The sequence below is a fragment of the Micromonospora haikouensis genome, assembly GCF_900091595.1.
GTDB classification, from domain to species: Bacteria; Actinomycetota; Actinomycetes; order Mycobacteriales; family Micromonosporaceae; genus Micromonospora; species Micromonospora haikouensis.
Genome location: NZ_FMCW01000040.1, coordinates 1 through 47,100 on the forward strand (window position 1 = coordinate 1; position 47,100 = coordinate 47,100).

52 protein-coding genes and 2 pseudogenes are annotated in these 47,100 nt (G+C 73.7%); 24 read left to right on the forward strand and 30 right to left on the reverse strand.

Annotation, left to right across the window (positions count from 1 at the left end; translation table 11 throughout):
• Positions 1 to 292: pseudogene (locus tag GA0070558_RS33655) on the forward strand (hypothetical protein); the annotation flags it as partial.
• 88 nt (positions 293 to 380) lie between these two features.
• Positions 381 to 1,214, forward strand: a complete 834-nt coding sequence (locus tag GA0070558_RS29155) for an NUDIX hydrolase (RefSeq protein ID WP_091285694.1) — start codon at positions 381 to 383, stop codon at positions 1,212 to 1,214.
• A 101-nt stretch (positions 1,215 to 1,315) separates the two neighbouring features.
• Here GA0070558_RS29155 and pstB read toward each other — a convergent pair whose 3' ends face one another.
• The 7 genes from pstB to GA0070558_RS29190 all read right to left on the reverse strand — a co-directional run bounded on the left by pstB (position 1,316) and on the right by GA0070558_RS29190 (position 8,595).
• Entirely contained in the window at positions 1,316 to 2,092 is a 777-nt protein-coding gene (pstB, locus tag GA0070558_RS29160) for a phosphate ABC transporter ATP-binding protein PstB (RefSeq protein WP_091285697.1), read from the reverse strand.
• 20 nt (positions 2,093 to 2,112) lie between these two features.
• Positions 2,113 to 3,201: a phosphate ABC transporter permease PstA gene (gene pstA, locus GA0070558_RS29165; protein WP_091285700.1), complete on the reverse strand. Its 1,089-nt coding sequence runs from the start codon at positions 3,199 to 3,201 to the stop codon at positions 2,113 to 2,115.
• Positions 3,198 to 4,289, reverse strand: a complete 1,092-nt coding sequence (gene pstC, locus GA0070558_RS29170; RefSeq protein WP_091285704.1) for a phosphate ABC transporter permease subunit PstC — start codon at positions 4,287 to 4,289, stop codon at positions 3,198 to 3,200. Before pstC ends, pstA begins: the two co-directional genes overlap by 4 nt.
• A gap of 46 nt (positions 4,290 to 4,335) precedes the next feature.
• Entirely contained in the window at positions 4,336 to 5,442 is a 1,107-nt protein-coding gene (gene pstS / locus GA0070558_RS29175) for a phosphate ABC transporter substrate-binding protein PstS (RefSeq protein ID WP_091285708.1), read from the reverse strand.
• Positions 5,443 to 5,742: 300 nt separating this feature from the next.
• Positions 5,743 to 6,666, reverse strand: a complete 924-nt coding sequence (mshD, locus tag GA0070558_RS29180; protein WP_091285711.1) for a mycothiol synthase — start codon at positions 6,664 to 6,666, stop codon at positions 5,743 to 5,745.
• Positions 6,667 to 6,788: 122 nt separating this feature from the next.
• Positions 6,789 to 7,673: a polysaccharide deacetylase family protein gene (locus tag GA0070558_RS29185; RefSeq protein WP_091285715.1), complete on the reverse strand. Its 885-nt coding sequence runs from the start codon at positions 7,671 to 7,673 to the stop codon at positions 6,789 to 6,791.
• A 208-nt stretch (positions 7,674 to 7,881) separates the two neighbouring features.
• The gene (locus tag GA0070558_RS29190; RefSeq protein ID WP_043965210.1) at positions 7,882 to 8,595 is read right to left on the reverse strand and encodes a winged helix-turn-helix transcriptional regulator; all 714 of its coding nucleotides are present in this window, start codon (positions 8,593 to 8,595) and stop codon (positions 7,882 to 7,884) included.
• 252 nt (positions 8,596 to 8,847) lie between these two features.
• On the opposite strand from GA0070558_RS29190, the gene GA0070558_RS29195 reads away from it, so the two are divergent.
• From GA0070558_RS29195 to GA0070558_RS29210, 5 genes are all read left to right on the forward strand, one after another.
• A complete protein-coding gene (locus GA0070558_RS29195) occupies positions 8,848 to 9,900 on the forward strand; it encodes a hypothetical protein (RefSeq protein WP_091285717.1) in 1,053 nt (350 codons plus the stop codon).
• A 173-nt stretch (positions 9,901 to 10,073) separates the two neighbouring features.
• Complete coding sequence (locus GA0070558_RS29200; protein ID WP_091285720.1) at positions 10,074 to 10,862, forward strand: LmeA family phospholipid-binding protein; 789 nt, start codon at positions 10,074 to 10,076, stop codon at positions 10,860 to 10,862.
• Positions 10,863 to 10,979: 117 nt separating this feature from the next.
• Positions 10,980 to 11,057, forward strand: a complete 78-nt coding sequence (locus tag GA0070558_RS35080) for an Ms5788A family Cys-rich leader peptide (RefSeq protein WP_311202345.1) — start codon at positions 10,980 to 10,982, stop codon at positions 11,055 to 11,057.
• Between the two features lie 205 nt (positions 11,058 to 11,262).
• Entirely contained in the window at positions 11,263 to 12,111 is an 849-nt protein-coding gene (locus tag GA0070558_RS29205; RefSeq protein ID WP_077938150.1) for a sulfurtransferase, read from the forward strand.
• A gap of 3 nt (positions 12,112 to 12,114) precedes the next feature.
• Positions 12,115 to 12,447: a DUF1416 domain-containing protein gene (locus GA0070558_RS29210; RefSeq protein WP_077938151.1), complete on the forward strand. Its 333-nt coding sequence runs from the start codon at positions 12,115 to 12,117 to the stop codon at positions 12,445 to 12,447.
• A gap of 149 nt (positions 12,448 to 12,596) precedes the next feature.
• On the opposite strand, the pseudogene GA0070558_RS29215 reads toward GA0070558_RS29210, so the two are convergent.
• Together GA0070558_RS29215 and GA0070558_RS34700 are read right to left on the reverse strand one after the other, a co-directional pair.
• Positions 12,597 to 12,845: pseudogene (locus tag GA0070558_RS29215) on the reverse strand (hypothetical protein); the annotation flags it as partial.
• On the reverse strand, positions 12,842 to 13,042 hold the full coding sequence (locus tag GA0070558_RS34700) for a DivIVA domain-containing protein (protein WP_091285728.1): 201 nt from the start codon (positions 13,040 to 13,042) through the stop codon (positions 12,842 to 12,844). The pseudogene GA0070558_RS29215 and the gene GA0070558_RS34700, both read right to left, overlap by 4 nt.
• 468 nt (positions 13,043 to 13,510) lie before the next feature.
• On the opposite strand from GA0070558_RS34700, the gene GA0070558_RS29225 reads away from it, so the two are divergent.
• The gene (locus GA0070558_RS29225; RefSeq protein ID WP_091285731.1) at positions 13,511 to 13,750 is read left to right on the forward strand and encodes a winged helix-turn-helix domain-containing protein; all 240 of its coding nucleotides are present in this window, start codon (positions 13,511 to 13,513) and stop codon (positions 13,748 to 13,750) included.
• A 135-nt stretch (positions 13,751 to 13,885) separates the two neighbouring features.
• Here the strand turns inward: GA0070558_RS29225 and GA0070558_RS29230 are convergent, their stop codons facing one another.
• The 3 genes from GA0070558_RS29230 to GA0070558_RS29235 all read right to left on the reverse strand — a co-directional run bounded on the left by GA0070558_RS29230 (position 13,886) and on the right by GA0070558_RS29235 (position 16,024).
• Positions 13,886 to 14,431, reverse strand: coding sequence for a DinB family protein (locus tag GA0070558_RS29230; RefSeq protein ID WP_369523396.1), 546 nt, complete (start codon positions 14,429 to 14,431; stop codon positions 13,886 to 13,888).
• Between the two features lie 235 nt (positions 14,432 to 14,666).
• The gene (locus tag GA0070558_RS33665) at positions 14,667 to 14,807 is read right to left on the reverse strand and encodes a hypothetical protein (protein WP_176734426.1); all 141 of its coding nucleotides are present in this window, start codon (positions 14,805 to 14,807) and stop codon (positions 14,667 to 14,669) included.
• An 11-nt stretch (positions 14,808 to 14,818) separates the two neighbouring features.
• The gene (locus GA0070558_RS29235; RefSeq protein ID WP_091285819.1) at positions 14,819 to 16,024 is read right to left on the reverse strand and encodes a glycosyltransferase; all 1,206 of its coding nucleotides are present in this window, start codon (positions 16,022 to 16,024) and stop codon (positions 14,819 to 14,821) included.
• 214 nt (positions 16,025 to 16,238) lie between these two features.
• Between GA0070558_RS29235 and GA0070558_RS29240 the strand changes: the two genes are divergently transcribed.
• Complete coding sequence (locus tag GA0070558_RS29240; protein WP_077938155.1) at positions 16,239 to 17,093, forward strand: hypothetical protein; 855 nt, start codon at positions 16,239 to 16,241, stop codon at positions 17,091 to 17,093.
• A gap of 65 nt (positions 17,094 to 17,158) precedes the next feature.
• On the opposite strand, the gene GA0070558_RS29245 is transcribed toward GA0070558_RS29240, so the two are convergent.
• From GA0070558_RS29245 to GA0070558_RS29255, 3 genes are read right to left on the reverse strand one after another with little or no spacing between them, the layout of a single operon-like run.
• Entirely contained in the window at positions 17,159 to 19,213 is a 2,055-nt protein-coding gene (locus tag GA0070558_RS29245) for an amylo-alpha-1,6-glucosidase (RefSeq protein WP_091285735.1), read from the reverse strand.
• 10 nt (positions 19,214 to 19,223) lie between these two features.
• On the reverse strand, positions 19,224 to 19,616 hold the full coding sequence (locus GA0070558_RS29250; RefSeq protein ID WP_052503866.1) for a hypothetical protein: 393 nt from the start codon (positions 19,614 to 19,616) through the stop codon (positions 19,224 to 19,226).
• A 49-nt stretch (positions 19,617 to 19,665) separates the two neighbouring features.
• On the reverse strand, positions 19,666 to 20,040 hold the full coding sequence (locus GA0070558_RS29255; protein WP_074472393.1) for a DsrE family protein: 375 nt from the start codon (positions 20,038 to 20,040) through the stop codon (positions 19,666 to 19,668).
• A 12-nt stretch (positions 20,041 to 20,052) separates the two neighbouring features.
• Here GA0070558_RS29255 and mtfM point away from each other — a divergent pair, with 12 nt between their 5' ends.
• Both mtfM and GA0070558_RS29260 read left to right on the forward strand, forming a co-directional pair.
• Entirely contained in the window at positions 20,053 to 20,157 is a 105-nt protein-coding gene (gene mtfM / locus GA0070558_RS34920; protein WP_043966460.1) for a small membrane protein MtfM, read from the forward strand.
• Between the two features lie 4 nt (positions 20,158 to 20,161).
• The gene (locus GA0070558_RS29260) at positions 20,162 to 20,755 is read left to right on the forward strand and encodes a heme-binding beta-barrel domain-containing protein (RefSeq protein ID WP_077938157.1); all 594 of its coding nucleotides are present in this window, start codon (positions 20,162 to 20,164) and stop codon (positions 20,753 to 20,755) included.
• Positions 20,756 to 20,812: 57 nt separating this feature from the next.
• Here the strand turns inward: GA0070558_RS29260 and GA0070558_RS29265 are convergent, their stop codons facing one another.
• Positions 20,813 to 21,676: an aminotransferase class IV gene (locus tag GA0070558_RS29265; protein WP_256092187.1), complete on the reverse strand. Its 864-nt coding sequence runs from the start codon at positions 21,674 to 21,676 to the stop codon at positions 20,813 to 20,815.
• Between the two features lie 68 nt (positions 21,677 to 21,744).
• On the opposite strand from GA0070558_RS29265, the gene GA0070558_RS29270 reads away from it, so the two are divergent.
• The 4 genes from GA0070558_RS29270 to GA0070558_RS29285 all read left to right on the forward strand — a co-directional run bounded on the left by GA0070558_RS29270 (position 21,745) and on the right by GA0070558_RS29285 (position 25,399).
• On the forward strand, positions 21,745 to 22,212 hold the full coding sequence (locus GA0070558_RS29270; RefSeq protein ID WP_043965237.1) for a Fur family transcriptional regulator: 468 nt from the start codon (positions 21,745 to 21,747) through the stop codon (positions 22,210 to 22,212).
• Positions 22,209 to 23,315 (forward strand): CAF17-like 4Fe-4S cluster assembly/insertion protein YgfZ, encoded by a 1,107-nt coding sequence (gene ygfZ, locus GA0070558_RS29275; RefSeq protein WP_091285742.1) that lies wholly within the window; start codon positions 22,209 to 22,211, stop codon positions 23,313 to 23,315. Before GA0070558_RS29270 ends, ygfZ begins: the two co-directional genes overlap by 4 nt.
• A gap of 166 nt (positions 23,316 to 23,481) precedes the next feature.
• Positions 23,482 to 24,318, forward strand: coding sequence for a beta-keto acid cleavage family enzyme (locus GA0070558_RS29280; RefSeq protein ID WP_043965239.1), 837 nt, complete (start codon positions 23,482 to 23,484; stop codon positions 24,316 to 24,318).
• 121 nt (positions 24,319 to 24,439) lie between these two features.
• Positions 24,440 to 25,399 carry an asparaginase gene (locus GA0070558_RS29285; protein ID WP_091285745.1) on the forward strand — a complete coding sequence of 320 codons (960 nt, stop codon included), beginning with the start codon at positions 24,440 to 24,442 and terminating at the stop codon, positions 25,397 to 25,399.
• Between the two features lie 48 nt (positions 25,400 to 25,447).
• Here GA0070558_RS29285 and GA0070558_RS29290 read toward each other — a convergent pair whose 3' ends face one another.
• The 3 genes from GA0070558_RS29290 to GA0070558_RS29300 form a co-directional block, all read right to left on the reverse strand.
• Complete coding sequence (locus GA0070558_RS29290; protein WP_091285750.1) at positions 25,448 to 26,845, reverse strand: hypothetical protein; 1,398 nt, start codon at positions 26,843 to 26,845, stop codon at positions 25,448 to 25,450.
• Positions 26,835 to 27,476, reverse strand: a complete 642-nt coding sequence (locus GA0070558_RS29295) for a SigE family RNA polymerase sigma factor (protein WP_091285753.1) — start codon at positions 27,474 to 27,476, stop codon at positions 26,835 to 26,837. The genes GA0070558_RS29290 and GA0070558_RS29295 overlap by 11 nt, the downstream gene beginning before the upstream one ends.
• An 84-nt stretch (positions 27,477 to 27,560) precedes the next feature.
• Complete coding sequence (locus GA0070558_RS29300) at positions 27,561 to 28,358, reverse strand: alpha/beta fold hydrolase (RefSeq protein WP_091285758.1); 798 nt, start codon at positions 28,356 to 28,358, stop codon at positions 27,561 to 27,563.
• 246 nt (positions 28,359 to 28,604) lie between these two features.
• Here GA0070558_RS29300 and GA0070558_RS29305 point away from each other — a divergent pair, with 246 nt between their 5' ends.
• The 4 genes from GA0070558_RS29305 to GA0070558_RS29320 all read left to right on the forward strand — a co-directional run bounded on the left by GA0070558_RS29305 (position 28,605) and on the right by GA0070558_RS29320 (position 31,477).
• Positions 28,605 to 29,297, forward strand: a complete 693-nt coding sequence (locus GA0070558_RS29305) for a helix-turn-helix domain-containing protein (RefSeq protein WP_091285761.1) — start codon at positions 28,605 to 28,607, stop codon at positions 29,295 to 29,297.
• Positions 29,294 to 30,142 (forward strand): hypothetical protein, encoded by an 849-nt coding sequence (locus tag GA0070558_RS29310; RefSeq protein ID WP_091285764.1) that lies wholly within the window; start codon positions 29,294 to 29,296, stop codon positions 30,140 to 30,142. The genes GA0070558_RS29305 and GA0070558_RS29310 overlap by 4 nt, the downstream gene beginning before the upstream one ends.
• A gap of 133 nt (positions 30,143 to 30,275) precedes the next feature.
• Entirely contained in the window at positions 30,276 to 30,593 is a 318-nt protein-coding gene (locus tag GA0070558_RS29315) for a DUF2516 family protein (RefSeq protein ID WP_043965247.1), read from the forward strand.
• Positions 30,590 to 31,477, forward strand: coding sequence for an alpha/beta fold hydrolase (locus tag GA0070558_RS29320; RefSeq protein WP_091285766.1), 888 nt, complete (start codon positions 30,590 to 30,592; stop codon positions 31,475 to 31,477). The genes GA0070558_RS29315 and GA0070558_RS29320 overlap by 4 nt, the downstream gene beginning before the upstream one ends.
• A gap of 18 nt (positions 31,478 to 31,495) precedes the next feature.
• On the opposite strand, the gene GA0070558_RS29325 is transcribed toward GA0070558_RS29320, so the two are convergent.
• A complete protein-coding gene (locus tag GA0070558_RS29325; RefSeq protein WP_091285768.1) occupies positions 31,496 to 32,194 on the reverse strand; it encodes a nucleotidyltransferase domain-containing protein in 699 nt (232 codons plus the stop codon).
• Between the two features lie 75 nt (positions 32,195 to 32,269).
• Here GA0070558_RS29325 and GA0070558_RS29330 point away from each other — a divergent pair, with 75 nt between their 5' ends.
• A complete protein-coding gene (locus tag GA0070558_RS29330) occupies positions 32,270 to 33,190 on the forward strand; it encodes an SDR family oxidoreductase (RefSeq protein WP_091285770.1) in 921 nt (306 codons plus the stop codon).
• Here the strand turns inward: GA0070558_RS29330 and GA0070558_RS29335 are convergent.
• Entirely contained in the window at positions 33,181 to 34,200 is a 1,020-nt protein-coding gene (locus GA0070558_RS29335; RefSeq protein WP_091285772.1) for a helix-turn-helix transcriptional regulator, read from the reverse strand. The genes GA0070558_RS29330 and GA0070558_RS29335 overlap by 10 nt on opposite strands.
• Positions 34,201 to 34,321: 121 nt before the next feature.
• Between GA0070558_RS29335 and GA0070558_RS29340 the strand changes: the two genes are divergently transcribed.
• Entirely contained in the window at positions 34,322 to 35,134 is an 813-nt protein-coding gene (locus GA0070558_RS29340; protein ID WP_091285774.1) for an EI24 domain-containing protein, read from the forward strand.
• Positions 35,135 to 35,149: 15 nt separating this feature from the next.
• Here the strand turns inward: GA0070558_RS29340 and GA0070558_RS29345 are convergent, their stop codons facing one another.
• On the reverse strand, positions 35,150 to 35,974 hold the full coding sequence (locus tag GA0070558_RS29345; RefSeq protein ID WP_091285776.1) for a GNAT family N-acetyltransferase: 825 nt from the start codon (positions 35,972 to 35,974) through the stop codon (positions 35,150 to 35,152).
• A gap of 168 nt (positions 35,975 to 36,142) precedes the next feature.
• On the opposite strand from GA0070558_RS29345, the gene GA0070558_RS29350 reads away from it, so the two are divergent.
• The gene (locus GA0070558_RS29350) at positions 36,143 to 36,682 is read left to right on the forward strand and encodes a hypothetical protein (protein WP_141722357.1); all 540 of its coding nucleotides are present in this window, start codon (positions 36,143 to 36,145) and stop codon (positions 36,680 to 36,682) included.
• 25 nt (positions 36,683 to 36,707) lie between these two features.
• Here GA0070558_RS29350 and GA0070558_RS29355 read toward each other — a convergent pair whose 3' ends face one another.
• The 7 genes from GA0070558_RS29355 to GA0070558_RS29385 all read right to left on the reverse strand — a co-directional run bounded on the left by GA0070558_RS29355 (position 36,708) and on the right by GA0070558_RS29385 (position 43,937).
• Positions 36,708 to 37,124: a RidA family protein gene (locus GA0070558_RS29355; protein WP_091285782.1), complete on the reverse strand. Its 417-nt coding sequence runs from the start codon at positions 37,122 to 37,124 to the stop codon at positions 36,708 to 36,710.
• A 129-nt stretch (positions 37,125 to 37,253) separates the two neighbouring features.
• Positions 37,254 to 38,261, reverse strand: coding sequence for a LacI family DNA-binding transcriptional regulator (locus GA0070558_RS29360; protein ID WP_077938176.1), 1,008 nt, complete (start codon positions 38,259 to 38,261; stop codon positions 37,254 to 37,256).
• Positions 38,262 to 38,280: 19 nt separating this feature from the next.
• Positions 38,281 to 39,660, reverse strand: a complete 1,380-nt coding sequence (locus GA0070558_RS29365) for a GH1 family beta-glucosidase (RefSeq protein ID WP_091285784.1) — start codon at positions 39,658 to 39,660, stop codon at positions 38,281 to 38,283.
• Positions 39,657 to 40,490 carry a carbohydrate ABC transporter permease gene (locus tag GA0070558_RS29370; protein ID WP_091285787.1) on the reverse strand — a complete coding sequence of 278 codons (834 nt, stop codon included), beginning with the start codon at positions 40,488 to 40,490 and terminating at the stop codon, positions 39,657 to 39,659. Before GA0070558_RS29370 ends, GA0070558_RS29365 begins: the two co-directional genes overlap by 4 nt.
• Positions 40,487 to 41,503, reverse strand: a complete 1,017-nt coding sequence (locus tag GA0070558_RS29375) for a carbohydrate ABC transporter permease (protein WP_091285808.1) — start codon at positions 41,501 to 41,503, stop codon at positions 40,487 to 40,489. The genes GA0070558_RS29370 and GA0070558_RS29375 overlap by 4 nt, the downstream gene beginning before the upstream one ends.
• 85 nt (positions 41,504 to 41,588) lie before the next feature.
• A complete protein-coding gene (locus GA0070558_RS29380) occupies positions 41,589 to 42,893 on the reverse strand; it encodes an ABC transporter substrate-binding protein (protein WP_077938179.1) in 1,305 nt (434 codons plus the stop codon).
• Positions 42,894 to 43,175: 282 nt separating this feature from the next.
• On the reverse strand, positions 43,176 to 43,937 hold the full coding sequence (locus GA0070558_RS29385; protein ID WP_091285810.1) for a maleylpyruvate isomerase family mycothiol-dependent enzyme: 762 nt from the start codon (positions 43,935 to 43,937) through the stop codon (positions 43,176 to 43,178).
• Positions 43,938 to 44,006: 69 nt separating this feature from the next.
• Here GA0070558_RS29385 and GA0070558_RS29390 point away from each other — a divergent pair, with 69 nt between their 5' ends.
• Together GA0070558_RS29390 and GA0070558_RS29395 are read left to right on the forward strand one after the other, a co-directional pair.
• Complete coding sequence (locus tag GA0070558_RS29390) at positions 44,007 to 45,098, forward strand: UDP-N-acetylmuramate dehydrogenase (protein ID WP_091285813.1); 1,092 nt, start codon at positions 44,007 to 44,009, stop codon at positions 45,096 to 45,098.
• 59 nt (positions 45,099 to 45,157) lie between these two features.
• On the forward strand, positions 45,158 to 45,823 hold the full coding sequence (locus tag GA0070558_RS29395) for a GntR family transcriptional regulator (RefSeq protein ID WP_091285816.1): 666 nt from the start codon (positions 45,158 to 45,160) through the stop codon (positions 45,821 to 45,823).
• 36 nt (positions 45,824 to 45,859) lie between these two features.
• Here the strand turns inward: GA0070558_RS29395 and GA0070558_RS29400 are convergent.
• On the reverse strand, positions 45,860 to 47,100 hold a 1,241-nt coding region (locus GA0070558_RS29400), incomplete at its 5' end, for an IS4 family transposase (RefSeq protein WP_091285820.1).

Consider the following 47,100-nt stretch of genomic DNA (forward strand, 5'->3'; position numbering starts at 1 on the left):
AGACCCGGACCGGGCCAGCTTCACCATCGCGCTCCACGCGGCCCGTGACCAGGTCATCCACGCCGCCGGTGTCATCGCCGGCACCGTCACCGACCTGATCGGCAGAATCGGCCGCCTCGTCCTGGACCAACTACTGCCCGAACGTCGGCTACGCGTCAACGCCCGCACCGTCAAACGCGCCATCTCCAAATACAACGCCCGCGGCCCGAACATCGACCGACGCACCTACCAGGCCACCATCAGTCTCAACATCCTCGCCGGGCCGGTCTTGACAACCAGCCCGGAACCTTAACTACCCGGCATTGACGCTAGCCGGGCGGGAGCCGACCCCCCACCGCCGCCGGACCAGCCGATCCATCCTGCGGGACTACGCTCGCGGCATGACGATCGACAGCCACGGTTTCCCCGCCCCGCCGGCCCTCGTCGAGCACGCCCGGCGGTTCCGCGCCGAGGGCGGCACGCCCGCGCGGCCCCGGGTCGCGGCCACCGTGCTGCTGCTGCGCCCGGCCGGCGACGACTTCGAGGTGTACGTCATCCGTCGCGTCGCCGCGATGGCCTTCGGCGGCGTGTACGCGTTTCCCGGCGGCGGGGTGGACCCGTCCGACTCGGCGGCGCACCTCGACTGGGCCGGGCCCGAGCCGGCGGGCTGGGCCGGGCGGCTGGGCGTCGCGCCGGACGCCGCCCAGGCGGTGGTGTGCGCCGCCGCCCGCGAGGTCTTCGAGGAGTCCGGGGTGCTGCTGGCCGGCACGTACCCGTCGACTGTGGTGGGCGACGTCAGCGGGGACGACTGGGAGGCCGCCCGGCAGGACCTGGAGGCCCGCCGGCGGGGCTTCGCCGAGCTGCTCGCCGGGCGGGGGCTGACCCTCCGGTCGGACCTGCTGCTGCCGTGGAGCCGGTGGATCACCCCGGAGTTCGAGCCGCGCCGCTTCGACACGTACTTCTTCGTGGCCCTGCTGCCGATGGGGCAGCGCACCCGGGACGTCTCCGGCGAGGCCGACCACACCATGTGGGTACGCCCGGCGGACGCCCTGGCCCGCGCGGAGGCCGGCGAGCTGACCATGCTGCCGCCGACCCTGGTGACGCTGGCCGAGGTGGCCGCCGCCGGCGACCTGGCCGGGGTGGCCCGGGCGTCGGCCACCCGCGACGCGGCGACGCCGATCACCCCCCGCCTGGACCTGCCGGCCGACGGCGAGCCCCGCTTCGTGCTCGGCTGAGCGCCCTCCCCTGGCGGCAGCCTTCCGGGTTAGGAAGGGCCCCTTGTACGACAGAATGCGTTAACAGGGGGCCCTTCCTTGCACAGCTCCTTGCACGCGGCTCAGCCGAAGCGACCCGTGATGTAGTCCTCGGTCTTCTTCTGGCTCGGGTTGCTGAAGATCTTCTGGGTGTTGTCGTACTCGATGAGGCGGCCCGGGTCGCCCGTCTCCTCGATCGAGAAGAAGGCCGTGCGGTCGGAGACGCGGGCGGCCTGCTGCATGTTGTGCGTGACGATGATGATGGTGAACTTGTCCTTGAGCTGGAACATCAGGTCCTCGATCGCCAGCGTGGAGATCGGGTCCAGCGCCGAGCACGGCTCGTCCATCAGCACCACCTGCGGCTCGACGGCGATCGTGCGGGCGATGCAGAGCCGCTGCTGCTGGCCGCCGGACAGGCCCGCGCCCGGCTTGCCGAGGCGGTCCTTCACCTCGTTCCAGAGGTTCGCCGCGCGCAGCGAGTTCTCGGCTGCCTCGTCCAGGATGGACTTCTTGCGTACCCCGTTGAGCCGCAGCCCGGCCACCACGTTCTCGTAGATGCTCATGGTGGGGAACGGGTTGGGCCGCTGGAAGACCATGCCGATCATCCGGCGTACGGCGGTGACGTCCACGTCGCGGTCGTAGATGTTCTGCCCGTCGATGGTGAGGTCGCCCTCGACGCGGGCGCCCGGCAGCACCTCGTGCATCCGGTTGATCGACCGCAGGAACGTCGACTTGCCGCAGCCCGACGGCCCGATGAGGGCGGTCACGGTCTTCGGCTCGACGGTCAGGTTGATGTTCTCGATCGCCTTGAAGCCGCCGTAGTAGGCGGTGACGTTGGTGGCGTCGACGCGCTTGGCCATGGTGGTGGTACCTCCGGGATTCATCGGCCGAGCCGGTTCCGGCGAGCCAGCAGCTTCGCCGCGATCGTCAGGATCAGCACGAGGGCGACCAGGGTCAGCGCCGCCGTCCACGCGCGGGCCGGGGCGTACTTCGACGCGTCGCCGGCCTGCTGGTAGACGAAGAGCGACAGCGACGACTGGTTGTTCTCGAACGGGTTGAAGTTGATCGCCGCGCCGCCGCCGGCCACGAGCAGCACCGGCGCGGTCTCGCCGGCCGCCCGCGCGATGGCGAGCATGACGCCGGTGACGATGCCGGGCAGTGCGGTCGGGAGCACGACCCGCAGGATGGTCTTCCACTTCGGCACGCCGAGGGCGTACGCCCCCTCGCGCAGCGGCGCGGGCACGAGCCGCAGCATCTCCTCGGTGGAGCGGACCACGGTGGGCAGCATCAGCACGCTCAGCGCCAGCGCGGCGGCGAAGCCGGAGAAGCCCGGCCGGCCGTCGTTGAACACCGGCGAGACGACCAGCACCCAGAAGGCCAGCACGAACAGGCCGGAGACGATGGACGGGATGCCGGTCATCACGTCGACGAAGAACCGGATCGCGAAGGCGAACCGGCCCCGGCCGTACTCGACGATGTAGATCGCGCAGAGGATGCCGAGCGGGACGGTGATCAGCGCGGCGATGCCGACCTGCTCCAGCGTCCCGACGATCGCGTGGTACGCGCCGCCGTTGGCGTCCCGGGCCCCGATGTTGTTCATCGAGGTGCCGAAGAAGTTGCCGTCGAGGCGCTCGACGCCCTTGCTGACCAGCGTCCACACCACGGAGGCCAGGGGCAGGACGGCCAGCACGAACGCGGAGTGGATCAGCGCGCTCCAGGTGCGGTTGCGGGCCGAGCGCCGCCCCTCGACGGCGTGGGCGGCGGCGAAGAGGCCGACGAGGTAGAGCAGCGCGGCGACGGCCACGACGAGCACGGGGCCGCCGATGCCGGTGCCGTACACGACGGCGGCGGCGACCGCGACGGCCCCGACGGCGATGGCCGGCGGGGCGTACTTCGGCAGCCGCTTCGCGCGGAGGCTGGCCGGCTGGGCCGGCGGCCGGGTGCGGTGCTGGGCGACGGTGGTGCTCATGCGGCCGACTCCGTGAACTCCCGGCGGCGGTAGATGATCGCCCGCGCCGTGATGTTGACGATCAGCGTGATGGTGAACAGCACCAGGCCGGAGGCGATGAGGGCGCCCCGCCCGGTGTCGTTCGCCTCGCCGAACGCGTTGGCGATGTTGGCGGCGATGGTGTTGCCGCCGTTCTCGATCAGGTTGAACGAGATGCCGAAGGTGATGCCGAGGGTCATCGCCAGCGCGATGGTCTCGCCGAGCGCGCGGCCGAGGCCGAGCATCACGGCGGCGATGATGCCGGGGCGGCCGTACGGGAGGACGGCGGTGCGGATCATCTCCCACCGGGTCGCGCCGAGCGCGAGGGCCGCCTCCTCGTTGGCGGTCGGGGTCTGGAGGAACACCTCGCGGGAGAGCGAGGTGATGATCGGCAGCACCATGATCGCCAGCACCAGCGCGCCGAGCATGATCGACTTACCGAACGGGCCGTCGCCGCCGAAGATCGGGATCCAGCCGAAGTAGGTGTTCAGCCACACCGAGAAGTCCCGGACCGGGTTGACGAAGATGTCCCGCCCCCAGAGGCCGAAGACCACGCTCGGCACGGCGGCCAGCAGGTCGATCAGGAAGCCCAGCGCGGTGCCGAGCCGGCGCGGCGCGTAGTGCGACAGGTAGAGCGCGATGCCCAGCGCCACCGGCACCGCGATCAGCAGCGCCAGCGCCGAGCTGAGCACCGTGCCGAAGGCGAGGGTGCCGATGCCGAACTTCGGGGCGGTGTCGTTGGGCGACCAGCCCTCGTACGTCCAGAAGTTCGCGGTGTTGGCGCGCAGGGCCGGCACCGCCTTGGCGATCAGGAAGACCGCGATGGCGGCGATGATCACCAGGACGGCGGTGCCGGCGGCCAGGGTCAGACCCCGGAAGGCACGTTCCGCGCCGAAGGCCCGCGCCCGGGGCAGGCCACCGCCGCCGCCGAGGCCGTCCCCGCCGGGGGTACGGGTGCTGACTGGTGCCTCGGCCACACGCGCCGAGGCACCGGCGGGTCGCCCGTGGCCGGAGGCCACGTGGATCCCGCCGGTGCCGGCGTCGGCCGAGCGGGGAGGGGTTTCACCCATCTGCTCGCTCGCTTCGAGTTGAGGGAGGTGGTGGTGTCGGGTCCGGTCAGGAGAGGTTCTTGACCGCGGCCTCGACCTTGGTGCGGACCGAGTCCGGCAGCGGGGCGTAGCCCAGCTCGGTCAGCTCGGCCTGGCCCTGGGCGCTGGCGGCGTGGCCCAGCAGGCCCTTGACCAGCGGCAGCTTGTCGGCCGCGATGCCCTTGCTGCAGACGATCTCGTAGGTCACCAGGACGATCGGGTACGCCCCGGCCTCCTTGGTGCTGTAGTCGACCGACATCTTCAGGTCGTCGCCCTGGCCCTCGATCTTGGCCCCGGCGATGGTCTTGCCCGCGTTCTCGGCGGTCAGCTCGGCGTACTCGCCCGCGCCGTTACCGATCTTGGCCATCTTCAGGCCGGCGTTCTCGGCGAAGGACCACTCCATGTAGCCGATCGAGCCGTCCGCGCCCTTGACGGAGCTGGCCACGCCGTCCGAGCCCTTGGCGCCGGTGCCGCCCGGGGCCTTCCACGCCTTGGCGTTCTCGAAGGTCCAGTCCGCGGCCGAGGTCTTGGCCAGGAACTTGGTGAAGTTGTCGGTGGTGCCGGACTCGTCGGAGCGGTGCACCGTCTGGATGGTGGTCGACGGCAGCTTGGCGTCCGGGTTGTCGGCCTTGATCGCCGGGTCGTCCCACTTGGTGACCTTGCCCGCGAAGATCTTCGCGAGGGTGGCCGGCTTGAGCTGGAGGTTGTCCACGCCGCTGACGTTGTAGGCGACGGCGACCGGGCCGATCACCATCGGCAGGTGGATGGCCTGGCCGCCGGTGCACTTGGCGTCGGCCTGCGGCTGCTCCTCGGGCTTGAGGGCCGAGTCGGAGCCGGCGAAGTCGGCGGTGCCGGCGATGAACGCCTGGATGCCCGCGCCCGAGCCGGACGGCTCGTAGTTGATCGTGCTGCCGGCGCACTTCTGCTGGTACGCCTTGATCCACTCGGCCATGGCGTTCTTCTGGGCCGACGAGCCCTGCGCGTTCAGGGTGCCGGTGGCGCAGTCGGCCGCGGCGGCCGAGCCGGACGCGGAGGCGCCGCTGGCGGGCTCGTTGTTGTCCGAGCCGCATGCACTGAGACCGAGCACCGCAGTAAGAGCGAGGCAGGCGATAGTGCCGTGCCGCTGGAGCTTCACCTGAGGGGTTTCCCTTCACGTCTGGACGGGCCGTTCCCGGCTGGGTGGGCCCGGGGGAGGGCCGGCGTGACCCGGCTGAACTGAAAGTTAGGAGGGCCAGGTAGCCGGATCGCCGGTCGCAAGTGAACGAGGAGTGAACAGGTGCGGCCGGGCGGGTGGCCGTGGGCTGAGGAAGGGTTGTCCATTTCGTGAACTCGCGGCCGACTATCGCTATTAATGCGATATATCCGGGCAGCCGTTATCGCGCCGAGGCCGTGGTGTGACATCGCCGTGACGCGGAAACCGGGGGGAAGTAGAGCCTCAGCCGAGGTGGTAGTTGACGTGCGCGCACCAGCGGGCGAAGCCGGCCCGCTCGTAGAGGGCGACCGCCCCGGTGTTCGACTCGTCCACGTAGAGCATCACCCGGTCCAGCCCGCGCCGGCGCAGGTGAGCCAAACCGGCCGCCGTGAGCGCCTTGCCGAGCCCGCCGCCGTGCGCGGCCGGGTCGACCCCGAGCACGTACACCTCGCCGATGCCGGCCGCGCCGGGCCGGGAATGCACCTTGGTCCAGTGGAAGCCGAGCAGCCGGCCGGTGTCCGTGGCGACGGCGAGCAGGAAACCGGCCGGATCGAACCACGGCTCGGCGAGGCGTACCCGCAGGTCGTCCACCGTCCAGCGGCCCTGCTCGGGGTGGCTGGCGAAGGCCCGGGCGTTGAGCGCGAGCCACTCCGCGTCGTCCCGCCCCGGCACGAACGCGCGCAGCGTCACCCCGTCGGGCAGGCGCGGCTCGGGCGGCGGGTCGGCCAACGGCCGGCGCAGCTGCCAGAGCACCCGGGCCCGGGTGAGGCCGAGGTCGACGCCCAGCGCGGCGGCGGACGGGTGGTCGCCGTGCGCCCACGCGCGTACCGGCCCGGTGGCGGCGGCGAGGACCTCCCGGGCCAGCGCCCGGCCGGTGCCCCGCCGCCGGTGCGCGGGGTGCACGGCCAGCTCCACGCCGACACCCCCGGCCGGGTCGGTGGTGTCCAGGTGGGCGTACCCGGTCAGGGCGCCGTCCGGCGCGCGGGCCGTGAGGTGCACGGCCGGGGCGTGCGGGTCGCGCAGGCGCAGCAGCGTGTGCTCGTCGAACGGGTCGGCCCCGTCGGCGTCGCCCGCCGCGCGGGCCAGGGCCAGCACGTCGGCCACCTCGCCCGGCGTCAGCAGGTCGGCCCGGGTCACCCGGTCGGTCGTCGGCTCGGCGCTGCTCATCCGACCAACGGTAGCGGGACCGCCGGCCGGGCGGGGCCGGCAGGCGTCGTCGCGTTCGGTGTGGGCCTGGGCGAGTTCCGCGGGGGCAGGCGCGACAGCCGGCCCGGGCACCGGCCGTCGGCTCAGGTGGTGCCCGTCGGCAGGGCCTCCAGCCGGAACCGGGCGGCCAGGTCCGGCAGGAGGCTGCGCAGCGCGTCCACCGTGCCCTGCCGGTTGCCGCCGGCGTCGTGCAGCAGCACGATCGAGCCCGGCTGTGCCTCGGCGGAGACGTCGTGGACGATCCGGGTCGCCCCCGGGGCCTTCCAGTCCGACGGGTCGACGGTCCAGTGCAGGGGGACCAGCCCCAGCTCCTCGGCCACGGACACCACCGGGTACGTCCACGCGCCGCCCGGCTGGCGGTAGTAGGCGATCTCGGCGTCCGGCACGGCGGCCCGGATCGCCGCGTTGGTGCGCAGCAGGTCGGCCCGGATGACGTCGGTCGACCGCTTGCCGAGCAGCTCGTCGTGGTGCCAGGAGTGGTTGCACAGGGTGTGGCCGTCGGCCACGATCGCCTGGATCAGGTCGGGGTGGCTCTGCGCGTTCTCGCCGACCACGCAGAACGTGGCCGTGACGCCGTACTCCCGCAGCAGCGCCAGGACCTGCGGCGTGTACTGCGGGTCCGGCCCGTCGTCGAAGGTCAGCGCCACCTGCGCCGTCCCGGTGGTGACCCGGGCGCCGAACAGGCCGTCGCCCCCGCTCTCCGGTGACTGCGCGGTTCCGCCGTCCTGACCGGCCTCGGTGGGCGCGGCGGGACCGCCGGCGGAGGAGGGCGGCGCCCCGCCCCGGCCGGGGCCGGTCTGCGCGGGCTGGTCGGCGAAGCTCGGGTCGTCCGCGCTCGCCGTGATCCCGGTGGCCTGCCGGGTCGGGCCGGGCACCATGCTGCGGCCCAGCGCGTACGCGGAGCCGAGCAGGGAGACCACCACGAGGGTGGCGAGCGCCACGAACCGCCCGGTCGCGTCGACGCGCATCAGTGGTCGCCGCCGCTCGGTTGCGGGGGCCGGCCCCTCGTCGCCCCCGTGGTCATCGCACGCACCGTCGCCCCTTTCCTCGGCCACTTCGCCAGTCAGGATAAAACTGGCTAGTGGTGCAAAAGGGGCAAATCGGCAATCACGTGGCTCGGGCTGGCACCGGGCGGGTCAGCCGGGGGACAGGGCCGGGCGGAAGCTGAACGGGCGGTCAGACCGGGATCGGGGCGTGCTCCGACTCGGGCAGCGACCGCGACGGCGGCACGACGAACTTGTAGCCGACCTGCCGCACGGTGCCGATCATCGACTCGTACTCCGAGCCGAGCTTCGCCCGCAGCCGCCGCACGTGCACGTCCACGGTGCGGGTGCCGCCGAAGTAGTCGTAGCCCCAGACCTCGCGTAGCAGCTGGTCCCGGGTGAAGACCCGGCCCGGGTGCTGGGCCAGGAACTTCAACAGCTCGAACTCCTTGTACGTCAGGTCGAGCGGCCGGCCCTTGAGCTTCGCGGCGTACGTGTCGGGGTCGATGCTCAGCTCGCCGGCCCGGATCGAGCCGCCCGCCCCGGACGTGGCGTTGCTCAACCGGCCGACCGCAAGCCGCAGCCGCGCCTCCACCTCGGCCGGACCGGCGCTGGCGAGGATGACGTCGTCGACGCCCCAGTCCGCGTTCAGCGCGATCAGCCCGGCCTCGGTGACCACCGCGACCAGCGGCACACCGAGCCCGGTGGCGTGCAACATCCGGCAGGTCGCCCGGGCCTCGCTCAGCTCCGAACGCGCGTCCACGAGGACGGCGTCCGGGCTCGGGCCGGCAACCAGCGTGCGGACGTCGCGGGGCGCGGTGCGCACCGAGTGTGGCAGCAGGTCGAGCGCCGGCAGCACCACCGATGGTTCACCTGCGCGCGCAGTCACCAGCAGCAGGATCTCCACACGATCACCTCCGTCCCGGCGGCCCTCAAGGCCGCTCGCGACCAGCAGCACCCTGAGGCGGGGTGCGCTGAGAACTTGCGTGGGTCCCGGCGTCGCTGACGGGCGGGTAACGGCTTGAGCGTAACCGATCGCTCCGTCCGTGCCTCCAGGTCGTTTCCCGTTTGTCGGCCTTGCCCACGATCGCGCCGCAGGTTTTAACGTCGCGGAAACCGTGGCCACCGATCCGACACCCCGGTCTGGCACGATCAGGGCGTGTTTCCCTCGACCTCCTCCGAGGCCGGCCGGGACCCGTGGGCCGACGAGGCCCACCCTGGGCCGGCCGGTCGTGCGCACCCACCGGCCCCGCGCACCGGCCCGGACGTCGACGACGACGCCCCTCCGGCACGCCGTGGGCGGCCCCGCCGGCTGCGCCGGGGCGGCGAACCCGCCCGGCGTCCCGACGACGAGGCCATCGACGAGCTGGACGAGGAGGAGATCGAGCCGGTCGAAATACGCCGGCCGCTCGCCCTGACCGTCGCCGGGTTCGCCGCGCTGCTCGGCGTCGGCCTGGTGCTCGGCGCGCAGACCGCCGGTCCCGGGCACCGGCTGCCGTTCGCGCTCATCATCTTCGGCGTACAACTGATCTTCGTCCTGGCCTGGACGATGGCCATGCGCCCGCCCGCCCTGCTGCTGGTGGCGCTCACCAGCGCCGTGGTGGCCGCCGCCGCCGACACCGCCGCCGTGCGATCCGACGTCGCCGGCCTCGCCCCGCTGGGCTACCTCGCGGCCGGGGGCTTCCTGCTCGGCGTGCTCGGTCAACTGGTCCGCCGGGTCGACCGCGTCCGGGTCACCGACTCGCTCGGCACCACGCTGCTGATCGTCGTCGGCGTGGTCGCGTTCGCCACGCTGATCGTGCTCAGCCGGATCCCGGCGGGCACCCAGGCGATCACCGTCTGCCTCACCGCCACCGGCGTCGCGCTGACCGTGGCCCGGATCACCGACGCGGTGCTGCCCTGGCCCCGGCTCGCCCCGCAGGTGCCCCGGGGCGCGGCCGGCGTCGTGATCGGCGCGATGGTCGGCACCCTCGCCAGCGCGGTCCTCGGCAGCTTCCTGGTCGGCTTCACCCCGACCAGCGGAGCGGTGATCGGCCTGGTCACCGCCGCCACCGCCGTGCTCGCCGACCTCGCCGTCGGATACGCGGAGGCGGGGCGCCTGATGGCCGGCGAGCCGCCGACGATGTGGGTCGCCCGGCACATGCAGGGCCCGCTCGGCGGCTTCGCCCTGGCCGCCCCGGCGGCGTACGCCATGTGCGTGCTGTTCCTCTGACCGGTCCTCCGGCCGCTCCCCGGCCGCTCCTCCGACCGTCCGAGGGGCGGCCGGCTGGTCGGACCGCGCGGCGCGACAGGCGGTTGGGGCTTTCCCGCTTCGGGTACTCTCCGGGGCGCCGCTCGGGCGGCAGCCGGTGCCAGGGGCGCGCCGGCACGACAGAAGGAGGCGGCGTGGCGACGGCCCACCCGGCGTACGAGGAACGTCCCCGGCGACGCGGGCGCAAGGTGCTCATCACGCTGCTGGTCCTGCTGCTGATCCTGGGCGGGCTGCTGGTCGCTGCCGACCGGGTCGCCGCCGGGGTGGCCGAACGGGCCATCACCGACCAGGTCAGCCAGGAGATCACCAAACAGGGCGCCCAGTCCTCGCCGCCCGAGGTCGAGGTCGCCGGCTTCCCCTTCCTCACCCAGGTGCTCGACGGCAGGTACGAGCGGATCTCCATCCGGCTGCGCGACGTGCGGGGCTCGGTGAACGGCGACGCGGTGGCCCTGCCCGAGCTCGACGTCGACGCCCGCAACGTGCGGGCCTCCCTGGAGACCCTGCGCACCCAGCAGGGCGACGTGGTCGCCGAGACCGTCGACGGCACCGGCACCATCACGTACGAGAGCCTGGCCGCGCTCCTCAACCGGCCCGGCCTGACCCTCGGCGAGCGCGACGGCCGGCTCGCCGTCACCGCCCCCGTCGACATCCTCGGGCAGAAGCTGACGCTCACCGGGACCGCCGACGTGACCGTCGGTGACAAGGGCGCGATCTCGCTGCGCTTCAACGACGTCGACGCCGAGGGGCTGCCGAACATCCCGATGGCCCGCAACATGCTGCGGGGCATCGCCCAGGACATCTCGATCGACGTCCCCCTGCCCGACCTGCCGTTCCAGCTCGCGGTGCGCGAGGTCAAGCCGCTGCCGCAGGGCCTCGCGGTGACCGTCGCCGCCAAGGACGTCCCGATCAACTCGGCCGGCTGACCGCCCGCTCCCGTCCGCACGGCGTGCGCCCGGCCGGCGACTGTCGGTCGGGACGGGCGTCCCGGATGCTGGTCGGGCCGGTGGCGGGATCCGGGATCGCTGGTAGTGTCCCTGCTCATGGGGACGCTCCTCACCAAACGGCGCGCGGTCGACCTGTGCCGCGTGGCCACCTGCCTGTGTCGCCCCGTCATCTGACGGCGGGGCTGTCCTCGGCCGCCTGACGGCGGCCACCGGCCACAGGGTCTGCGTACCCTCCCGGTTCTTCCCCCTGAACGCCCGGCAGCGGCGCCGTCGCACGAACCCGTGATCCCGTCCTTCCTCTGGGTCCCGCGCGGGGTGCGACAGCTACAGACTTCGTACTCGCGCAGGCTCACCATCCACCTCACCAGGGAGTGATCTGATGAGTCGCGACACCGCACTCGTCTCGGCCGAGTGGGCCGAGAAGAACATCGACGCCCCGGGCGTCGTCTTCGTCGAGGTCGACGAAGACACCTCGGCCTACGACACCGGCCACATCGCCGGCGCCATCAAGCTCGACTGGCGCACCGACCTGCAGGACCCGGTCCGCCGGGACTTCGTCAACAAGTCCCAGTTCGAGGCGCTGCTCTCCGAGCGCGGCATCTCCAACGACGACGTCGTCGTCCTGTACGGCGGCAACAACAACTGGTTCGCCGCGTACGCGTACTGGTACTTCAAGCTCTACGGCCACCGCGACGTCAAGCTGCTCGACGGCGGCCGCAAGAAGTGGGAGCTGGACGCCCGCCCGCTGGTGACCGACGCGGTGACCCGCCCGGCCACCCAGTACGTCGCGCAGGAGCCGGATACCTCGATCCGTGCCTTCCGCGACGAGGTCGTCGCCGCGATCGGCACCAAGAACCTGGTCGACGTGCGCAGCCCCGACGAGTTCGCCGGCCGGCTGCTCGCCCCCGCCCACCTCCCGCAGGAGCAGGCCCAGCGCGCCGGTCACATCCCCACCGCGATCAGCGTGCCGTGGTCCAAGGCGGCGAACGAGGACGGCACCTTCAAGTCCGACGACGAGCTGCGCAAGATCTACGCCGCGGCCGGGCTGGACGACAGCTTGGAGACCATCGCCTACTGCCGGATCGGCGAGCGCTCCTCGCACACCTGGTTCGTGCTCCAGGAGCTGCTCGGCCACGCCAACGTGAAGAACTACGACGGATCCTGGACCGAGTACGGCTCGCTGGTCGGCGTGCCGGTCGCGCTCGGCGACGAGCCCGGGGAGGCCTGAGCCATGACTGCTCCCACCGCTCCTACCGCTGCCGGGTGCGCCGCGCCCGACCAGGCCGCCCCGCTGCCGGCCAGCCTGGACCTGGAGAAGGAGACCGTCATCACCGGTGCCGTCCGGTCCGAGGCGGGCGACGCCGTCGCGGGCGCGTACGTCCGGCTGCTCGACTCGACCGGTGAGTTCACCGCCGAGGTGGTCACCTCCCCGGCCGGCCAGTTCCGGTTCTTCGCCGCCCCGGGCACCTGGACGCTGCGGGCGCTGTCCCGGCACGGCAACGGCGACACCACCGTGACCGCCGCGCGCGGCATCAACGAGGTAACGGTCACCGTAGCGCCGTAGGTGTAAGGAAGGGCCCCCTGTTAACGCTTTCTGTATAGGAAGGGCCCCCTCCTAACACCTCGGCACCGCACGCGCATCGGCTCGGGCCGGTCGCCCCGCACAAGGGGTGACCGGCCCGAGCCGTGCCGATTCCCGGGAGCGCGTCACGAGGTGCAGCCGCCGGCATGATCGACGTGGCGCACGCAGCGGCGTCGACCGCCGAGCCTCCGGTCGCAGAAGACCTGGTGCTGCGCGTCCGGCGCGCCCTCCTCCGACACCGTCGTCTCGCCGAGCACCAGCTCCGGCAGGAACGCCAGCGACCGGCCGATCGCGCGGGCCAGCAGCCGCGCCGCCGGCAGGTCGTCGGCGGCGACAGTCAGGTGTACGACGTACCGCTCGCGTCCGGTCGCGGCGGTCACCCGCGCACCACCCGGGGCCCGAACCGGGACTGCCAGTCGCGGAGCGCGCCCTTGATCCGCGCGTTCTCCTCCCGGGTACGGGCCAACTCGGCGTGCAGCGCGGCCAGCTCGTCAGCGATCCGGCGCAGGTAGCCGTCCACCTCGGCCGGGTCCAGCCCGCTGCGGCAGCGGCCGAACCGCTGCTGCCGCACCTGCATGGCGCAGAGCGGCCGGTACGCCGCCGACCGGTGATGGTGGCCCGCGTTGTGCCGCCCCGGCGGCCCGGACCGGCCGGTGGGGCGGGCGCTGAGTCGGTTGGTCGTGGGTCGGCTGGTCGCGCGGTGTCGGGCCGGTGGGCGGCGGTCGGGTGGCCGCCCGGCTGTTGCCGAGCGGCCGGTTGCCGTCAACCGGTTCCGGCGAAACAGCCGGAGGAGCCTGCGCACGATGAGGACCACCTCTCCGCAAGGGCAGCCGGGAACAGCGCTGCCAGGGAAGATGGTCGGGACGGGTGTATCCCTTCCGACTCCGACACCCGCCCCGACCGGGGGAAGAGCCCTACTCGTTGCCACGCGAGGAGCGCTCACCGCCTAACTTAAATAAGGAAGAGGTTGAACACAAGGTAAGGGCGGAACTTGTCGGATGGTGTGTCGCCGTGATCGAATCGGAGGTGCCACGCGAGGAGTGCCATGCCTGCGACCCCGGACTACCTCCGGATTGCTGACGAGATAGTTGCCGACGTCAGGTCGGGGAAGTACAAGCCGGGGGATAAGTTGCCCTCGATTGCCCAACTGTGTAAGCAGTACTTCGTAAGCCCGTCGACGATCCAGCTTGTCAATGTGCGGCTGGAGGCGCTCGGGGTGATCAGCCGTCACCAGGGCAAGGGCATCTTCGTCACGGATCCGGAGACGTGGCTGCGCAAGCCCTGACCGCGCCCCGCCGCTGCCGGCGAGCGGAAGCCGGTGTAGATCTTGGAAGATGTCGGCCCCCAGAGGGGCCATAAACTTCCAAGATCTCCTATTTGCAGGGCGGCAGGGCGGCAGGGGGCCGCAGGGTGCCGCCCCTTATCCGTCCGACGCCTGCTCGGCGGCCCGCTGCACCCGGGCGCGGTGCTCCGCCCATCGGCTCGCCTCGGCGTACGGTAGGTTGTCGATGTCCCGCAGCAGCCCGGCGGTGCCGTCGATCGTCTCCCGGACGATGTCCGCGTGCCCGGCGTGCCGGTGGCTCTCGGCGGTCACGTGCACCAGGACCCCGTGCAGGGTCAGCCGGTTGCGGCCGGCCGGCCACCAGGGGACGGTGCCGATCGCGTCGAGCGGCAGCGCCTCGATCGTCGCGTCGGCGTGTGCCCAGGCCCGACGGTAGAGCGCGACGATCTGCTCGCGGGACTCGTCGGCGGTCGCCCACATGTCCGCGTTGGGGTCGGTGTCGGAGTCGAGCCACAGCATCGACTCGTCGTGCGGCCGGCCGAACGTCGGCCCGAAGTAGCCGAACTCGACGCCGGCCAGGTGCTTGACCAGCCCCAGCAGGTTGGTGCCGGTCGGGGTGACGGGCCGGCGTGTCGTACTCGGAGAGCCCGTCGAGCTTCCACAGCAGGGCCTCGCGGGCGTCACAAAGGTATCGGTGCAGGTCGGCCTTGGCGTCGAGTGGCGTCATCCGCACACCCTCCCACCCGCGCTCCCGCCCCTGCCGCCCCTCCCGCTCCCCTGCCCGCGCCGATCTTGCACTTAGGGCCCCGAATCTGTCTCTTTTGTCGCTTACGCGGGGGCCGAAACTGCAAGATCGCGGGAGGCGGGAGGCGGGAGGCGGGAGGCGGGAGGCGGGGAGCGGGGGCGGGGCAGGCGGGGGTCAGTTGCCTCGGCGGCGGAGCTTGGCGCCCCACTGGGCCACCGTCACCAGCAGCGCGCCGATGCCGAGGGCGAGTGCGCCGATCAGGCCGACGGCCGCCGTGGAGGCACCCGTCACCGGCAGATCCTGGCTCGCGGACATGTTCACCTCCCTTACGCGTCGGTCGTGGCGGGGACGGCGAAGCGGGTGGGGGAGGCCCACACGCACCGGTCCACCGTTGGCTGGCGGATGGCCTTGACCAGGGCGTGCACCAGGATCACCCGGTACAGCAGGTCGGCCAGCACGATCGTCGGCAGGAACAGCAGCAGGCGGGGGCGGCGCAGCCGCCAGGCGGCGAGCGCGACCCAGAGCCCCTGGCCGGCGAGCAGGAGCAGCAGGCCCGTGCCGAGGCCGGGCCCGGCGGTGGCGAGCAGCCACAGCGTGAGCGGCGCGCCGAGCACGTAGAGCAGCCAGTGGGCCATGAGCAGCACGTACGCGTAGTCGAAGCGGGTGTTCCGGCGGCCGACGCGGTGCCCGATGATGCCCTGGAAGGTGCCCCACAGCCAGCGCAGGTTCTGCTTGTACCAGTCCCGGCCGTTCGTCGGGTCCTGCAGCAGCGCGGTGGCGCGGGGGGCGTACACGACGCGGCCGAGGCCCCGGCGGTGCGTCTCCAGCACCCAGTACGTGTCGTCGACGATGTACGGCGGCTGCTGCGGCAGCAGCACGTCGAGCAGCTCGGTGCGGTAGATCGAGTTCGAGCCGGAGATGCAGTTCATGACGTTGAAGTGGCTCTGGATGCGGCGTACGACGGCCTGGTAGTTCCAGTAGCTGTAGGCGCGCTTGGCCAGCCACGGGTTCCACCGCCGCTCCGGCGGCCACCAGGTGACGTTGTGCCCGACGACGATCGCCACCCGCTCGGTGAGGTGCGCCAGCGCGGCGGTGACGAAGTCGGGCGCGACCAGCACGTCGTCGTCGAGGATGGCGACGGCCCGGTACGCGGTGCCGAGCCCGAACCGGACGTACCCGGCGTGCAGGGCGGCGGGCTTGCCGACGTTCTCCGTGAGCTCCAGCACCTCGGCCCCGGCCTCGGCGGCCTCCCGCGCGGTCGCGTCGGTGGAGGCGTCGGAGACCACGTACACCCGCGCGCCGGTGGCGCGGGCGGCCCGCACCGCCCCGGCGATCGTCGCCGCCCCGTTCCGGCAGGCGATCATGATGGCCACCTCGTCGGGGGCGACCGGCCGGTACCGGGGGAACTCGGGGCGCTCGCCGTGCCGGGTGACCCGCTCGGGGCGGAGGAAGCCGTAGCCGAAGGCGGCCACGATGAGGAACAGGACGATCCCACCGAGAGTAATCGTGGAGATCAGGAAAACTTCCCGCATGAGGCCCATTTCGCAGGTGAGGGGGTATGCGAAAGCCGCTCACGTTGCGGCGCTGCGGTAACGCTACGTGTTCCTCGTGCGGTCGCCAAATGCCGGCCCGGGTTCTGGCCGTTCGGCTGACCCGCCGCCGCCGCCCGGCGGAGTCGCGGCCGGTCAGGGGCGCGAAGCGCCGCGCGCCGGCCGGGCGTTGGGCCCCGCGTGACACGATGAGCGGGTGAGTGGTGCTGCCCCTGCCGGATACGCCCCGCCGACCGGCCCCGGCGGAAGCGGAGAGCCGACGCCGCCGGCCCGCCGGTCCCGTTGGCTGCTCGTGGCGACCGTGGCCTGGGCGGTGCTGCTCGGCGTACTCACCTGGGTCTCGGTCCGCGACGACGGGCCGACGGTCCGCGAGCAGCGCAGCCTGGCCCAGGCCGGGCCGGTGGTCGACCGCGCGGTGGGCGAGCTGGTCGCGGCGGCCGGCGACCGGGCGGTCGCGCTCACGCCGGCCCGCACGGAGCCCGGCTGCCGGGTGACCCCCCTGCTCGACGGCGCGACCCTGGAGCGCGGCGTGGAGATCCTCGACCCCGCCGCCGACCCCCGCGCGGTGCTCACCGAGGTCGCCGACCGGCTGCCGGCCGGCTGGGAGGCCGGGGTCCGGGTGACCGGCGACGGCCCCCGGCTGCGGGCCGACGCGGGGGAGTTCGTGCTGGTCGAGGGCCGCCCGGCCGGCGACGGCCGGCTCCGGCTGACCGTCCGCACCGGGTGCCGGCCCGTCGGCGACGGCTACCGCCCGCCGTCCGCGCAGGGCGGCCCGGAGGCGGACGCGCTCGCCGCCGCCCTGCGGGCGCTGGCCGCCCCCGCCGCGCCGGCCCCCGAGCTGCTCGCCGCGCCGTGCCCCGGCGGCGACCGCCAGGCCCGCACCGCCCGCGTCACCCTCGACCCCGCCCCGGCCGCGCCGGCCACCGCGCTCGCCCCGGCCGCCGGCCGCGCGGTCCTGTTCGACACCCCCGAGGGGTACGCCTACCGTGCCGGCGCGGTCACGGTGGCCCTGACCGGCGGCGACCTCACCGCCACCACGCCCTGCCCCTGACGCCCACCCGCCACGCCCGCCCCGACGTCTCGCCACCACGTCCCGCCCCGGAAACCGCGCGGGCGTCAGCGGCGCACCGGGTCGCTGGCGGTGCGGCTGCGGCCCAGCGCGTCGACCAGCCCCCACCTGCCGGGGATGTCGAGCAGCTCCACCCGGCCCATGCCCGCCGGCACCGCCGGATCGATGATCAGATGCTCGCCCTGCGGCTCCAGGCCGAGCATCACCCGCAGCAGCAGCAGCGGGGTGCCGGCCGACCAGGCCTGCGGGCTGCACGCCGTCGGATACTCCACCGGATAGTCGGTGAGGTCCCGCTCGTAGCCGGCGAACGCCTCCGGCAGCCGCCCGCCGAAGTGCCGCGACGCCGACAGGATGCCCTCGCAGATCCGGCCGGCCTCCTCGCGGAAGCCGTACCGCCACAGGCCCCACGCGATGATCGCGTTGTCGAACGGCCACACCGTGCCGACGTGGTAGCCGATCGGGTTGTAGCGGCCCTGGTCGTCGGCGAGCGTACGCACGCCCCAGCCGGAGAACAGCCGGGGCCCGAGCAGGTGCGCGGCGACCGGGCCGGCCTTGTCGGCGTCGACGATCCCGCTCCACAGCAGGTGACCGATGTTCGATGACAGGGCGTCGACGGGCTGCCCGTCCGGGTCCAGCGCCAGCGCATAGTACTCGCGGTCGGGCAGCCAGAAGTCCCGGTTGAACCGCTCCTTCAGCTCCGCCGCCTCCCGCTCCAGCCGCTCGGCGTACGCGGGATCGTTCCAGACCGTGCGGGCCAGCCGCGCCCCGCGCAGCTTCGCGTCGTACGCGTACCCCTGGGTCTCGCAGGTGGCCCGGGGGAAGCCCGGCAGCCGGCCGTCGGAGTAGGAGATCGCGTCCCAGGAGTCCTTCCAGCACTGGTTCGCCAGCCCCGTCTCCGGGTTGCGGGTCCGGTACCAGACGTACCCGGTGCCGAGCAGGTCGCCGTACGCGTCGATCCACTCCAGCGCGCCCCGGGCCGGGACCTCCAGCTGCCGCACCAGGGCGGTGTCGCCGGTCCACCGCTCGTACTCGTCGAGCAGGATCACGAACAGGGGCGTGGAGTCGGCGGAGCCGTAGTACGGCGAGTGCGGCTGCTCCTCGAACCCGGCCGTCTCGCCGTACCGCAGCTCGTGCAGGATCTTGCCGGGCTCCTCGTCGCGGAAGTCGTCGATCCGGAACCCCTGGAGACCGGCCAGCATGGTGATCGTCGGCGGCACCAGGTCCGGCAGGAACGGCAGCATCTGCAACGAGGTGAAGATGCTGTCCCGCCCGAACAGGGTCATGAACCAGGGCAACCCGGCGGCCATCAGCCGCACCCCGAGGGCGATCGACTCGTAGCGCAGGGCCGCCAGGTCGTTCAGGCTCCGCAGGTACGCCCCGGCCAGCGGCTCGCAGTCGCAGCCGAGCTTCGGCGCCCGCGCGACGATCTCCTCGTGCTCGGCCTGGATCTCGGCGACCGAGCGGGGTTCCGCGCCCAGCGGCAGGTTGGCCCGGACGTCCTCGCCCCGGGCCCCGTAGATCACCGTGGCCACGTCGAGGCGGGTCGTCCACTCGCCGTGCGGGTCGACGCACACCCGGAACGTCATGCCCGCCGGGTCGACGGTCGCCGTGGCGCTGCTGCCCACCACGGTCTCCCGGTGGAAACCCTCCCGCCGGTACGTGAACCGCAGCTCGTTCTCCCCCGGGGTGGCGGTGGCCAGGCCCTTCTTGCGCCGGGCCTGCTTGATCTCGAACAGGTCGGCGAAGTCGGCCCCCATGGCGACCCGGACGACGAACTCGACCTGCCGCCCGGAGTGGTTGAGCACGGTCAGCTCCTCGGCGAAGCTGCCGCCGATGGACCGGCTGCGGATCACCGACACCTTCGCGTCGAGGTAGTGCGTCGGCGCGCCGGGCACCAGGAAGAACCGGGTGCGGTACGAGAACGCGTCGTCGGTGGAGAGCGGATGCAGCCGCTCCCCGTCGACGGTCAGCACCCAGGTCGACAGGAACCGGGTGTCGAAGGAGAACAGCCCGGTCGGGAAGTCCTGCGACGGCTCGATGTCGCCCCGCCGGTCGCTGACCAGGAAGGTGTTGCCGTCGAGGATGCTGACCTGCTCCCTCACGCCGGCTTCCTCACGCCGGCCGGCCGGTCTGCTCCCGGGCCACCGCCCGGGGGTCCCGGGTGCCCGGCCGGGTGGGGAAGAACCGCCGGAACGCCAGGAAGAGCACCACGTCGCCGGTGAACGTGCTCTCGTTGCGCAGCATCGACGAGATGCCGTGCGCCCGGCCGGTGACGAGCTGGTCGAACAGGTCGGCGCTGCCGAACCAGTAGGCGTCGGCCGGCCCGGTCTCCCGGGTCACCCGGGCCGAGCCGGGGGCCATCTCGACCCGCCAGTGCTCGCTGTGGTTGCCGGTGGTGATCCGGAGCTGGAGCGTGCCGCGCACCGGGCCGCGCAGGACGGCGGGGGCGCGCGCCGGCAGCGTCGCGAAGAACCGCTCCGTCGCCTCGGTCGTCGCCCCGGTCACAGGGGAGATCGTAGGCAGGGCGGGGGACGAACCGGGTGGTTATCGACACTCAGTAGACGAGTGCCCGCGCCCCCTCGGCCATCGCCTCCTCGACGAAGACCGCCGCCCCGGCGATCCGCACGCCGGGCAGCACGTCGCCGGGGCCGATGTCCCGCCGGGCCGCGCACTGGGTGCAGGCGGTCACCCGACCCGTCGTCAGGATCACGTGCAGCAGCTCGCCCAGCGGCGCGGAGTGCGGCAGCTCGAACTGCTGCGCCCGGCCGGGCAGCGCGAACCAGGTCGACTCCCCGGTCAGCCAGAGCGACACGTCCACCCCGGCGGCGGCGGCCGTGGCGGCGACGGTGAATGCCTGGGCGCACCGCTCCGGGGCGTCGGCCCCGGCGGTCGCCTTGACGACGAGAGAGCGGGCCATGGGGCCCAGCATAGGATGACCGGGATGGTTACCGAGATCGGGTTCGTCAGCCTGCTGGTCGCCGGCCTGGGCGCGCTCGCCGGTGGCCTGGTCTACGTTGCCGTACGCATCTCGAGAGGACGTTGGTGACCTGGTGAGCGACGAGAACCCCCTCCAGCCGCCGTGGCTGAACGCGCCCCCGGTCGAGGAGTACCCGTACGAGGAGAGCCACGATCTGCGCGTCGGCCCGAAGCTGCACCCGACGCTGGACGGCCTGCTGCCGTACGTCGGGGTGTGGCGCGGCCGGGGCCGGGGCGGCTACCCGACGATCGAGGACTTCGACTTCGCCCAGGAGATCCGGATCAGCCACGACGGCCGGCCGTTCCTGCACTACGAGTCGCGGGCGTGGATCCTCGACGAGCAGAGCCGGCCGGTGCGCCCCGGCGGCCGGGAGATCGGCTGGTGGCGACCGGTGCTCGACGGCGACGGCCGGGCCACCGACGAGCTGGAGGCCCTCATGTCCGTGCCGACGGGCGTGATGGAGCTGCACATCGGCAAGCGCAAGGGCACCCAGGTCGAGTTCGTCACCGACGCCGTGGTGCGCACCGCCACGGCCAAGGAGGTCACCGCCGGCCACCGCCTCTTCGGCATCGTCGAGGGCGCCCTGCTCTACGCGCAGGACATGGCCGCCGTGGGCCACTCCCTGACCCCGCACCTGTCGGCCCGCCTGATCCGCGTCGCCGGCTGACCCGCGCCGCCGGCCCGGCCCCCGGGCCCGGCCTCCCGGCCCCGCCGCCCCGCGCCCTCAGCGGGGGTGGGCCAGCAGGGCCTGGGCGGCCTCGGTGAGCTCCGGGCGCGGCAGGCGGGCCCCGTCCAGGGTGTGCACCGGGGCCAGGCCGCGCAGGGACGAGGTGAACCAGACCCCGTCGGCGGCGCGCAGCCCGGCCGGAGTGACCATGCGCTCCTCGGCGGTCAGGCCCAGGTCGGCGGCGTGGTCCAGCAGCCAGGCGGCGGTCACCCCGGGCAGGATGCCGGTGGCGGCGGCCGGCACCGTGCACAGGGTGCGCCCCACCACCCAGACGACGTTCGCGGTCGGCCCCTCCAGGGCGTAGCCGTCGGTGGAGACCCACAGCACGTCGTCCACGCCGTGCCCGGCGGCCCAGCGGCGGGCGGCGGCGCTCACCGCGTACGACGTCGACTTGATCCCGACCGGGAGCCAGCCCAGGGCGGGGCGGGCGGTGGCGGCCACGCCCAGCGGCAGGGTCGCCACGGAGATCCCTTCGAGCCGGGCCCGCCGGGCGGCGGCCGGCACCCCGGCGAGAGTGGCGTGCGCCGACGGCGGCCCGCCGCCCTCCGGCCCCCGCGTGCAGACCAGCCGCAGCGCGCCCTCCGCGTCGACCGGCCAGCCCGCGCAGACCTCCTCCAGCAGCTCGACCAGCACCCCGGCCGGCGGCAGCGGCAGGTCGATCCGGGCGGCCCCCCGCGCCAGCCGGGCCAGGTGCTCGTCGCGCAGCCAGGGCCGCCCGCCGCGTACGTGCATGGTCTCGAAGAGCCCGTCGCCCTGGAGCGCGCCCAGGTCGTCGCCGCGCAGCACCGGCTCACCGGCCGGCACGACGCCCCGCCCCAGCACCGCGACCCGCGCGTCCGCCCCGCTGCCCGCCTCCGCCACGATCGGTGAGCCTAGTCGCGTACCCCGTGGCGGCCGACGCTTCGCGGCGGCCGAACTATGATCGGACGGTGTCCGAGTCATCCCTCGCGGAAGTGCTCCGCGCCCGTGGGCTGCGGCTGACGGCGCAGCGGCAGCTGATCCTCCAGGCGGTGCTGGATCTTGGGCACGCCACACCGGAGCAGGTGCACACCGCCGTCCGCGAGGTCGCCGCCGGGGTCAACATCACCACCATCTACCGCACGCTGGAGCTGCTGGAACGCCTCGGCCTGGTGACCCACACCCACCTGTCGCACGGCTCACCCACCTACCACGCGGCCGGCGAGCACCAGCACGTCCACCTCGTCTGCCGGGAGTGCGGCGCGATCGACGAGATCGACCCGGGGCTGCTCGGGCCGCTGGCCGACCGGCTGGTCGCCGAGCGCGGGTTCCGGGTGGACATCGGGCACGTGGCGCTGTTCGGCGTCTGCGGCCGGTGCGGGGAGGACCCCGCGGACGAGGGCGTGCCGGGCCGGAGCGAGGACGGGGAGCAGAAATGATCGACATCGCGGGTGCGGTGACCACCGACGCCATCGACGAGGAGACCCGGGACCAGCCGGAGCCGGCGCACCGGGCGGCCGGGGTGCTGTCCGTCGCCGCCCACTACGGCGACCCGCTGCGGGAGCAGCGCGTCCTCGACACCGCCGTCGGCCTCGTCGACCGGTCGCACCGGGGCGTCGTCGCCGTGCCCGGCGAGGAGCGCATCGGCTGGCTGCACACCCTCACCACCCAGCACCTGGCCGCGCTGGCCCCCGGCGAGGGCACCGAGCTGCTGGTGCTCTCCCCGCACGGCCACGTCGAGCAGCACGCCATGGTCGCCGAGGACGGCGACACCACCTGGCTCGACACGGAGCCCGGCGCCACCGGGGGCCTGCTGACCTACCTGGAGAAGATGCGGTTCTTCAGCAAGGTCGAGCCCCGCGACGCCACCGCCGAGCACGCCCTGCTCTCGCTGGTGGGGCCGGAGGCGACCGGGGCGCTCGCCACGCTGGGCGTGACCGGGCTGGCCGCGCCCGACGCCGTCGCGGTGCCCGGCCCGAAGTTCCGCGCCGGCGAGCTGCCGCCCCGGCCCACCGTCCGGTACGCGGTCGCGCCGCTGCCCGGCGGCGGGTGGGCCCGGCGGGGGCCGCTGGGCGTGGACCTGCTGGTGCCCCGCCCCGCCATGGACCGGGTCGTCGCCGAGCTGCGCGCGGCCGGGGTGCCGCCGGTGGGGCTGTGGGCGTACGAGGCGATCCGGGTGGCCGCCCGGCGGGCCCGGGTCGGGGTGGACACCGACCACCGGACCATCCCGGCCGAGGTGGACCTGGTCGCCCCGGCGGTGCACCTGGACAAGGGCTGCTACCGGGGCCAGGAGACGGTGGCCCGGGTGCACAACATGGGGCGGCCGCCGCGTCGCCTCGTACTGCTGCACCTGGACGGGGTGACCACCGACCGGCTGCCGGCCGCCGGCACGCCGGTGACCCTCGACGGCCGGGCGGTCGGCTTCGTCGGCACGGCGGTGCTCCACCACGAGCTGGGCCAGGTCGCGCTGGCGGTGCTGAAGCGCAACGTCCCCGACGACGCCCGCCTGCTCGTCGGCGACTCAGCCGCCGCCATCGAGTAAGGAAGGGCCCCCTGTTAACGCTTTCTGTATAGGAAGGGCCCCCTCCTAACACCGCAGGCGGCGCGCAGGCGGTGCGTGGCGCGGTGGCCGGCTGGCGGACGGGCGCGTCCGCTGTGGGAGCGCGCGCCGTCGACCGGGCCCCGGCGGGGCGTCTAGGATCGCCGGCATGACGACAGGGACGTTGATCACGGTTGCCCCCACCGGCGCGGAGTCGGCCAAGGCGGAGGTCCCGGCGCTGCCGGTGACCCTCGACGAGCTGCTGCTGACCGCCAAGGAGTGCGAGGCGCTCGGCGCCGCCGTGATCCACGTCCACATCCGCGACGACGAGGCCCGGCCCACGCTCGACCAGGGGCGACTGCGGGAGACCGTCGCGGCGCTGCGCGAGGGCACCGACCTGATCGTGCAGCTCTCCACCGGCGGCGCGGTGACCGACCCGGAGGCCGACCGGCTGGCCGTGCTCGACGCCGGGCCGGACATGGCGTCCTGCACCATGGGCACGCTCAACTTCGGCGACGACGTCTTCCTCAACCGCTGGGAGTTCATTGTCGACCTGCACACCCGCATGCAGGAGCGCGGCATCGTGCCCGAGTACGAGATCTTCGACCTCGGCCATCTGACCGCCCTGCAGCGGCTCCTCGGCAAGCACGGGCTGCCGCACGGCGGGCACGTGCACGTCGACTTCGTGATGGGCGTGCCGGGCGGCATGCCGGGCACCACGGCGACGCTGGCCGCCGCCCACCAGGCGCTGCGCGACCTGCCGGAGGGCACCACGTTCTCGGCCACCGGCATCGGGCGCAGCACCATCCCGGTGCTGCTGGCCTCCCTGTCGGCGGGCGGGCACCTGCGGGTCGGCATGGAGGACACGGTGACGTACGCGAAGGGCCGGCCGGTCGAGTCGAACATGCAGCTCGTGGCGCGGGCGGTGGGCTTCGCCCAGCTCGCGCAGCGCCCGCCGCTGACCACCACCGAGGCCCGCGAGCTGCTCGGCGTCGCGCCCCGCTAGGTCCCGGTCGGGTGGCGCGCGCCGGTAAGCCCCGTCCGTGCCGTCGCCCCTGTCGCGGCTGGGATGACTGCGCTGGTCACCCGCGTTTCGCCGCCCGCCGACCCCTCGGTACCGTCCACCCGTGAGCAAGACGTACTCCGGTGGCGTGCCGCTGGCCGAGGTGGTCCGTTCCGGGTTCGTGGAGGGGCTGCACCGCGGCTCGGTGGTGGTGCTCGACGCGGCCGGCGCGACGGTCGCCGCCGCCGGTGACGTGGGGTCACCGGTCTTCCCCCGCTCGGCCAGCAAGCCGATGCAGGCGGTCGGCATGCTCCGCGCCGGGCTGCCGCTGACCGACCCGGCCGACGTGGCGATCGTGTCGGCCAGTCACGCCGGGGAGGAGTTCCACGTGGCCCGGGTCGGCGCGCTGCTGGCCGGTGCCGGGCTGGACGAGTCCGACCTGGGCTGCCCGCCCGACCTGCCGATGGGCGAGCTGGCCCGGGAGGCGGTGCTGCGCGCGGGCGGCGGGCCGACCCGGGGCCGGATGAACTGCTCCGGCAAGCACACCGGCATGCTGCTCACCTGCCTGGCCGCCGGCTGGCCCCGGGCGGGCTACCGGCAGCCGGAGCACCCGTTGCAGCTCGCGCTGCGAGCAGCCGTCGAGGAGTGCACCGGGGAGCCGGTGGCGGCGGTCGGCGTCGACGGCTGCGGCGCGCCGGTGCTGGCCGTGTCGCTGACCGGGCTGGCCCGCGCGTACCTGCGGCTGGTCTCCGCCGTGCCGGGCTCGCCGGAGCGGACCGTGGCGGACGCCATGCGGGCGCACCCGGAGCTGGTCGGCGGCACCTGGGCCGAGGACAGCCGGCTGATGCGCGGCCTGCCCGGCGCGGTCGCGAAGATCGGCGCGGAGGGGGTGATCGCCGCCGCGCTGCCCGGCGTCGGCGCGGTCGCCCTGAAGATCGATGACGGGGCGACGCGGGCCCGGATGCCGGTCCTGGTCTCCGCGCTGCGCCGGCTGGGCGTCCGGGCACCCGTGCTCGACGAGTACGCCGAGCTGCCGCTGCTCGGCGGCGGGATCCCGGTCGGGGCGGTCCGCCCGGTCTGGTGACGCGGCAGGGCCTCGGGGCCGAACCAGCGCGTCACCAGGCCCCGCTCGTCACCAGGCCCACACGGTCGGCTCGCCGAACTGGTCGGAGCTGGTGCCGAGGTTCGGCGTGGCCCCGGTCAGCAGGAGCCGGCCGGCCGCGTCGAAGACCTTCGCCCCGACCACCTGGCGAGGGTCGACGCGCAGCGCGCCGGCCCCGGCAGCCAGCTGACCGTCGGCGATCGTCCGCCCGCTCTTGTCGAGCAGCTCGACGCGCGTTGCCGTTTCCGGCCCGACGACCAGCACCCCGGCCGTCTCTCCCGGCACCGGGACGACGGTCAGGTCGGGGCGGCCGACGGCGGTCCGATAGCCGGTCGGTGCGCTCGCCTCCCGTGGCGGCTGCGGCCCTGCGGCGATCTTCAGCAACGCGGCGCAGCCGCCGTCGGTCGAGCAGGAGTTCACCAGCACGGCCTCCGGGGCGGCGGAGACCCAGTCGGGCAGCCGCCCGCCCCAGACCACCTTCGGAGCCGGTCCGGTGAGCCCCTGGCCTTCGGCCAGCTCGCGCAGGTCGCGCACGGCGACAGCGGCGAGCGCGGCGTCCACCGAGCCGCGCGCGCCGGCGGTGGAGACCGGTGCCGCCGCCTTCGTCGACAGGACCACCCCCGGCCCGCCACCCGCCGGACCGGAGTAGCGCACCACGCCCTGGCAGGTGAAGCGCCACCGCTCGGTCACCGGGCCCGCCCCGCCGACTGCGAGGCCGTCGGTGCTCGCCACCTGCCAGCTGCGGGCGATCGAGCCGTCCGGCTGGAGCCGGCCGTCGCCGGAGGTCTCGACGAGGCACCCGGCCGGGGCGAGCCCGACCGTGACGTCGGCGACGTGCCCGCCGTCCGTCGGTGAGAGTCGGCTGAGGAAGGCGTACGGCTCCAGGGGCAGCGGCGCGTCCGGGGTGCCGGTCTTGCTCAACAGGTCCGGCACGGACGCCCCGACCTGCGCGATCGCGGAGCGGAGCAACGCGTGCGAGTCGCCGAGGAAGGCCACCACCACGATCCGGCCGCCCGGTGCGTCGTGGGCCAGCAGCACCTTCACCTCGCCCAGCGCCGGGTCGACCAGCAACCGGGCGCGGGCCGTCCGGTACTGCCGTTGGATGTCCGCGATCAGCGCCCCGTCACCGGCGAGGTTGCCCCGGGTCGGCGAGTCCAGCAGCTGCCGCACCAGCGGCGTCTCGATCCGGCTCGCCGGCTGGTAGGTCCCGGTGGCAGGCGGCGACGATGCCACGCCGGTGACGAGCCGGCCGGCCGCACCGAAGGCCGGCAGCGCCAGCGCCGCCGCCGTCAGGCCGGCCACGCCCGCCACCGTGATGCGTCGCTGCCGGCGTCGGCGGACCCGGACCAGCAACCGCTGGTACGGGTCGGGGCTGGGCATCACCGGCTCGGCGAGCCGGGTCAACGCGTGCCTGATCTCATCGGCCATCGTGCACACCTCTTCCTCTCGTCGTGACCGGCGACGCGTCCGACGGTGGCGGGTTGTCGGACGACGGCGCCGGGATGTCGGACGACGGTGCCGGGGTGTCGGACGACGGCTCCCGGGCAGGTGACGAGGGCGACCCGGCTGGCGAGGCCGGCAGTACCGCGCGCAGCCGGGCGAGCCCACGGGACGCCTGGCTCTTCACCGTGCCGACCGAGCAACGGAGCGCCTCGGCGATCTGCGCCTCGGGGAGGTCCTCCCAGTAGCGCAGCACCAGCACGGCCCGCATGCGGGGCGGGAGGCCGAGCAACGCGGTGAGCACCTCGTCGCGCAGCACGACGTCGTCCGCGACGTCCGGGCCCCGGCTCTGGCCGGCGTGCAACCGCCAGGCGCCGGTCACCCCGGCCAGGAACTCCCGGGAACCGAACCGGTGCCACAGGCTGACCCGTTCGTTGACCATGATCCGGCGAACGTAGGCGACGGGGTTGTCGACGTGCCGCCAGCGGCGCATCACCCGTATCAGCGCGCTCTGCACCAGGTCCTCGGCCGCGTGCCGCGAACCGGTCAGCAGGTACGCGGTCCGCAGCAGATCCGCGTACCGGATCTCGACGAACTCGCGGAAGCTGTCCTCCGTCACCTGCGATCTCCAGTCCTGCCCGGCGTCACCGTCGAGAGGAAGACCCGGGGCGGGCAGGAAAGGTTGACCGGGGTCGGGACCGATCTACCGCAGGAAGTCCAGCAGCGCGCCGTTGACGGCGTCCGGGCGTTCCAGGGGGAGCAGGTGCCCGGCGTCCGGTACGTCCGGCAGCCGCACCGCGCCCGGCACCTCGGCGGCGATCCGGTCGGCGAGCCGGCCGATGTCCGGCACGTCGGCGGCCCCGGCGGCCACCAGCACCGGTACGCGCAGCTCGCCGAGCCGCTCGATCGCGGGCGGGTCGAGTTCGTCCACCTCGACGGCGCTCAGCGCCAGCTCGGCCGCGAGGGCCCGGCGGTCCATCTCCTCGGCGAACCGGATCAGCTCCGGGTCGACGTCTTCGGGGCGGCGGCCCGGGCCGACCACCCAGAACCGCACCTCGCCGGCCGCCGTGGCCGCGAAGTCCTCGGGGTCGGTTTCGCCCACCAGGTCGTCCCAGAGGTCGTTGGCCTCGTCGGACCACTCGCTGCCGCTGACGGCCGTGCCGAACAGGGCGAGTGCGCCGACCCGATCCGGGTATGCGAGAGCGGTGTCGATCGCCACGGCCCCGCCGAAGGAGCACCCGACGAGGGCGGCCCGGGGCAGTTCCAGGGCGTCCAGGAGGCCGACCACGTCGTCGTGGTGGGCGAACGGGTCGGTGGGCAGTTCGGAGTCGCCGTAGCCGCGCAGGTCGACGGCGATCACGCGGTGCCGGGCGGCCAGGGCTTGCACCTGTCCGCGCCACATGCGCCGGTCGGCGATGCCGGCGTGCAGCATGAGCACGGGCGTTCCGTCACCCGTGTCGTCGTACGCGAGATTCGCGCCGTTGATCTCGATCTTCGTCACCCCGGGGAAGGTACGGACCGGACGCACGACGCGCAACAGATTCAAGCCGGGCGGCGCTGACCAGGGGCGGCGGGCCGGGTTGATCGACTTCATGTCGGGGACATGGGGGTATCCCGTCCCGTTGATACCCCCATCCGCCCGGCATCCCGTCCCGCGACGACAGCGTGCCCGGCCCGGCGTGAGACCTCGCTAACTCGGGTTAGCGTTTTGCTTGCAGCAGCTAGCAGGGTCGGTTAGCGTGGGGTCATGGCCACTCCCAAGGACCTACCTGACGTCGGCGGGTTCATCCGTGACCTGCGGCGCAACGCCAAGATCTCGCTGCGGCAGCTCGCCGAGCAGGCGGGCGTCAGCAACCCGTACCTCAGCCAGATCGAGCGCGGCCTGCGCAAGCCCAGCGCCGAGGTGCTCCAGCAGCTCGCCAGCGCGCTGCGGGTCTCCACCCCGGCGATGTACCTGCGGGCCGGCCTGCTCGACGACAAGGAGGGGCAGGGCGTGCTCGCCGCCATCGCGGTCGACCCCGATCTCACGATGGCGCAGAAGCAGTCCCTGACCCAGATCTACGAGACGTTCCGGCGGGAGAACAGCCGGCTCGCCGAGGCGGAGGCCGCCACCGAGGCGGCCGAGGCCGCCACCGAAGCCGCCCAGGCGGGCTCGGGTGCCGGCCTGGCCGCCACGGCCGCCGCTCCGTCCGCGCCGGGCACCGCCCCGGAGGCCCCGGGCACCGCCCCGGAGGCCCCGGGCACGGCCACGCCGGCCGCGACCGGGCCCACCACGCCGGAGGGCACCCCGACCGAGGCGGTCCTGGAGTCGGTCGCCGTCACCGAGGCCGGCCCGGCACCCGCCCCGCCCAGCAGCACGCCCGCGAGGAAGGCCGCCGAGAGGGCGACCGCCGTCGAGACCGAGCAGACCGCCGCCGCGGTCGAGGAGGAGAAGTCATGACCCAGCCGAAGACCCACCGCATCCCGGCCCCGCTCTACGCCGCCGCCGGCGCCGGCGACCTGGCCCTGGAGCAGCTGCGCAAGCTGCCCACGGTGGTCACCGACCTGAGTGGCAAGGTCGCCGCCGACCTCGGCGGCAAGGCCGTCGTGACCGGCTTCGAGCTGCGCCAGAAGGCCACCGAGACCCTGCGTACGGCCAACCAGACCGCCGCCGAGCTGCGTGGCCGGTCCGTCCCGGCCGAGCTGAACCGGCTGCGCGAGGCCGCCGACGTCAACCGGCTGCGCGAGGTCGCCGACCTGAACCGGCTGCGCGAGGCCGCCGACGTCAACCGCCTGCGCGAACTGACCGACCTCGACCGGCTGCGCGGGCTGGCCGCCCGCAACGCGGCCGTCGTCGTCGCCGGCGCGCAGGCCGCCCAGGAGCGGGCCCTCGCCGCGTACGCCGAGCTGGTCGCCCGTGGCGAGCGGGTAGTCGGTGCCGGCGTGCTGGAGGCCGCCGACACGGTCAACGCCGACATCGCGGCGACCGAGGCCGAGCTGAACCCGGCCCCGGCCGCGCCCGCCGCGCCCGCCCCGGCGGCGAAGGCCGACGTCCCGGCCCCGGCGGCGAAGGCCGACGTCCCGACCCCGGCCGACGTGGCCGAGGTCGTCGAGGCCAAGCCGGCCGCCGCCCGGACCCCGCGCACCCGCGCGACCAAGGCGACCACGGCCAAGGCCACCGCGAAGACCGCTGCCAAGGGCGGCCCCAAGGCCAAGGCCGCCGACAGCCCGGCCCCGGAGGCCGCCGACACCCCGTCGGCCAAGCTGCCCAAGGCCACCCGGCGGACCCGCCCGGCCGCCGAGTAGCGCAGCGACCCCGTTCGGCCCCGCCGCCGCCCCGCGGCAGCAGCCGCCCGGCGGCTTGCCGGAGCGAGACGCCGCACGACCCCGGAGACGTCCTGGCGGACGGATCCGGGGTCGTCGGCATAAGCTTGCCGGCATGGCCATCGCCGCGCCGATCTTCGCTTTCCAGGTCCAGTATTGGATCACCATGCTGCTGCTGGTGTTCGCCCTCGTCATCGAGGGGGTGGCGCTCGTGCACGCGATCACCCAGCGCGGCGAGGGCTTCGCCGCGATCGGCACCCTGCCCAAGGGCGGGTGGATCGCCATCCTCGCGGTGTGCCTGGTGCTCACGCTGCTGACCAACAACGTGCTGAACATCTTCGGCCTGATCGGCATCGCCGCCGCCCTGATCTATCTGCTGGACGTCCGGGTCGGGCTGCGTGACCTGCACGACGGCCGGGGATCCTCCTGGTGAGAGGGTTCCGCTGGCCACCGCCACCGGACGGCGGGCCACGGACCTGGGGCCCCGGCCCAGGCGCCCCGCGTACGGGCCGGCCGGCCCTGCCCGAGCCGGAGACGGAGCTGGTCGCCACCCCGCACGGGGTGCGCCTCGAACAGCTCGTCACCGGCGTCGGAGACCCGGTCACCGTGTTCGCGCACGGGCTGGGCAACGGCATCGCCACCACCCGGCCCTTCGGCAGCGGCGTCGCCGGCCGCAAGGTCTTCTTCCAGTTCCGGGGGCACGGCCGTTCCGAGGCGCCGCCCGGGCAGTGGAGCTATCTCGACCTCGCCCGGGACCTGCGGGCCGTCGCCGACCTCGGCAACGCCACCCGCGCGTTCGGCGCGAGCCTCGGCGCGGGCGCGCTGTGCCGGCTGCTCGCCGAGAGCCCGGAGCGCTTCGACCGGCTGGTCTTCTTCCTCCCGGCGGCGCTCGACCGGCCCCGCACCCCGGCCGCCCGGAGCCGGATCACCGACCTGATCGAGGCGGTGGAGAGCGGCGACGCCTCCGCCGTCGCCGACGTCGTCTCGGCCGAGCTGCCGCCCGCCGTGCGCAACACGCCCGCCGGGTGGGCATACCTTCGGCAGCGGCTCGACCACCTGCTGCGCGACGGCCTCGCGGCGGGCCTCGCCGACCTGCCCGACCAGGCCCCGCTCGGCGACCGGGCGCAGCTGGCCGCGGTGGCCGCCCCGGCCCTCGTGCTCGCCTGCGCGGGCGACGACCTGCACCCGGTCGAGGTCGCCGAGCAGCTCGCGGCCGCCCTGCCCCGGGCCACCCTCCACGTGTACGACCGCCCGGGCGTGCTCTGGTCGGAGCGCGCCGACCTGCGGGAGCGGATCTCGGGGTTCCTCAACGGGTGACGCCGGCCGCCGCAGGCGTCACCCGGGGCAGGCCCCGGCCGGCGGCAGGTGGGCGACGCGCACGTCGAGCAGCCAACGCTCCACCGTGGCCTCGTCGGGCCGCTGCGGCAGCGGCGTACGCGTCGTGTCGAAGTCGCGTTCCGCCTCGGCGAGCAGGCCCCGCGCCTCCGCCAGTTCCCCGCCGGCCACCCGCTCCCCGAACGCCCGGAACCGCTCCGGGTCGGCCAGGCGGATCTCCAGCACGCCGGTGGCGTAGAGCAGCCGGCCCTGGTGCACCAGCCGGGCCAGGTGCCGGGCGTGCTTCGCGGTCCGCCGCCGCGTGTCGGCCGAGAACGTCCCGTCGCCCCGGGACGCGAGCTTGCGGAACTGCTGCGCGGCGTACCCGAGGTAGGCGTCGCGGACCCGGGGCGCGCTGAGGAACGCCGACCGGATGCCGATCAGCCGGTCGCCGAGCGCGGTGCGCGTCTCGTAGCAGTCGTCGGGCAGCCACATCAGCTCGGTGGCGGTCGGGTTGCCGCCCAGCGCCAGCCGGGCGTACTTGCCGGCCTCGTGCAGGGTGACGTCCGGCTCGGTGGTGACCACCGACTCGCGGGGCGGGTGCAGGCCGTGGAAGGCGACGGTCGGCGCGGCGAACACCCCGATCCGGTCGACGTCGGAGCCGGGCCGGGCCAGCCCGTACGCCACCGAGCCGACGATCCCGGAGAGCAGCAGGCGCATGCGCCGAGCATGACGCAGGACACCCGTTCGCGAAACCGGACTTCGGCTGTCAGGTATTGCTGTCAGGGTCGACGCATGACGACAAAACCCCTGACCGGGACGGTCGCGCTGGTTGCCGGGGCGACACGGGGCGCCGGCCGGCAGATCGCGATCCAGCTCGGCGCGGCCGGGGCGACGGTGTACGCCACCGGCCGCAGCAGCCGCACCGCCGGCCGCTCCGAACTGGACCGGCCGGAGACCATCGAGGAGACCGCCGAGCTGGTCACGGCCGCCGGCGGCACCGGCATCGCCGCCCGGGTCGACCACCTCGTGCCCGAGCAGGTGCGCGACCTGGTCGCCCGCATCGACGCCGAGCAGGGCCGGCTCGACGTGCTGGTCAACGACGTGTGGGGCGCCGACCCCCTGATCACCTGGGAGAAGCCCGTCTGGGAACAGCCCCTCGATGCCGGCTTCCGCACCCTGCGGCTCGCGGTCGACACCCACGTCATCACCAGCCACTTCGCCCTGCCGCTGCTGATCCGCCGCCCCGGCGGGCTGGTGGTGGAGATCGGCGACGGGACCCGGGAGTACAACGACGCCCACTACCGGCTGTCGGTCTTCTACGACCTCGCCAAGACCTGCGTGAACCGGCTCGCCTTCACCCAGGCGCACGAGCTGGAGCCGCACGGCGGCACCGCCGTCGCGCTCTCGCCCGGCTGGATCCGCTCCGAGTTCATGCTGGAGCACTTCGGGGTCACCGAGGCCAACTGGCGCGACGGGGCGGCGAAGGACCCGCACTTCCTCATCTCGGAGACCCCGGCGTTCGTCGGGCGGGCCGTCGCCGCGCTGGCCGCCGACCCCGACCGGGCCCGCTGGAACGGCAGGTCGACCTCCGCCGGCGAACTGAGCCGCGTGTACGGCTTCACCGACCTCGACGGCAGCCAACCGGACGGCTTCCGCTACATCACCGAGGTCGTGCACGGCGGCAAGCAAGCTGCCGCGGCCGACTACCGCTGACCGTCGCCCGTCCGCTCGTGGCCCTCCCGTCCGCCGCCCGGCCCGCCGTACAACTCGGCGAGCCGGGCGGCGGCAGCGGCCACCCGCCCCCGCAGCTCCGGCGGATCCAGCACCTCCACCTCCGGCCCGAGCCGCAGCACCAGGTCGTACGCGACATCCACGGACTCGATCGGCAGCCAGGTGACCACCCAGCCGTCGCCGTCGGGCGCACCGGCGGCGGCCGTCGCCTCCGCGTACCCGAAGGGGGTCTCCGGGGCGCTGCGGAGCGCGCGCAGGCCGGCGGGGCTCAGCCGGACGCGGACCCGGGTCCGCTGCATGCTCCGCAGGAACGCCTCGGCCTGCTCGCCCCAGTAGCCGCCGAGGTCGAAGCCCTCGTCGCGGTCGAACGCCTCTCCGCCCGGGGTAACGTCGACCACCCGGTCGGCCCGGTACGTGCGCGTGCCGTCGCCGACGCGGGCGACCAGATACCAGGTCCCGCTCTTGAGCACGAGCCCGTACGGCTCGACCCGCCGGACGACCTCGCCGTCGCCGCGCCGGTAGCGCAGCTCGACGACCCGGTCGGCCCACACCGCGCGGGCCAGCTCTGCCAGCCGGGGCGGCGGCGACGCGTCGCGGAACCAGCCCGGCACGTCCAGGTGGAACCGCTGCCCGGCGCGGGCGGGGGCGTCGCGCAGCGCGGGCGGCAGCGCGGCCAGCACCTTCAGCTCGGCCGAGGCGACCGCGTCGGCCAGCCCCATGTCGCCCGCCGGGCCGGGCAGCCCGGTGAGGAACAGCGCCTCCGCCTCGTCCCGGGTGAGCCCGGTCAGCCGGGTCCGGTAGCCACCGAGCAGGCGGTAGCCGCCGGCCCGGCCCCGGTCGGCGTAGACGGGCACCCCGGCGGCCGACAGCGCCAGCACGTCCCGGTAGACCGTCCGCTCGGAGACCTCCAGCTCGCGGGCCAGCTCGGCCGCCGTCATCGCCCCCCGCGCCTGAAGCAGCAGCACCACCGAGATCAACCGCGAGGCCCGCACCCACCCATTGTGTAAGGAAGGGCCCCCTGTTAACGCCTGCGGTATAGAAGGGAACCCTTCTCACCCCGCCCCGCGTTGCTCGGCGGGCCGGGCGGGACGGGCGCCGATAGGCTCAGCGGTCGTGAACGTACCCAGCATCACCGCGCCGGTGACCGGTGCCGTCGGCCGATTCTTCTCCGGGGTCGGGCTGCTCCTGCGCGGCATCGGCCTGTACGTCCGCAGCCCCGGCCTGATGCTGCTCGGCATCGTGCCGGCGCTGATCTCCGGAACCCTCTTCGTGGCCGCCTTCGCCACCCTCGTCTACTTCGTGGACGACCTGGCCGCGCTGGTCACCCCGTTCGCCGACGACTGGTCCGGCACCGCCCGCAGCCTCGTCCGGGTCGTCGCCGGCCTGGCCTTCCTCGGGGTCGGCGGGCTGCTCGCGGTGCTCACCTTCACGGCCGTGACCCTGGCCATCGGCGACCCGTTCTACGAGAAGATCTCCGAGCGGGTGGAGGAGCGTTACGGCGGCACGCCCGGCGCGGTGGAGGCGCCGTTCTGGGCGTCGCTGCGCCGCAGCATCGTCGACTCGCTGCGGCTGGTCGCGATCTCCGTACTCGTCGGCATTCCGCTCTTCGCGGCCGGCTTCATCCCGGTGGTCGGCCAGACCGTCGTGCCGGTGATCGGGGCGGCCGTGGGCGGCTGGTTCCTCGCGCTGGAGCTGGCGGGGACCCCGTTCTACCGGCGCGGCATGCGGCTGCCCGACCGCCGGACGCTGCTGAAGGCCGACCGGCCGACGACGCTGGGCTTCGGGGTGGCCGTCTTCGTGTGCTTCCTGATCCCGCTCGGCGCGGTGCTGGTCATGCCGGCGGCGGTGGCCGGCGCGACCCTGCTCACCCGCCGTGCGATGGGCCAGTCCATCGAGCCGCCGGGCCGCCCGGTGCAGGAGCGGTGACGGGGAGGTCGACCATCAGCCCAGCTCGCGGAGGCAGGACCACTGGCTGGTCACCGGCCGGGCCAGCCCGCGCCCCCGGTGCCCCGGCACGGTGCCGGTGTAGTCCGACCACATTCGGTCGCCGTCCCGCTTGACCAGGCTGAACGCGACCACCCCCTCGTCGGCTGCCTCCTCGCCGGCCCCCTTCCCGTCGGCTACGGCCACCGTGCTGGCCTGCCGGTCCAGCCCGAGGTTGTCCCAGATCTCGTACCGGAAGCTCTGGTAGCTCATCGCGTCCACCGGCACGTCGCCCGGCTCATCGACGGCCGCCGCGCGGACCGCCGGGTACAGCTCATCGGGCCCGACGTCGGCCAACGGCAGCAGGCGTACGCCAGGTGCGGCGGGTGGCGGCGGCGGGACGGACCGCAGCTCCAGCGCCGAGTAGCGCAGCTCCCGGCCCGGGGTGAAGCCGTGCCGGCGGGCGAAGGGCAGCGCCTCGTCCAGCGCCCAGGCACGCACCCGGCGGATCCCGAGCGGGGCGAGATGGTCGAGTGCGGCGGTCAGCAGCGCGGAGCCGAGGCCCCGCCCCCGGTGGTCTGGGTGGACGTGCAGCAGCGAGACGCAGCCGAACCCGTCCGTGGACGTCCGGCCCTCGCGGTAGGCCGACACCCAGCCGACCACGGCGCGGTCGACGTCGGCCACGAAAGCCGTCCAGTGCTCGCCGGGCGAGGGCTCGGCGATCATCTTCCGGGTCGAGGCCACACCCCGCACGATGTACGGGTGGACAAGCGCCCGTAGGGCCACCACGTCGGGGGCGTCGTCCGGCCGGGCGACGCGCACCGGCGCCGGGGGATCGCTCATCCGCGTGACGCTAGCCCGCCCCCGACCCCGCCGCCACGCGATAACCGCCCCGCCACGCGCTCACGCGCCCGCCGGAGGCGGTGAGAAGGGAACCCCTCTCTACCGTATGCGTTAACAAGGGGCCCCTCCTTGCGCCTATCCTGAAACGGACGAAAGGTTCGATAGGGGATGCCTCGCGTGCGGGTCGGCCGGTTCAGGTCCGCGGTCTCTGCGACCACGGCCTGCCTGCTGGTGCTCGGGGCCGCGGGCCTGCCCCGGCGCGAGGTCCGGACCGACCCGTCGACCGCCCGGCCGTCCGCGCTGCCGGTGCCGCCCGCGCCCCTGCCCGGTCCACGCACGACGATCCGGCTGGACCCGGCCGACGCGCCGGTCCGGGCGGCCGGGCGCGGGCCGGCGTGCGCCGCGGGCCTGGGCGGCGGGCCCTATCCGGACGAGGACGTGTGGGTGTTCGGCCTGGCGGCCGGCGGGGTCGGGGCCCGGTTCGTCGCGGTCACGCCCGAGTTCGTCGCCCCGAACCGGGAACGCGTCGCCCTCACCGTGCCCACCGAGGGCGGCGCGCTGACCGTGGACGACGCCGGGGCCAGCGCGGCCTGGCTGCGCCTGCCCGCCGGCTGGACCCTGACGGGCGGCTCGGCGGCGATCGCCGGGGACGCCGGCTCCTTCGCGCTCACGGCGGTCTGCCCGGCGTCCGGGGCACCGTCGTCCTGAGCGGCCCGCCCGGCGGAGCGCACCGTCAGCGGCCGGGCTCCCGGACGGCGGCGACCGCCTCCACCTCGACGAGCTGGTCGTTGTAGCCGAGCACGGTCACCCCGAGCAGGGTGCTGGGCGGCTCGTGGTCGCCGAACGCGTCCCGGACCACCTCCCACGCGGCCACCAGGTCGGCCTGTTGGGTCGACGCCACGTACACCGTGGTCTTGACGACGTCGGCGAGCCGTGCCCCGGCGGCGGCGAGCGCGACCTCCAGGTTGGCCATCACCTGCCGGGCCTGCGCCGCCGGGTCGCCCGGCGCGACCGTACGCCCGTCGGCGTCCAGCGGGCAGGCGCCGGCGGCGAACACCAGCCGGGCCGGCGGGTCGACGGTCGCCGCGTACGCGTACTCGGCGAGGTCGGAGAGTTCGGACACGCGCACCAGCGCCACGGGATCGCTCATCCGCGTGACGCTAGCCCGCCCCCGACCCCGCCGCCACGCGATAACCGCCCCGCCACGCGCTCACGCGCCCGCCGGAGGTGGTGAGAAGGGAACCCCTCTCTACCGTATGCGTTAACAAGGGGCCCCTCCTTACGCCGAGGCGCGCAGGACCAGCTCCGTGGGCAGCACGAGGGCCGGCTCGACGTCCTCGCCGGCCGCCATCCGCAGGAGCTGGCGGGTCGCCTCCCGGCCCAGGTCGAGTATCGGCTGCCGCACGGTGGTCAGCGGCGGGTCCGTGTACGCGGCCGTCTCGATGTCGTCGAACCCGATCACGGCCACGTCGGCGGGCACCCGCCGCCCCGCCTCGCGCAGCGTCCGCATGGCGGCGTGCGCCATCAGGTCGGACGCGGCGAAGACGGCGTCCAGATCGGGGTGGGCGTCGAGGAGCTGCCGCATCGCCGCCGCCCCCGACTCCCGGGTGAAGTCCCCGTACGCCACCCGCTCGGGCAGCCCCGCCTCGGCGATCGCCGCCCGGTAGCCGGCGAGGCGTTCCACCCCGGCGAACATGTCCTGCGGACCGGCGATGGTGGCGATGCGCCGCCGCCCCGAGCCGAGCAGGTGCCGCACGGCCCGGGTCACCCCGCCGACGTGGTCGACGTCGACGTACGGCACGCCGACGTCGCCGAGGAACCGCCCGCTGCACACCACCGGGATGCCGAGCCGGGCCAGCCGGGCCGGCAGCGGGTCGGCCCCGTGCAGCGAGGCGAAGACGACGCCGTCGACGTGCCGCCCGGTGGTGTACCGCTCCACCCGGGCGTGCCCGGCCGGCGAGCCGGCGAGCATCAGCACGAGCTGCTTGTCGGCGGCCTCCAGCTCCTGCGCGACGCCCCGGATGATGCTCGGGAACACCTGGTCGTCGGAGAAGACCCGGGTGGCCTCCTCGGGCAGCACGAGGGCGATGGAGTCGGTCCGCTGGGTGACCAGGCTGCGGGCGGCCAGGTTCGGCACGTACCCCAGCTCGGCCACGGCCTGACGGACCGCCTCCCGGATCGGCTCGGCGACGGTGGTGGAGCCGTTCACCACCCGCGACACGGTCGCCCGGGAGACGCCGGCCCGCCGGGCCACCGCCTCCAGGGTCGGCCGCTGGGCCGTCGTCATCGGAGCGCTCCCCACCTCGTCACAGCCCGTTCCGGGAGATCACCTCCTGGTACCACCGGGCACTGGCCTTCGGTGTGCGCCGCTGGGTCAGGTAGTCGACGTGGACGATCCCGAACCGCTTGCGGTACCCCTCGGCCCACTCGTAGTTGTCCAGCAACGACCATACGAGATAGCCGCGCAGGTCCACCCCCCGGCCGATGGCCGCGTGCACGGCCCGAAGGTGCCCGTCGAGGTAGGCGATCCGGTCGGCGTCGGCCACCCGACCGGCGGAGTCGGTCGTGCGGTCCGGGAAGGCCCCGCCGTTCTCGGTGATCATCAGCGGCAGGCCGGGGTAGTCGGCGGCCAGCCGGTCCAGCAGGCGGCCCAGCCCGGCCGGCTCGATCGCCCAGCCCATGTCGCTCACGGGCCCGGCGGCCGGCAGGAACTGCACCGCCCCCTCGGTGCCCGGCCAGGCGCTGCTGCCCGCCCCGTCCGGCCGCCCGGCCACGTAGGTCGGGGCGTAGTAGTTGATGCCGAGCAGGTCGATCGGTGCGGCGATCAGCTTCTCGTCGCCGTCCCGCAGGAACGTCGCCGGATCGACCATCCGGGACACGTGCTCCAGCACGTCGGCGGGGTACCCGGCGCCGGTCAGCGGGTCCAGGAAGATCCGGTTCTGCAGCCCGTCGACCAGCCGGACCGCCGCCGCGTCCGCCGCGCTGTCCCGGTCCGCCGGCTGCACCTCCGCCGGGTTCAGGGTGATCCCGACGACCTCCGCGCCGCCCGCGCGCAGCGCCCGGACCGCCAGGCCGTGCCCGAGCAGCAGATGGTGTACGGCGGTGAAGGCCGCGCCCGGGTCGCTCACGCCGGGGGCGTGCACCCCGTTGCCGTACCCGAGGTAGGCCGAGCACCACGGCTCGTTGAGCGTGGTCCAGGTGCGGATGCGGTCGCCGAGCCGGCCGTGCACGGCCCCCGCGTACGTGGCGAAGTGCTCGGCGGTCTCCCGGTTGGTCCAGCCGCCCCGGTCCTGAAGGGCCTGCGGCAGGTCCCAGTGGTAGAGCGTGACGATCGGGTCGATGCCCCGGTCGAGCAGCGCGTCGGTGAGCCGGTCGTAGAAGTCCAGCCCGCGCGGCTCGACCGGCCCGGTGCCGTCGGGCTGGATCCGGGGCCACGCGATCGAGAACCGGTACGCCTTCAGCCCCAGCTCCGCCATCAGGGCCACGTCGTCGGCGTACCGGTGGTAGTGGTCGCAGGCGACGTCGCCGGTGTGGCCGGCGAAGACCCTGCCCGGCGTACGGCTGAAGGTGTCCCAGATCGACGGGCCGCGACCGTCGTCGCGGGCCGCGCCCTCGATCTGGTAGGAGGCGGTGGCCGCGCCCCAGACGAAGTTGTCGGGGAACCGTAGCTCGCTGCTCGCGCTCACGCCTTGACCGCACCTTCCATGATTCCGCCGATGATCTGGCGGCCGAACAGGACGAATACCAGCAAAAGGGGCAGAGTTGCGATGGCCGTGCCGGTGAAGACCTGCGACATGTCCTGGTAGTAGCCGTCCGACAGCGCCCGCAGGGACAGCTGCACCGTCGGGTTCTCCGGGTCGTTGAGCACAGCGTACGGCCAGAGGAAGTCGTTCCAGGTCGTCATGAACGTCAGCAGCCCGAGGACGGCCGCGGCCGGGCGCAACGCCGGCAGCACCACGTTCCAGTAGATCCGCGCGGTGCCGCAGCCGTCCATCCGGGCGGCCTCGATCAGCTCGGTGCTGACGGCCTGGCTGGCGTACTGGCGCATCATGAACACGCCGAACCCGGTGACCAGCGCCGGCACGATCACGGCCGGCAGCCGGTCGTTCCAGTTGAGCTTCGTCATCAGCAGGTACAACGGGATGACCCCGAGCTGGGTGGGGATCATCATCGTCGCGATGATCACCAGCAGCAGCCCGTTGCGGCCCCGGAGCCGCAGCTTGGCGAAGGCGAACCCGGCCAGCGTGGAGAAGAAGACCACCGACACGGTGACCGTGACGGCCACGATCGCCGAGTTGATCAGACCGGTGAGGAAGTACGCGTCGGTGTTGTCGAACAGCCGGGCGATGTTCGCGCCCAGGTTGCCGCCGGGGGTGACCGGTGGCGGAATCTGGCCCATCGCGTCGCTGGAGCGGCTGGCGACCACGAACATCCAGTAGATCGGGAAGACCGACAGCAGGGCGGAGACGGCCAGGGCGGCGTACGTGAGCCGGCCGGCGGACCAGAGCTTGTTCATCGGGTGCGCTCCTTCCGGGGCCGGCGGACCCGCGTCGGCCCGTCGGTGCCGCCGAGCCGGCGCAGGATCACCACGTTGATCGCCGCGACGATCGCGATCAGGGCGAACAGCAGCCAGGCGACCGCCGAGCCGTAGCCGAAGTTGTAGTGCGGCGCGAAGGCGTTCTCGAACATGTACATGGTCATCGTCTGCGACTCGCGCAGCGGCCCGCCCCGGATCGGGTTGGTGCCGGAGTGGAACATCCGGGGCTCGGTGAAGAGCTGGAGGCCGCCGATGGTCGACACGATCACCGCGAAGATGATCGTCGGCTTGAGCAGCGGCACGGTGATCTTCCAGAACTGCCGGGCCCGGCTGGCCCCGTCGATCGCCGCCGACTCGTACAGGTCGCGGGGGATGGCCTGCATGGCGGCGAGGAAGATCAGCGCGTTGTAGCCGGTCCACCGCCAGTCGACCATGGCGGAGATGGCCACCCAGGAGGCGAACCGGTTGGACTTCCAGTCGATCGCGTCGACGCCGACCAGGTCGAGCAGCCAGTTGATCATGCCGAACTGGCGGCCGAACAGCACCCCGAAGACGATCGCCACGGCGGCGGTCGAGGTGACGTTCGGCACCAGCACCGCCATCCGCCAGGTGGTCCGGGCCCGCAGCCGCCGGTTGAGCAGGCTGGCCAGCCACAGCGCGGCGAACAGCTGCGGCACGGTCGAGATGACGAAGATGCCGAGGGTGTTGACCACCGAGTGCCAGAAGTCGGGGTCGGCCAGCAGGCGGGTGTAGTTCTCCCCGCCGACGAACGGGTGCTCCGCGGCGAGCAGGTCCCAGTCGTGCAGCGACACCCAGAACGTGTACGCCAGCGGGTACGCCCCGAACACGCCGAAGAGCAGGAAGAACGGTGCGATGTAGAGGTAGGGGGAGTACTTGTCGTCGAGCCGGCTGAGCCGGTACCTCCGGGGCGGGCGGGCGGTGCTCCGCTCCGTCGGTGTCACCGGTGGCAGGGCGTCGAGCTGGACGGCCATGGGCCCGGTCACTCCTTTCCGCGTCCTGCGCGGCGCGGGCGGCGCTCCGGCGTGCCGGAGCGCCGCCCGCGCGTCCGCGTCGGGCCTACTTGGCGGCGGCCTTCTTGGCGTTGTTCACCGCGTCGGTCCACGCCTGCTCGGGGCTGCGCTGGCCGAGGTCGACGGTGCGGACGGCGTTCTCCACCTCGGTGCGGACGGCCTGGTTCTTCGGTCCCATGTAGACCGGCTTGAGGCTCTTCGCGCCCGCCGCGAAGATCTTGCCGACGGGGGCGTCGGAGAAGTACGCGTTCTTCGAGTCGACGATCGCCGGGTCGTCCAGCGCCTGCGGGTTGGACGGCAGCGGGCCCTTGGCCTTGAACGCCCCGATCTGCCCCTTGGCGCTGGTCAGGAACTTCGCCAGCTCGATCGCCTCGGCCTGGTGCTTGCTCTGCTTGGGCACGGCGAGGAAGGAGCCACCCCAGTTGCCGCCGTTGCCGGGCACCTGGGCGATGTCCCACTTGCCCTTGGCGGCCGGGCCGGCGTTGCCCTCGATGACGCCGGTCATCCAGGCCGGGCAGGCGATGGTGGCGAACTTCGCCTGCTTGAACGCCGAGACCCACTCCTCGGACCAGGAGCCGTACTTGCCGGACAGGCCGGAGTCGAGGATGTCCATCGTGGTGTCCCACGCCTGCCGCACGGCCGGGTTGCTGTCCACCACCAGGTTGTTGGCGGTGTCGTAGTAGTGGTAGCCCTGCGCGTTGCCGGCGGTCTGCAGCACGATCGTGTTGAAGATGTTGGTGGCCGAGTCCAGGAACGCCGCGCCGGTGTTGGCCGCCTTGAACTTCTCGCCGGTGGCGACGTAGTCCTGCCAGGTGGGCCAGAGCTTGGACACCTCGTCGCGCTGGGTCGGCAGCCCGGCCTTGGCGAACAGGTCGCTGCGGTAGCACATCGCCATGCCGCCGACGTCGGTGCCGAGGCCGATGAGCTGCTTGCCGTCGGCGGTCAGCGCCTGGTTCCACTTCCAGTCGAGGAAGTTGCCCTTGAGCTCGGCCGCGCCGTGGTCGAGCAGGTTGACGAAGTTCTGCGGGTTGGCCTTGTACTCGACGAGCAGGCCCTCCTCGATCGCGACCACGTCGCCGGCGCCCTTACCGGCGGCGAGCCACTGGGTGAGCTTCGGCGAGTATTCGTCGAGGTTGCCGCCGGTGCCCCGCTCGACGATCTTCACGTCGGGGTGGGCGGCCATGTACTCCTGGTAGAGCTCCTGGTAGCCCATCTGGCCGAAGACGTCGACGGTCAGCGTGACCGGCCCGCCCTCGGCGGGCTCGTCCCCGCCGCAGCCGGCGGTGGTGAGCAGTGCGGTGGCCGCGACGAGGGCCACGGCCGCGAGGCGGCGGCGTGGAAAGACACCCATCTTGTTCTCGGACCCCTCTCAGGTCGTGCGCATGGTGGTGGGGACGGGGGGTGGAACCTTCGAGAGAGCGCTCTCACAAGAGCCTGGCCGCTGGCTGCCGCGATGTCAATAGAGCGCTCTCGGAGCGGAAAGGAAGGGCCCCCTGTTAACGCATTCGGTAGAGCAGGGGCCCCTTCTTAACAACGCACGGCGCGCGCGAACCGCCGGCGGGCGGGGCGGCGGGCACGACGACGCGTGGCCCCCGGCAACGCCGGGGGCCACGCGAGGCGGGAAAGGGGGCGGTCAGCCGGTGCGCAGGCCGTCGAGGAGGGCCCGGTCGCCCCGCACCCCGAGCGTGTCGAAGCTGACCCGGCCCATCAGCGCCAGCAGCAGGTCGCTCGCCGTGCCGGTGACCTCGACCCGGGCGTGGTGGTCGTCGTGGTCGAGGATGGTGTCGGTGTCCAGCAGCGCCACGCCCTCGCCGCGCAGCCGCAGGTACCAGTCCTGGCCCGCGTCGGGCGCGGCCAGGTGCACCACCCCGTGCCACTGGCCGGTGGCCTTGCGCCGGCCCGCCGGCAGCCAGGTGTCGAGCACCTCGCTCACCCCGTCGGCCGCGAGCTTGGCCTCGATCGGCTCACCGGCGGCGATGGCGAGCTGGGCGTCCCAGCGGTGCACCGAGGTCTCGTGCGCCATCCGACGCGGCCAGAAGCCGGCCTTCTTCGGCTGCGGCGCCCAGTTCCACGTCGGGGTCTCCGGGTCCAGCCCGTCGAAGGTCGCCATCAACCGGTCGTACGCCTGCTGCCAGAACTGCAGCGCGGACGTCCCGGCGGGCGGCGCGGCCGGGACGCTCGGGCGCTCGGGGCGGGTGGTGCCCCCGGTCGTCACGATGGTGTTCACCCAGGTGTAGGCCTCGCCGAGGTGCGCGGTCAGGTCGGTGATCGTCCAGCCGGGGCAGGAGAGCACGGGTGTCTCGGGGGGAGCCTCCGCCACGGCGGCGGCGAACGCGGGACCCTCGGTCCGCAGCGCGCCGATCCAGAAGTCCTTCGTGCCGTGCAGTCTGCTCATCACGATCCTCCCGGGCGACCGCGCCACCAAGTGGGTGCCGCGGCTCCCTCTCAGCCTAGGGTGAAAGGCGTGTCAGACGTTAGTGCCCGCCCGGCCACCGAAACCCGCGCCGCCGAACCGACCAGGTTGGCGGAATACACCACGCTGTGCCTCGGTGGCCCGGCCGGACGGATCGAGACCGCTGCCAGCGCCGAGGAGATCGTACAAAAGGTGCAGCAGGCCCGCCTGCGGGACGATGAGGTCCTGATCCTCGCCGGCGGCAGCAACGTGGTCGTCGGCGACGCCGGATTCCCCGGCACCGTCGTGCTGGTGCGCTCCCGGGGGCTGCGGGTCGTCGCCGAGGACGCCGACACCGTCACCGTACGGGTCGAGGCCGGCGAGCCGTGGGACGACCTCGTCGCCGCCACCGTCGCCAACGGCTGGTCGGGGCTGGAGTGCCTCTCCGGCATCCCCGGCTCGGCCGGCGCCACCCCGATCCAGAACGTCGGCGCGTACGGCCAGGAGGTCGCCGAGACGATCACCGGCGTGCAGGTGTACGACCGCGTCGAGGAGAGCCTGGGCCGGGTCGAGGCGGCCGACTGCGGCTTCGCGTACCGGTCGAGCATCTTCAAGTACAGCGAGCGCTGGGTGGTGCTGTCGGTCGACTTCCGGCTCGCCCGCTCCCCGCTGTCCGGCCCCGCCCGCTACGCCGAGCTGGCCCGGGCGCTCGGCGTCGAGCCCGGCGACGCGGTGCCGCTGGCCGACGCCCGGGCCGCCGTGCTGCGGCTGCGGGCCGGCAAGGGCATGGTGCTCGACGCCGCCGACCCCGACACCCGCTCGGTGGGCTCGTTCTTCACCAACCCGGTGCTCGACGGCGAGGCGTACGAGCTGCTGCGCGGGCGGGCCGCCGACCTCGGCGAGCCGCCGCACTGGCCCGGGGCCGGCGACACGGTGAAAGTGAGCGCCGCCTGGCTGATCGACAAGGCCGGCTTCGCCAAGGGACACCCCGGCCCCGAGGGGGTGGCCATCTCCAGCAAGCACACCCTCGCCCTGACCAACCGCAGCGGCACCGCCAGCACCGCCGCGCTGATCGCCCTGGCCCGCGACATCCGCGACGGCGTGCACGCCCGCTTCGGCGTGCCCCTGCACCCGGAGCCGGTCCTGGTCAACTGCGCCGTCTGACGGCCGGCGGGCGGACGCGCCCACACGGGTCGTCCGGCGGCAATGGCAGACTCTTCGGAGTGAGCGACGTGGCCGCATCGGCGATGGACGGCGAGCTGGAGAGCCCCAGCCTGGTGGATCTCGCCGTCTCCCGGCTGACCCGGGAGATCCTCAGCGGCAGGAGCGACCCGGGCGAACGCCTGGTGGAGGAGCAGCTGACCCGGCGGCTCGGGATCAGCCGCGCCCCGTTGCGGGAGGCGCTGCGGTTGCTGGCGCAGCAGGGGCTGGTGGAGCACGTGCCCCGGCGGGGCGTCCGGGTCGCCACCCTCTCCGACCGCGACGTGCGGGAGCTGTACGAGCTGCGTGACGTGCTGGAGCGGGTGGCGGTGCACCGGGCCGTCCCGGTGCACCGGGAGGCTGACCTGGCCGGGCTGCGGGCGGCGCTGGACCAGATGCGCGAGGCGACCCGGCTCGGCGACCGGCTGGCGGTCGCCGAGTCGCACCGGGCGTTCCACGTCGCGCTGGTGGCGCTGGCCGGCAACCGCCAGCTCTCCGCCGTGTACGACTCGATCCTGATGAAGCTGCAGCTCTACATGGCGATCAACCTGCGCCGCGAGGCGGAGGTGGCGCAGCCCTCGGACGGGGTGCACCGGCACGAGCGGCTCTTCGCGGCGGTCGCCGGGGAGGACCCGGAGGCGGTGCTCGCGGTGCTGTCGGAGCACGGCGCGCGTTCGTACCTCGACTAGCCGCAATGCCGTTCAGTTAGGGCGGGGGCTGGTTGGTCAAGGTTCGTCGGTGGTGATGTCGATGCTGGTGGTGGCTTTGTAGGTGCGGCGGTCGGTGTTGGGTCCGCGTGCCTGGTACTTGGAGTTCGAGCGTTTGATCATGCGGGTCTTCGTCCGGACGCGGCGTTCGGGTAGCAGGTTCGCCAGGACCTGTTCGCCGATGACGCCGACCAGGTCGACGACGGTGTCGGCGATGACACCGGCGGCGTGGACGATCTGGTCGCGTGCGGCGTTGAGGGCGGTGGTGAAGCTGGCCCGGTCCGGGTCGAGGCCGGGCCGGCTGTCGGTGGCGTCGACCATGGCGGTGCGCAGTACCTGGTAGACGATCAGCAGGGCGTGGATCTCCTGATCGATGCCGTCGGGGGTGCGGGCGCGTAGGACCCGGCCGCCGAGGATGGTGGACTTGAGTTCCAGGTAGGCGGTCTCGATCTCCCACCGCTGGTGGTAGAGGCCGACGAGGTCGGCGGCCGGGTAGCGGTGGGCGTCGAGCAGGGTGGTGATCAGCCGGTAGTCGCCGGTGTGGCTGCCGGTCGTGGTGGTGATGCTGATCCGGGCCTCGATGATCCGCACGGGTAGGCCGCCGATGATCGATAGCCAGGAACCGTCGTGACAGCGGCGGGTCAGCGGGAGTTTCCGGCCGGTCTTGCAGCGGATCAGCAGGTCCGCTCCGGTCGCGGCGAGCGCGGTGATCAGATCGGCGGCGGCGTAGTTGCGGTCGCCCAGAAGCAGCATCCCGGCCCGTAGGCTGCGGGCCAGCCGGTGGGCCTGGGCGATCTCGCCAGTCGTGATCGGGTCGAACACGGCGTCGAGCACCGAGCGGGTCCCGCAGGCCAGCAGCGCGCTCAGCCGCAGCGTCGGGTAGCCGGATCCACCGTGGTTACCGCGTTGTTTGACATAGCGGCGCAGGTTGGCCTTCGAGTCCGCGACCGACAGCACGGTGCCGTCAACGACGACCGGCAGCAGACCCCGCCACCACACCGCCGCGACAGCGCCTGTGGCCGCGGGGCCTCGTAGCAGGTCGAACAAGGCCCGCAACGGGGCCGGGCCGAGTCGTTGCCGGGCCTGCCGCAACCCGCTGCCGCTGGGATCGGGCACCGACAGCCCCCGCAAACCGACGACGAGTTTCGCCCACACCTGTCGGTAGCCGCAGTCGGCGAACAAGCAGCCGGCCAGCAGCAGGTACACCACGACCCGGGCCGGCAACAGGCGCACACGTCGCTGCGTACGCCGGGTCGCGG

What these genes read in the sequence shown, in the direction of transcription:
- GA0070558_RS29210 (WP_077938151.1), top strand. Translation starts at nt 12,115, where the DNA reads ATGACTGCTCCCACCGCTCCTACCGCTGCCGGGTGCGCCGCGCCCGAC.
- pstA (WP_091285700.1), bottom strand. Translation starts at nt 3,201, where the DNA reads ATGAGCACCACCGTCGCCCAGCACCGCACCCGGCCGCCGGCCCAGCCG.
- mtfM (WP_043966460.1), top strand. Translation starts at nt 20,053, where the DNA reads ATGGTTACCGAGATCGGGTTCGTCAGCCTGCTGGTCGCCGGCCTGGGC.
- GA0070558_RS34700 (WP_091285728.1), bottom strand. Translation starts at nt 13,042, where the DNA reads ATGCAGGTGCGGCAGCAGCGGTTCGGCCGCTGCCGCAGCGGGCTGGAC.
- GA0070558_RS33665 (WP_176734426.1), bottom strand. Translation starts at nt 14,807, where the DNA reads ATGTCCGCGAGCCAGGATCTGCCGGTGACGGGTGCCTCCACGGCGGCC.
- GA0070558_RS29375 (WP_091285808.1), bottom strand. Translation starts at nt 41,503, where the DNA reads ATGGCCGTCCAGCTCGACGCCCTGCCACCGGTGACACCGACGGAGCGG.
- GA0070558_RS29325 (WP_091285768.1), bottom strand. Translation starts at nt 32,194, where the DNA reads ATGCGCCTGCTGCTCTCCGGGATCGTCGGCTCGGTGGCGTACGGGCTG.
- GA0070558_RS29280 (WP_043965239.1), top strand. Translation starts at nt 23,482, where the DNA reads ATGACGACAGGGACGTTGATCACGGTTGCCCCCACCGGCGCGGAGTCG.
- GA0070558_RS35080 (WP_311202345.1), top strand. Translation starts at nt 10,980, where the DNA reads ATGGGGACGCTCCTCACCAAACGGCGCGCGGTCGACCTGTGCCGCGTG.
- GA0070558_RS29310 (WP_091285764.1), top strand. Translation starts at nt 29,294, where the DNA reads ATGACCCAGCCGAAGACCCACCGCATCCCGGCCCCGCTCTACGCCGCC.
- GA0070558_RS29380 (WP_077938179.1), bottom strand. Translation starts at nt 42,893, where the DNA reads ATGGGTGTCTTTCCACGCCGCCGCCTCGCGGCCGTGGCCCTCGTCGCG.
- GA0070558_RS29355 (WP_091285782.1), bottom strand. Translation starts at nt 37,124, where the DNA reads ATGAGCGATCCCGTGGCGCTGGTGCGCGTGTCCGAACTCTCCGACCTC.
- GA0070558_RS29155 (WP_091285694.1), top strand. Translation starts at nt 381, where the DNA reads ATGACGATCGACAGCCACGGTTTCCCCGCCCCGCCGGCCCTCGTCGAG.
- GA0070558_RS29385 (WP_091285810.1), bottom strand. Translation starts at nt 43,937, where the DNA reads ATGAGCAGACTGCACGGCACGAAGGACTTCTGGATCGGCGCGCTGCGG.
- GA0070558_RS29350 (WP_141722357.1), top strand. Translation starts at nt 36,143, where the DNA reads ATGCCTCGCGTGCGGGTCGGCCGGTTCAGGTCCGCGGTCTCTGCGACC.
- GA0070558_RS29370 (WP_091285787.1), bottom strand. Translation starts at nt 40,490, where the DNA reads ATGAACAAGCTCTGGTCCGCCGGCCGGCTCACGTACGCCGCCCTGGCC.
- mshD (WP_091285711.1), bottom strand. Translation starts at nt 6,666, where the DNA reads ATGAGCAGCGCCGAGCCGACGACCGACCGGGTGACCCGGGCCGACCTG.
- GA0070558_RS29315 (WP_043965247.1), top strand. Translation starts at nt 30,276, where the DNA reads ATGGCCATCGCCGCGCCGATCTTCGCTTTCCAGGTCCAGTATTGGATC.
- GA0070558_RS29255 (WP_074472393.1), bottom strand. Translation starts at nt 20,040, where the DNA reads ATGCTGGGCCCCATGGCCCGCTCTCTCGTCGTCAAGGCGACCGCCGGG.
- GA0070558_RS29205 (WP_077938150.1), top strand. Translation starts at nt 11,263, where the DNA reads ATGAGTCGCGACACCGCACTCGTCTCGGCCGAGTGGGCCGAGAAGAAC.
- GA0070558_RS29360 (WP_077938176.1), bottom strand. Translation starts at nt 38,261, where the DNA reads ATGACGACGGCCCAGCGGCCGACCCTGGAGGCGGTGGCCCGGCGGGCC.
- GA0070558_RS29225 (WP_091285731.1), top strand. Translation starts at nt 13,511, where the DNA reads ATGCCTGCGACCCCGGACTACCTCCGGATTGCTGACGAGATAGTTGCC.
- GA0070558_RS29305 (WP_091285761.1), top strand. Translation starts at nt 28,605, where the DNA reads ATGGCCACTCCCAAGGACCTACCTGACGTCGGCGGGTTCATCCGTGAC.
- ygfZ (WP_091285742.1), top strand. Translation starts at nt 22,209, where the DNA reads ATGATCGACATCGCGGGTGCGGTGACCACCGACGCCATCGACGAGGAG.
- GA0070558_RS29345 (WP_091285776.1), bottom strand. Translation starts at nt 35,974, where the DNA reads ATGAGCGATCCCCCGGCGCCGGTGCGCGTCGCCCGGCCGGACGACGCC.
- GA0070558_RS29235 (WP_091285819.1), bottom strand. Translation starts at nt 16,024, where the DNA reads ATGCGGGAAGTTTTCCTGATCTCCACGATTACTCTCGGTGGGATCGTC.
- GA0070558_RS29185 (WP_091285715.1), bottom strand. Translation starts at nt 7,673, where the DNA reads ATGCGCGTCGACGCGACCGGGCGGTTCGTGGCGCTCGCCACCCTCGTG.
- GA0070558_RS29330 (WP_091285770.1), top strand. Translation starts at nt 32,270, where the DNA reads ATGACGACAAAACCCCTGACCGGGACGGTCGCGCTGGTTGCCGGGGCG.
- pstC (WP_091285704.1), bottom strand. Translation starts at nt 4,289, where the DNA reads ATGGGTGAAACCCCTCCCCGCTCGGCCGACGCCGGCACCGGCGGGATC.
- GA0070558_RS29290 (WP_091285750.1), bottom strand. Translation starts at nt 26,845, where the DNA reads ATGGCCGATGAGATCAGGCACGCGTTGACCCGGCTCGCCGAGCCGGTG.
- pstB (WP_091285697.1), bottom strand. Translation starts at nt 2,092, where the DNA reads ATGGCCAAGCGCGTCGACGCCACCAACGTCACCGCCTACTACGGCGGC.